This is a genomic window from Janthinobacterium sp. EB271-G4-3-2, from assembly GCF_020858035.1.
GTDB classification, from domain to species: domain Bacteria; phylum Pseudomonadota; class Gammaproteobacteria; order Burkholderiales; family Burkholderiaceae_D; genus Janthinobacterium; species Janthinobacterium aestuarii.
Window position 1 is genome coordinate 57,672 of record NZ_JACYMG010000001.1, and the last position, 44,504, is coordinate 102,175.

At 63.4% G+C, this 44,504-nt stretch carries 51 protein-coding genes (1 of these 51 only partly in view); 16 read left to right on the plus strand and 35 right to left on the minus strand.

Annotated features, from left to right (window positions below; genetic code table 11):
• A protein-coding gene (locus tag IGS55_RS00225; RefSeq protein ID WP_034757728.1) for a GNAT family N-acetyltransferase crosses the window boundary here: on the plus strand, positions 1-143 show its final stretch. 388 nt of this gene lie to the left of the window's left edge; the window shows 143 of its 531 coding nt (coding positions 389-531); its start codon lies beyond the left edge, outside the window; the stop codon is at positions 141-143.
• Between the two features lie 66 nt (positions 144-209).
• Here the strand turns inward: IGS55_RS00225 and IGS55_RS00230 are convergent, their stop codons facing one another.
• Complete coding sequence (locus IGS55_RS00230) at positions 210-1,022, minus strand: class II glutamine amidotransferase (RefSeq protein ID WP_230518698.1); 813 nt, start codon at positions 1,020-1,022, stop codon at positions 210-212.
• 232 nt (positions 1,023-1,254) lie between these two features.
• On the opposite strand from IGS55_RS00230, the gene IGS55_RS00235 reads away from it, so the two are divergent.
• Both IGS55_RS00235 and IGS55_RS00240 read left to right on the plus strand, forming a co-directional pair.
• Positions 1,255-2,091: an EAL domain-containing protein gene (locus IGS55_RS00235; protein WP_230518697.1), complete on the plus strand. Its 837-nt coding sequence runs from the start codon at positions 1,255-1,257 to the stop codon at positions 2,089-2,091.
• Positions 2,092-2,191: 100 nt separating this feature from the next.
• Positions 2,192-2,941, plus strand: a complete 750-nt coding sequence (locus IGS55_RS00240; RefSeq protein ID WP_436481138.1) for a YcbK family protein — start codon at positions 2,192-2,194, stop codon at positions 2,939-2,941.
• Between the two features lie 124 nt (positions 2,942-3,065).
• On the opposite strand, the gene IGS55_RS00245 is transcribed toward IGS55_RS00240, so the two are convergent.
• Positions 3,066-3,269 carry a DUF3460 family protein gene (locus tag IGS55_RS00245; protein WP_230518696.1) on the minus strand — a complete coding sequence of 68 codons (204 nt, stop codon included), beginning with the start codon at positions 3,267-3,269 and terminating at the stop codon, positions 3,066-3,068.
• A gap of 82 nt (positions 3,270-3,351) precedes the next feature.
• Between IGS55_RS00245 and IGS55_RS00250 the strand changes: the two genes are divergently transcribed.
• On the plus strand, positions 3,352-4,233 hold the full coding sequence (locus IGS55_RS00250) for a LysR family transcriptional regulator (RefSeq protein WP_230518695.1): 882 nt from the start codon (positions 3,352-3,354) through the stop codon (positions 4,231-4,233).
• Here IGS55_RS00250 and IGS55_RS00255 read toward each other — a convergent pair.
• Positions 4,209-4,676, minus strand: a complete 468-nt coding sequence (locus IGS55_RS00255; RefSeq protein WP_230518694.1) for a PACE efflux transporter — start codon at positions 4,674-4,676, stop codon at positions 4,209-4,211. The two genes, IGS55_RS00250 and IGS55_RS00255, sit on opposite strands and share 25 nt — an antisense overlap.
• Before the next feature lie 182 nt (positions 4,677-4,858).
• Between IGS55_RS00255 and IGS55_RS00260 the strand changes: the two genes are divergently transcribed.
• The 3 genes from IGS55_RS00260 (at position 4,859) to IGS55_RS00270 (ending at position 8,585) form a co-directional block, all read left to right on the plus strand.
• Positions 4,859-5,302, plus strand: coding sequence for a hypothetical protein (locus IGS55_RS00260; RefSeq protein WP_230518693.1), 444 nt, complete (start codon positions 4,859-4,861; stop codon positions 5,300-5,302).
• 139 nt (positions 5,303-5,441) lie between these two features.
• The gene (locus IGS55_RS00265) at positions 5,442-6,287 is read left to right on the plus strand and encodes a DUF5672 family protein (protein WP_230518692.1); all 846 of its coding nucleotides are present in this window, start codon (positions 5,442-5,444) and stop codon (positions 6,285-6,287) included.
• Positions 6,288-6,410: 123 nt separating this feature from the next.
• On the plus strand, positions 6,411-8,585 hold the full coding sequence (locus tag IGS55_RS00270) for a putative bifunctional diguanylate cyclase/phosphodiesterase (protein ID WP_329958158.1): 2,175 nt from the start codon (positions 6,411-6,413) through the stop codon (positions 8,583-8,585).
• Here the strand turns inward: IGS55_RS00270 and IGS55_RS00275 are convergent.
• Complete coding sequence (locus IGS55_RS00275) at positions 8,570-9,670, minus strand: glycosyltransferase family 9 protein (RefSeq protein ID WP_230518691.1); 1,101 nt, start codon at positions 9,668-9,670, stop codon at positions 8,570-8,572. The two genes, IGS55_RS00270 and IGS55_RS00275, sit on opposite strands and share 16 nt — an antisense overlap.
• A gap of 165 nt (positions 9,671-9,835) precedes the next feature.
• On the opposite strand from IGS55_RS00275, the gene IGS55_RS00280 reads away from it, so the two are divergent.
• The gene (locus IGS55_RS00280; protein WP_230518690.1) at positions 9,836-10,804 is read left to right on the plus strand and encodes an IS1595 family transposase; all 969 of its coding nucleotides are present in this window, start codon (positions 9,836-9,838) and stop codon (positions 10,802-10,804) included.
• Between the two features lie 82 nt (positions 10,805-10,886).
• On the opposite strand, the gene IGS55_RS00285 is transcribed toward IGS55_RS00280, so the two are convergent.
• The 12 genes from IGS55_RS00285 to flgB form a co-directional block, all read right to left on the minus strand.
• A complete protein-coding gene (locus tag IGS55_RS00285; RefSeq protein ID WP_230518689.1) occupies positions 10,887-11,930 on the minus strand; it encodes a hypothetical protein in 1,044 nt (347 codons plus the stop codon).
• Positions 11,931-11,935: 5 nt separating this feature from the next.
• The gene (gene flgL / locus IGS55_RS00290; RefSeq protein WP_128139632.1) at positions 11,936-12,847 is read right to left on the minus strand and encodes a flagellar hook-associated protein FlgL; all 912 of its coding nucleotides are present in this window, start codon (positions 12,845-12,847) and stop codon (positions 11,936-11,938) included.
• A gap of 10 nt (positions 12,848-12,857) precedes the next feature.
• Entirely contained in the window at positions 12,858-14,219 is a 1,362-nt protein-coding gene (gene flgK / locus IGS55_RS00295; RefSeq protein WP_230518688.1) for a flagellar hook-associated protein FlgK, read from the minus strand.
• An 81-nt stretch (positions 14,220-14,300) separates the two neighbouring features.
• On the minus strand, positions 14,301-14,693 hold the full coding sequence (locus tag IGS55_RS00300) for a rod-binding protein (protein WP_230518687.1): 393 nt from the start codon (positions 14,691-14,693) through the stop codon (positions 14,301-14,303).
• Positions 14,693-15,805 (minus strand): flagellar basal body P-ring protein FlgI, encoded by a 1,113-nt coding sequence (locus tag IGS55_RS00305; RefSeq protein ID WP_034757769.1) that lies wholly within the window; start codon positions 15,803-15,805, stop codon positions 14,693-14,695. The genes IGS55_RS00300 and IGS55_RS00305 overlap by 1 nt, the downstream gene beginning before the upstream one ends.
• Before the next feature lie 9 nt (positions 15,806-15,814).
• Positions 15,815-16,477, minus strand: coding sequence for a flagellar basal body L-ring protein FlgH (flgH, locus tag IGS55_RS00310; protein ID WP_230518686.1), 663 nt, complete (start codon positions 16,475-16,477; stop codon positions 15,815-15,817).
• An 11-nt stretch (positions 16,478-16,488) separates the two neighbouring features.
• The gene (gene flgG / locus IGS55_RS00315; RefSeq protein WP_170846442.1) at positions 16,489-17,277 is read right to left on the minus strand and encodes a flagellar basal-body rod protein FlgG; all 789 of its coding nucleotides are present in this window, start codon (positions 17,275-17,277) and stop codon (positions 16,489-16,491) included.
• Positions 17,278-17,309: 32 nt separating this feature from the next.
• Complete coding sequence (locus IGS55_RS00320; protein ID WP_230518685.1) at positions 17,310-18,038, minus strand: flagellar basal body rod protein FlgF; 729 nt, start codon at positions 18,036-18,038, stop codon at positions 17,310-17,312.
• 26 nt (positions 18,039-18,064) lie between these two features.
• Complete coding sequence (locus IGS55_RS00325; protein WP_230518684.1) at positions 18,065-19,243, minus strand: flagellar hook protein FlgE; 1,179 nt, start codon at positions 19,241-19,243, stop codon at positions 18,065-18,067.
• 58 nt (positions 19,244-19,301) lie between these two features.
• Positions 19,302-19,955: a flagellar hook capping FlgD N-terminal domain-containing protein gene (locus tag IGS55_RS00330; protein WP_230518683.1), complete on the minus strand. Its 654-nt coding sequence runs from the start codon at positions 19,953-19,955 to the stop codon at positions 19,302-19,304.
• Between the two features lie 3 nt (positions 19,956-19,958).
• Entirely contained in the window at positions 19,959-20,375 is a 417-nt protein-coding gene (flgC, locus tag IGS55_RS00335; protein WP_034757795.1) for a flagellar basal body rod protein FlgC, read from the minus strand.
• Between the two features lie 8 nt (positions 20,376-20,383).
• Positions 20,384-20,746: a flagellar basal body rod protein FlgB gene (gene flgB, locus IGS55_RS00340; RefSeq protein WP_034758109.1), complete on the minus strand. Its 363-nt coding sequence runs from the start codon at positions 20,744-20,746 to the stop codon at positions 20,384-20,386.
• 281 nt (positions 20,747-21,027) lie between these two features.
• On the opposite strand from flgB, the gene flgA reads away from it, so the two are divergent.
• Positions 21,028-21,648, plus strand: coding sequence for a flagellar basal body P-ring formation chaperone FlgA (gene flgA / locus IGS55_RS00345; RefSeq protein ID WP_230518682.1), 621 nt, complete (start codon positions 21,028-21,030; stop codon positions 21,646-21,648).
• Positions 21,649-21,653: 5 nt separating this feature from the next.
• Here flgA and IGS55_RS00350 read toward each other — a convergent pair whose 3' ends face one another.
• The 17 genes from IGS55_RS00350 to IGS55_RS00430 all read right to left on the minus strand — a co-directional run bounded on the left by IGS55_RS00350 (position 21,654) and on the right by IGS55_RS00430 (position 35,352).
• The gene (locus IGS55_RS00350) at positions 21,654-22,415 is read right to left on the minus strand and encodes a glycoside hydrolase family 73 protein (RefSeq protein ID WP_230518681.1); all 762 of its coding nucleotides are present in this window, start codon (positions 22,413-22,415) and stop codon (positions 21,654-21,656) included.
• On the minus strand, positions 22,402-22,842 hold the full coding sequence (flgN, locus tag IGS55_RS00355; RefSeq protein WP_230518680.1) for a flagellar export chaperone FlgN: 441 nt from the start codon (positions 22,840-22,842) through the stop codon (positions 22,402-22,404). Before flgN ends, IGS55_RS00350 begins: the two co-directional genes overlap by 14 nt.
• Complete coding sequence (gene flgM, locus IGS55_RS00360) at positions 22,839-23,129, minus strand: flagellar biosynthesis anti-sigma factor FlgM (protein WP_034757812.1); 291 nt, start codon at positions 23,127-23,129, stop codon at positions 22,839-22,841. The genes flgN and flgM overlap by 4 nt, the downstream gene beginning before the upstream one ends.
• A gap of 16 nt (positions 23,130-23,145) precedes the next feature.
• A complete protein-coding gene (locus IGS55_RS00365; protein WP_051991897.1) occupies positions 23,146-24,207 on the minus strand; it encodes a flagellar motor protein MotB in 1,062 nt (353 codons plus the stop codon).
• Entirely contained in the window at positions 24,134-25,048 is a 915-nt protein-coding gene (gene motA / locus IGS55_RS00370; protein WP_034757817.1) for a flagellar motor stator protein MotA, read from the minus strand. Before motA ends, IGS55_RS00365 begins: the two co-directional genes overlap by 74 nt.
• A 56-nt stretch (positions 25,049-25,104) precedes the next feature.
• Entirely contained in the window at positions 25,105-25,848 is a 744-nt protein-coding gene (locus IGS55_RS00375; protein WP_046684903.1) for a FliA/WhiG family RNA polymerase sigma factor, read from the minus strand.
• 33 nt (positions 25,849-25,881) lie between these two features.
• On the minus strand, positions 25,882-26,346 hold the full coding sequence (locus IGS55_RS00380) for a flagellar basal body-associated FliL family protein (RefSeq protein WP_317617251.1): 465 nt from the start codon (positions 26,344-26,346) through the stop codon (positions 25,882-25,884).
• Positions 26,347-26,357: 11 nt separating this feature from the next.
• Complete coding sequence (locus IGS55_RS00385; RefSeq protein ID WP_230518679.1) at positions 26,358-27,515, minus strand: flagellar hook-length control protein FliK; 1,158 nt, start codon at positions 27,513-27,515, stop codon at positions 26,358-26,360.
• Positions 27,512-27,829, minus strand: a complete 318-nt coding sequence (locus tag IGS55_RS00390) for a hypothetical protein (RefSeq protein ID WP_230518678.1) — start codon at positions 27,827-27,829, stop codon at positions 27,512-27,514. The genes IGS55_RS00385 and IGS55_RS00390 overlap by 4 nt, the downstream gene beginning before the upstream one ends.
• The gene (gene fliS / locus IGS55_RS00395; protein WP_230518677.1) at positions 27,822-28,211 is read right to left on the minus strand and encodes a flagellar export chaperone FliS; all 390 of its coding nucleotides are present in this window, start codon (positions 28,209-28,211) and stop codon (positions 27,822-27,824) included. Before fliS ends, IGS55_RS00390 begins: the two co-directional genes overlap by 8 nt.
• A 50-nt stretch (positions 28,212-28,261) precedes the next feature.
• Positions 28,262-29,674 carry a flagellar filament capping protein FliD gene (gene fliD / locus IGS55_RS00400; RefSeq protein ID WP_230518676.1) on the minus strand — a complete coding sequence of 471 codons (1,413 nt, stop codon included), beginning with the start codon at positions 29,672-29,674 and terminating at the stop codon, positions 28,262-28,264.
• Positions 29,675-29,762: 88 nt separating this feature from the next.
• Entirely contained in the window at positions 29,763-30,200 is a 438-nt protein-coding gene (locus IGS55_RS00405) for a flagellar export protein FliJ (RefSeq protein WP_051991901.1), read from the minus strand.
• A gap of 8 nt (positions 30,201-30,208) precedes the next feature.
• A complete protein-coding gene (gene fliI / locus IGS55_RS00410) occupies positions 30,209-31,519 on the minus strand; it encodes a flagellar protein export ATPase FliI (protein ID WP_230518675.1) in 1,311 nt (436 codons plus the stop codon).
• A complete protein-coding gene (gene fliH / locus IGS55_RS00415; RefSeq protein WP_034787861.1) occupies positions 31,516-32,205 on the minus strand; it encodes a flagellar assembly protein FliH in 690 nt (229 codons plus the stop codon). The genes fliI and fliH overlap by 4 nt, the downstream gene beginning before the upstream one ends.
• On the minus strand, positions 32,202-33,242 hold the full coding sequence (locus IGS55_RS00420) for a flagellar motor switch protein FliG (RefSeq protein WP_128139617.1): 1,041 nt from the start codon (positions 33,240-33,242) through the stop codon (positions 32,202-32,204). Before IGS55_RS00420 ends, fliH begins: the two co-directional genes overlap by 4 nt.
• Positions 33,220-34,953, minus strand: a complete 1,734-nt coding sequence (gene fliF, locus IGS55_RS00425) for a flagellar basal-body MS-ring/collar protein FliF (protein WP_230518674.1) — start codon at positions 34,951-34,953, stop codon at positions 33,220-33,222. Before fliF ends, IGS55_RS00420 begins: the two co-directional genes overlap by 23 nt.
• 60 nt (positions 34,954-35,013) lie before the next feature.
• Positions 35,014-35,352, minus strand: coding sequence for a flagellar hook-basal body complex protein FliE (locus tag IGS55_RS00430; protein ID WP_230518673.1), 339 nt, complete (start codon positions 35,350-35,352; stop codon positions 35,014-35,016).
• 551 nt (positions 35,353-35,903) lie between these two features.
• On the opposite strand from IGS55_RS00430, the gene IGS55_RS00435 reads away from it, so the two are divergent.
• The 7 genes from IGS55_RS00435 to IGS55_RS00465 are packed head-to-tail and all read left to right on the plus strand — an operon-like array spanning position 35,904 to position 42,217.
• On the plus strand, positions 35,904-36,782 hold the full coding sequence (locus IGS55_RS00435) for a FliM/FliN family flagellar motor switch protein (protein WP_230518672.1): 879 nt from the start codon (positions 35,904-35,906) through the stop codon (positions 36,780-36,782).
• Position 36,783: 1 nt separating this feature from the next.
• Positions 36,784-37,149 (plus strand): FliM/FliN family flagellar motor switch protein, encoded by a 366-nt coding sequence (locus tag IGS55_RS00440; protein ID WP_034757866.1) that lies wholly within the window; start codon positions 36,784-36,786, stop codon positions 37,147-37,149.
• Positions 37,146-37,916: a flagellar type III secretion system pore protein FliP gene (gene fliP, locus IGS55_RS00445; RefSeq protein WP_230518671.1), complete on the plus strand. Its 771-nt coding sequence runs from the start codon at positions 37,146-37,148 to the stop codon at positions 37,914-37,916. Before IGS55_RS00440 ends, fliP begins: the two co-directional genes overlap by 4 nt.
• Before the next feature lie 3 nt (positions 37,917-37,919).
• Positions 37,920-38,192 (plus strand): flagellar biosynthetic protein FliQ, encoded by a 273-nt coding sequence (locus IGS55_RS00450; RefSeq protein ID WP_034757874.1) that lies wholly within the window; start codon positions 37,920-37,922, stop codon positions 38,190-38,192.
• A gap of 11 nt (positions 38,193-38,203) precedes the next feature.
• Positions 38,204-39,004, plus strand: coding sequence for a flagellar biosynthetic protein FliR (locus IGS55_RS00455; RefSeq protein WP_128139614.1), 801 nt, complete (start codon positions 38,204-38,206; stop codon positions 39,002-39,004).
• The gene (locus IGS55_RS00460; RefSeq protein ID WP_128139613.1) at positions 38,994-40,133 is read left to right on the plus strand and encodes an EscU/YscU/HrcU family type III secretion system export apparatus switch protein; all 1,140 of its coding nucleotides are present in this window, start codon (positions 38,994-38,996) and stop codon (positions 40,131-40,133) included. Before IGS55_RS00455 ends, IGS55_RS00460 begins: the two co-directional genes overlap by 11 nt.
• Positions 40,130-42,217, plus strand: a complete 2,088-nt coding sequence (locus IGS55_RS00465; RefSeq protein WP_230518670.1) for a flagellar biosynthesis protein FlhA — start codon at positions 40,130-40,132, stop codon at positions 42,215-42,217. The genes IGS55_RS00460 and IGS55_RS00465 overlap by 4 nt, the downstream gene beginning before the upstream one ends.
• Before the next feature lie 55 nt (positions 42,218-42,272).
• Here IGS55_RS00465 and IGS55_RS00470 read toward each other — a convergent pair whose 3' ends face one another.
• Both IGS55_RS00470 and IGS55_RS00475 read right to left on the minus strand, forming a co-directional pair.
• Complete coding sequence (locus IGS55_RS00470) at positions 42,273-43,373, minus strand: hypothetical protein (RefSeq protein WP_230518669.1); 1,101 nt, start codon at positions 43,371-43,373, stop codon at positions 42,273-42,275.
• A gap of 57 nt (positions 43,374-43,430) precedes the next feature.
• Complete coding sequence (locus IGS55_RS00475; RefSeq protein WP_230518668.1) at positions 43,431-44,306, minus strand: flagellin N-terminal helical domain-containing protein; 876 nt, start codon at positions 44,304-44,306, stop codon at positions 43,431-43,433.
• Positions 44,307-44,504: the final 198 nt, after the last annotated feature.

Below are 44,504 nucleotides of genomic sequence, written 5' to 3' on the forward strand. Positions count from 1 at the left end.
TCAAGCGGGGCTATGTCGAGGCGGGCAATGTGCGTTCGCCATATGGCGTGGAAACGATTTTTTGCTGGAAACAGATTGATCCCGCAGGCATTGCCAGTGGCGATCCCAAGCGCAAGCGCTTTTGCAACTGCAATTCGGCCTGACGGCTATCCTGCACTTCAGCCCGTCCATACGGCGGCGGGCCATTTCCTCCCTTTGAATAACTCCCTTCAGTAACTGATCTGGATATACACGCCTTGTGGCGCGGCATCGTTTGCCGGCAGCAAGGTGCCGTTCGCAAACAGTTTCAGTTCGCCGGGCGCGAAGGCCAGCCAGTCCTCGTTTTGCGTCAGCGGATGCGTGGCGATGACGGCGATGCGGTCATCCAGGTGATTATGCTGGCGAAAATCGATGCTGCGCTCGCAGTCGATCAGTTGCGCCACGGAAAATGGATATTCGCGTATCACATAGTGCAAATGCGTGGAACAGTGGGCAAACAGCAGTTCGCCGTCCGAGAGGATGAAATTGAAGGTGCCGTGCGCGGCGATGTCCGTGGCGACCTCGGCTATGGCGGCCCGCAGGTCGGCGCGCGCGGGTTCGCCGAGGGGAAACTGCGCGCGCAAGCGGGCCAGCAAGTGGCAAAACGCCTGTTCGCTGTCCGTGTCGCCGCTGGCGCGGTAGTGCGCATTGGTGGGCGCGCGCCACGTTTTCAAGTCCCCATTGTGGGCAAACGACCAGGTCTTGCCCCACAGTTCTCGGGCGAACGGGTGGGTGTTTTCCGGCGCGATGCGGCCCTGCGTGGCTTTTCGGATGTGCGCGACGATGTTTTTCGCCTTCACGGGATGCTGCTGCACCCGGGCCGCCAGCGGTGAATCGATGGCCGCCAGGTGATCGGTCAGCAAGGTGCAGCCGCTACGGGAATGATAGGCGATGCCCCAGCCGTCGCGGTGCTCGTCCGTGCGTCCGCCCCGTTCCGCAAAGCCGGCAAAGGAAAATCCCAGCGCTGCCGGCTTGCTGCTGTTCATTGCGAGTAACTGGCACATGGCGGCCCTTCCTGATGGTATCGGTACACGTCCACAGTAAAGGCGGAGGCCGGGCGCGGGAACGAATGTTTCCGACTATCGTTATGCGCTGGCCATCGCATCCCTTATGTGCTGGGCGCATATCAAATGGCGAAACCATTCGTTCTCCTTTGCTTGGCGCTGCCTTAGTCTGCACACTTTGGCGCCGTCTTCCCCACGAGGGCAGCCGGCGCAGCCCGATGAAGGAGCACGTATGCCATTTCCCGTCCTGAAAAATTACCTGGCCCGCCTGTCGCACCAAACCCAGGCCGGCACCAGCGTCTGGCTCGACGGGGAGGGCAGGGCGCTGGGGCGCTTTTTCAATTGCACCATGACGAGCGCCTTCCAGCCGCTGCGCGAACTGGGCAGTGGCAAGCTGGTGGCGTTCGAGGGCCTGGCGCGCAGCGTGTCGAAGGCGGACGAGGGCTTGTCGCTGTGGCGCTTGCTCGACCATGCGGCCAGCGACGATGAATCCGTGGAGCTGGACCGGCTGTGCCGCATGCTGCACGCGATCAATTTCTTTCGCCAGAGCGAAGCGGAGCAGTCGGACCTGTACCTGAACGTGCATGACCGCCTGTTGAGCGCTGTCAGCAGCAATCACGGCCACGCCTTCCAGCGCATTCTCGACGCGCTGGGCTTGCCCATCGAGCGCATCGTGCTGCAATTGCCGACGGTCACGCCGAACCAGGGCTGGCTGCTCAACTACGTGGCCGACAATTACCGGCGCAACGGCTTCCGCCTGGCCATCAACGTGGCCAGCGTGCAGGAAGCAACAGGCATGCTGGAGCGCTTGCACCCGCATGCGTTCAAGCTCGATGCGGGCAATCTCAGCGACGAGCAGGCCGTCGCCAGCTTCGTTACTCTGTGCCATGCGGCGAAGATCCGCGTCATCTTCAAGCGCCTCGATACGCCGGCGGCGCTGGCCGCGCTGCAGCGCATTGGCGCCGCCACAGGCTTGCCCATCGTGACCCAGGGTTATCTGCTCGACAAGCCTTTGACGGCGCTGGCACAGGCGAAAGGGGGCGTCGCGTCCGTCGCGGCTGCCGCCTGACGCAAAATGTCTTGAAATGAGGGCGACACGATAGGCATTGGAGGGTTTTTCTTCACGGCACAATACGCTATAGTATTCCCATCGTTAAATTGGACTGACTATGGCATCGCGCAGAAATTTTCTACATCACGGTATGGGCCTGGCCGCGCTGGGTCTGGTAGCCACCCCTCTCATCGGCTGCGCCTCGCGCACGGCCGCCCCCGCGTCGGCTTCGGCCAGCGCCAAGCCGCGCGCGCCGCGCACGGCCGTGCCACCGCAGCCGACGCAACTGGCCAGCGTCGACCGCTCGATCACGTCGCAGTCGCGCCAGGCCATCACCGAGATGGAACCGCCTCCCGACATCTTCGACGCGCAGGCGCTGGACCTGGAATTCTGGCTCAAGCCCCGCACCCTGGAAGTGGTGCGCCCGGCCAGCAATGAAAAGGCCAAGCTGCTGTACTGGAAAGATGGCGAAGTCATCGATTCTGCCTACCAGGAACTGTGCCACTTGCTGCGCGACGTGAACGGCAAGAAGACGGCGCCGATCGACCCGAAACTGCTGGAAACCCTGTGGGGCACGCAAGCGTTCGTGGCCCGTTACGGCATCGAGCAGCCGCTGGAGATCCTGTCGGGTTACCGCACGGCCGAGTCGAACAGCCGCCTGCGCGAAGCGGGCGTGCCGGCCGCGCGCCAGTCGCTGCATATCTCGGGCCGCGCCGCCGACATCCGCGTGGCGAATCTGAACGCGGAAGTGCTCGGTTCGCTCGTGCGCAGCTTCAAGCAGGGCGGCGTGGGCTTTTATTACCGCAATGGCCCGCGTGGCGGCTGGATTCATGCGGATACGGGCCTCCAGCGCACCTGGAAAGGTTAAACACCTGACCAAACCTACTGCGCGGCGCGCTTTGCGGCTTGCGATGCTCGCTGTGCTATAGCACAGCTGCGCTTCTCGGCCACAAATCACTGCCGCTCGCTACGGTTTTGTCAGGCGTTTTTGATTAGTCGTAATGGTAGGGCGGCTCCGGCACGCTGTCGGCGTGGATCAGTTCCAGTTCGCGCAGCTTGGCCGGGCGTTCCCACCAGATGCGCCAGCCGCGGCGCTGGTTTTCCAGTACTTCCGGGTGCATTTGCAGATAGCCGTCGATAAAGCGGGTAAAGTCCGAGACATAGCCGCTGCGGCGGTAAGGTAGGCGATGGCGCATGCGCGTCCTCCCATGGTTTTTCCTTTTGACCGCCCTTGCGCGCAAAAGTGCCGCACTTTCCACCGCACTTTCTACTTTCCCCATGAAACTGTCCAGCCATAACATCGAACTGTTCCTGGCCGTCGTCGACGGCGGTTCGTTCTCGGCCGCCGCGCGCACCTTGCGGCGGGCGCCATCGGCCGTCAGCATGGCGATGGCCAATATCGAGGCGGAACTGGGCATCGCCCTGTTCGACCGGGGCGCGCGCGAAGCAGTGCCCACGCCGGCCGCCACGGCGCTGATCCCGCATGCGCGCCTGATCGCCGAGCAGTTGAAGCAGTTGCACCTGCACGTGCAGGAATTGTCGCAGGGACTGGAAAGCCGCATTTCGCTGGGCATCGCGGCCGAGCTCGACCATGCGCCCTTCCTGGCCGCCGTGCGCGCGCTGTCGCAGCGTCATCCGCTGCTCGACATCGAAGTGCTGACGGCGCCGCAGGACGATGTGCTCGACATGCTGCACCGGGGCCGCATCAGCGCCTGCATGGCTTTTGCTGGCGGGCGCATCAATCACGAAGAACAGTTTCAGCTGGTGGGCAGCGATGCCTTGCTGGCGATTATCTCCACCCAGCATCCGCCCGACGCGGCGGGGCGCCCCTTGTATATCGAGGAATTGGTGAATTTGCGCCAGATCATCGTGGCCAGCCGCGAACTCGATCTGGCCGATGCGCGCCCTGTGGTGGGGCTGTCCTATTGGCGCACGGACAGTTTGCCGATGGCGTTATCGATGGTGGAAGCGGGACTGGGCTGGGGCAACTTTGCCGCCTCGGCCATCAAGGATTCGCTGGCGGCGGGACGGGTGCGCCGCGTGGCATTCAAGAATACGGGCAATGGCCTGGTCGTGCCCATCCACCTCGTGTGGATGAAGGACCGGCCGCTGGGCATGGCGGCGCGGTCCTTTCTTCAGTTGCTCAGCGAAGCGGCCTGAATGTCGCTGGGCTCTTCCTTCGGCTGCTGCGCCGACAGGGGCACGCCGAACAGGCCGTCAAAGAAGTAGTTGAAGATGAAGCTGTAGCACGGGATGATCAGCATCAGCGCGAAGTCCAGCACGAAGGCTTGCCACAAGCTGATATCGAGCCACCAGGCGATCAGCGGGATCAGGTAGATGACCAAGGTGATCTGGAAGCCGATCGCGTGCAGGATGCGGCGCCAGACCGTGCGCGTGCGCGACACCTGGCGGATTTCCCAGTATTCGAACGCCGTGTTGTAGAGCAGGTTCCAGATCACGGCGATGGTGGTGATCATGATCGCCAGCGGGCCCGTGCTGGTGGGCGACTCGCCCGAAAGCAGGGTCAGCCAGGCCGTGGAAATGGCCATGCCGATGATTTCAAAGGCGGTGACGTAGACGATTTTGCGTTTGATGCCTTGCATGTAAAGCCTGTAAAGAAGAGATGGCGCATATTTTAAGTCAGTCATGCTGATGTTAAAAGTTAATAGCTGTCAGTTTTTCTGATGAATTCAGCAGGGGAATACCATGCGCACCGCGAACGAGCGATAATGGCGGCTGGCGGGCAACCGGTCCCGCCGCATCACCGCAGAAAAGGTCAACGAGCATGCAAGGCGCAGCAGACAGCAACATCCCCGATACCTCCGCCAGCCCGGAAGAACGTCCCCGCTTCCGCCCCCGTCCGTGGGAACACCTGGAAACGCCGTACGACGTGGAAGTGTGGATCGAGGAACATAACCGCAGCATGCAGGACAATATCCGCGCCACGGAAACGGGCGTGGGTATCTGCTTTACCCTGGCCGAAGGCGGCGATATCTATATGCAGACGAGCGCCGACGGCGCCGTCGTGCTCGACGTGACGCCGGACGCGGCCTGGGTGTCGCCGCTGATCAGCGCGGCCACGGGCTGCGAGGCGCCGGACTCGTCCTTGTGGGTCTTGCCCGACGATAAGCTGATCCAGCTGATCGTGGGGCTGTCGAGCCTGGTGGCCAGTACTTTGCTGGTGGTCGGCCATGATTTCGGCTTGCGCCGGCACCGCATGGGCCGCTGAAGCGTTCTCGCGGCGGTGGAGCTGGGCGGCCATGCCACTTGTCGCGCTTGCGTTTGCGCTGTATCATGCTGGCGTTGCAAAATATGCCATGCCCGCGCCTGGCATGCCTTCCGCCTACCGTCCGATTGAAAAGCCTGCGATGCATAGTGACAAACTGGACCTCCGCGACATCAGCCTGGTGTGCGTGGAAACGCGTTATCCCGAGCTGGCCAGCTTTGCCATCGAGCGCTGCCTGGCCGGCGCCGATTTCAAGGAATGCCTGCTGTTCACCTCCCGCCTGCATGACTTGCCCCCGCATATACGCCAGGTGCTGATCGCCCCCATCGAGAGCGTGGAGGCGTATTCGGCATTCATGGTGCATGAGCTGGGCGCCCATTTCAGCGGCACGCATGTGCTCATCATGCAGTGGGACAGTTTCATCGTGGATACGCGCCAATGGCAGAACGCTTTTCTGGACTGCGATTACATAGGCGCACCGTGGTCGCATCGCCCGGTGGCCGTCGGCAATGGCGGCTTTTCCTTGCGATCGCGGCGCCTGTATGAGGTCTTGCCGCAGCTGGCCATCACGCAAGTCCATCCCGAGGACTATGCGATCTGTGAGTTGCATGGCGACCGGTTGCGCGAGGATTTTGGCGTGCGCTTTGCCGATGCCGGCCTGGCCTCCAACTTTGCCTTCGAATGTGTTGATCCCACCGGTCCCACGTTCGGTTTCCATGGTTTTTTCAACTTTGGCCGGGTGCTGGACGACCTGGCGCTGCGCGATTACCTGCTCCTGTGCGACGATGCCATCATGCATGCGTCCGCCGTGCGCAGGTTGATCAAGCAGTTGTATGGTTCCGGCCGCTATCGCATGGCGGCCCACGTATTGCGCCGGCGTCTCAACGGTGGCGCCGCCATGTTCGCCGACGCCTGCCTGCTTGCCTTGCGTGCCGGCTGGCATGCGCTCACGCATGGCCGCTCGCGCGCCGCTGCGCTGGCGGCGTAGCTGTTCTGACCGTTTGTGGCGAAAGTGGCATACCGGCAGGCATCGCTCGACACTGTGCACGGCGCGTGCTAGTCTCGCTACTGCACCCACCTGTTTTCCAGGGCGGCCGTGCCAAGGACAGCCATGGATACACCACCGCAAGCGGTACCTGCTCTGGATTCCTCCCCGCCCGGCCACGACGGCGTGCCGCGGCATGTCGCGCCCCTGCTTGACGATGGCGTCTTCAGTCCGGAACGGATGAAGGCCGAACGCGAACAAGCGTATTTCAACGATTTATACCTGCTGGCGCCCGTCGCCTATTTCGTGCTGGGCCTCGATGGCGTGATCCTGCAGGTCAACCTGGTGGCGGCCGAACTGTTCGGCCTGGCGCGCGGGCGTCCCGGCCACGTGCTGTTCCGTTCTTTTGTGCACGAGGCGTTCCGCCGCGATTACGAACAGTTCGTGGAACGCGTGCTCAATAGCAGCGAGCCCGAGCGCATCCAGCTGCAGGTGCAACTGCCCCCGCCGCGTCCCGGCGTGCGCGAGGCGGGCTTGCCCGTCAGCCTGCTGGGCAGCGCCGACCCGAACGGCCAGGCGCTGCGCCTGGTGATCGAGCAGGCTGAGGGCAAGCTGGCCGCGCTCGAACGCAGCGAAGAGCGCTTCCGGCGCATCGTGCACAGCGCCGAGGAAGGCATCTGGGAAATCGATGCGCAGGCACTGACCAGCTTTGTCAATCCGAAGATGGCGCACATGCTCGATTGCCAGATCGAGGATATGCTGGGCCAGCCGCTGGCGGCCTTCATGGATGAGGAGGGGCGCGCCATCCTCGAGCGCAACATCGCGCGGCGCCAGGACGGCATCGTCGAGCGCCACGAATTCAAGTTCCTGCGGCGCGACGGCAGCACCTTGTGGGCCACCCTGGCCACCAATCCCATCTTCGATTCCAGCGGCACCTACCTGGGGGCGCTGGCGCTGGTCAGCGACATCACGGCGCAGCGCGCCGCGTCCGAGCGCATCTGGCGGCAAGCCAATTTCGACCAGCTGACGGGCTTGCCGAACCGCCACATGTTTCTCGACCGCTTGCAGCACGAGGCGGCCCATGCCAAACGCGAGGGCGCTTGCCTGGCCCTGCTGTTCATCGACCTCGACCATTTCAAGCAGGTGAATGACAGCCTCGGCCACGAGAAGGGCGACATGCTGCTGCGTCAGGCGGCGCGGCGCATCAGCGAGCGCGTGCGCGCCACCGACACGGTCGCGCGCCTGGGCGGCGACGAGTTCACCGTCATCCTCGCAGGCGTGGGGCAGCTGGGCGGCATCGAGCGCGTGCTGCAGGAATTGACGGCCGCGCTGGCCCTGCCGTTCGTGCTCGACGGCGACACGGCGCAAGTGTCGGCCAGCGTGGGCGTGGCCCTGTATCCGGCCGACGCCGAGTCGCCGGACACCTTGCTGCGGCATGCCGACCAGGCCATGTATGCTGCCAAGAGTGCGGGGCGCAACGGCTACAGTTATTTCACGCCGGCATTGCAGCAGGCGGCCGAATTGCGCCGCAGCACGGTGCGCGAGATGCGCCTGGCGCTGGCGCAGGAGCAGTTCGAAGTCCATTACCAGCCCATCATCCGCCTGTGCGATGGCAGCATCGAGCGGGCCGAGGCGCTGTTGCGCTGGCGCCATCCGCTGCGCGGCTTGCTGGCACCGGCCGATTTCATCGGCTTTGCCGAGGCGAACGGCCTGATCATCGATATCGGCGAGTGGGTGTTTCGCCAGGTCGTGCGCCAGGCGCGGCAGTGGCAGGACGAGCATGGCACCGCGTTCCAGATCAGCATCAACAAGTCGGCCGTGGAATTTCGCTGCGACGCCGCGCTGTACCAGGACTGGGGCGGGCATCTGGCGCGCCAGGGCCTGGCGCCGGGCGCCATCGTCATCGAAACCACGGAAGCGGTGCTGCTCGACGAAGCGCGCCAGGTGGTCGACCGGCTGCGCCAGTTCCGCGCCATGGGCCTGGCGCTGGCGCTCGACGATTTCGGCAGCGGCCAGGTGTCGCTCGCGTGCATACAGAAGGCCGATATCGATTTTCTCAAGATCGACCGTTCGCTGGTCGGCGAACTGGGAGGCGATGGCGCCGGGCAGGGCTTGTGCGAAGCGATCATTGCCCTGGCGCAGCGCCTGGGCTTGAAAGTCGTGGCCGAAGGCGTGGAGACGGCGTCGCAGCGCGATCTGCTGCGCGCCGCCGGCTGCGACTATGCGCAGGGGTACTTCTTTTCCCGCGCGTTGCCGGTGGGGCAGATGGATCGCCTGCTGGCGTCTCAGCCGGCGGCTTGAACTGTCTCTTGCGCCGGGCCGGCACCCTCCATCAGTTGTTCCACGGCGGCCAGCGTGTCGGCATCGCTGACGGTGGCCAGGGTCAGGCCCGGCGCCAGGATGACGCGGTAGTGGCGGCTGGCCGGATAAAACCAGCGGTAGTTGTCGGTGCGGATGTAGTAGCCGACGATTTTCTTGTCATACGCCGAAGCGATGTGGATCACCGACGTGTCGGGCGACAGCACCAGCTCGCAGCGGCGTATCAGCGCCGCCAGCTCCAGGATGCGGCCGGTGGGCGGCGCGCTCATCACGTTGACATGGCCGGCGCCGCGCACGATCTCGGCGGCGCGCGCCTCGGTGCCCGGCGCGGCGATCACCAGCAGCGCATGGCGCGGATAGCGCGCCGCCAGGGCGGCGCAGCAGCGCTGGGCGTCGGCCACGCTGACCGTGCGCTGCGCATTGCTGCCCTGGAAATTGAGGCAGAACAAGCCCTCATGCGTGCGCAGCAGGGTGTCGCAGGCGGCGTCGACCTGGGCCGCGTGCGCGTCCACGCCGAACAGTTCATAGCGCGTATCGATGTCGCGCAAGCCAAATTGTTCGAAGGTGGCGAAAAAGCTGTGCAGGATGTGGCGGCTGCGGTCGCACGGTACCGTATGGTCGAACATGCCCAGCTTCGCCGTCGAGGTGCCGTACTTGGCAATGGCAAAGCCCGTCAAATAGCGCGCACCGAGCCATTTGATACGCAGCAGCAAGGGAATCGAAAAGCGGTTGTAGGGGTTGAAGATGACGTCGTAGCGGCGCCGGCGCAGGTCGGCGATGGTGGTGCGCCAATCGCGCAGCAGCGGCTGCTTGTCCCAAATGAGGATCTCGTTCACATGCGGGTTGCCGGCGATGACATCGCGGTTGGCGCTGCTGGCGGCCACGTCGATCTGCCAGTGCGGATAGTTTTTTTTCAGCTCGCGCAGCAGGGCCGACGTGACGATCATGTCGCCGATCTTGTCGTTGCGCAAAATCAGCACCTTGCGCACCCTGGCGATATCGAGAGGCTGCTTGCCGGATTTGCCCAGCAGGGCATAGCTGATCAGCCGGGCGGCGGTTTTTATCAAGGGAACTCCGGAGGTGGATGACGGGATGCGCCGGCGTATTGGTGAATCAGCCAGCGACAGCAGCATCTTACGGATTGGCTCTGTCATCGGCAAGTAGGGGAATGCCGGAATTTTCCCTTGGCCGTGCTGTCTGACTCTGTATATTAATCACGCAGGGAGCAGATCATGCGGCCAGCCGAATGGAAGAGCTTTATCGCGCAACTTTCGCAGTTGAGCCAACGCCAGCGGCAGGCTGGCATTGCCCTGCTGCGTGGCAACGCGCCACACGACGCGACCGTCGCGCTGCTGGAAAGTGTGGCGCAGCCGCGATTGGCCTGTCCCGCCTGCCACTCGCCTCACCTGCACCGGCATGGCCATGCGCACGGACTGCAGCGCTACCGCTGCGTGCCGTGCGGGCGCACCTTCAATGCGCTCACCGGCACGCCGCTGGCGCGCTTGCGCCATAAATCGCTGTGGCTCGACTACGCCGATTGTCTGCTGGCATCGGATTCCGTGCGCAAGGCGGCGTTACAGCTGGGCGTGCACCGCAACACCACGTTTCGCTGGCGCCACCGGTTTTTATCGCTGGCAAAGACGGACCGGCCGCATGGCCTGCACGGCATCGCCGAGGCCGACGAGTTATATCTGCTGGAATCGGAAAAGGGAGCGCGGCAGATGACGCGCCCGGCGCGGCGCCGTGGTGGTCATGCCTTTAAACGTGGTATATCGAATGAGCAAGTCTGCATCCTGGTGGCGCGCGATCGCACGGGACAGACCCTCGATTTCGTCACGGGCAAAGGAGCGCTGACCAAGGCGCAGTTGCACCATTGTTTGTTGCCTGTCATCGACAAGGATGTGCTGCTGGTCACCGACGGCCATCGCGCCTACCGGGCTTTTGCCAGGGAAACTGGCATCAGCCACCGGGCCGTCAACTTGCGCGCCGGCATCCGCGTGCAGGGCGCCGCCCACGTGCAGAACGTCAACGCCTATCACAGCCGTTTGCGGGATTGGCTACGGCCGTTTCATGGCGTGGCGACGCGCTACCTGCCGAACTACCTGGGATGGCGCTGGATACTCGACGCCAGGCGCATCCGCTCCCCTGAAACGTTATTGAAGGCAACGCTGGGCGCATTCCCACATCTGACGGTGACATAGCCTACGGATTTCCACCGTCCTGAGCTAGGGGCATGTCCCATTATTGCCGCGTGCGCCAGTGCGGCGCACGCGTGGGAAGCGGTTATTCCAGACCCAGCAGGGCGACGACCCGCTCGCGGCTGATGCCGACCAATGCCGAGCTGATCGCCAGCAGCGATTCATAGCCGGGTTCGCTGGCCTTTTGCGTGAAGTTTTCCGCCAGCGTATCCATGCTGACGTTCACTTGCACCGGTTGCGCACGGGCAACCCGTCCCGTCGCCTGCGCCAGGGCCAGGCTGACGGAACTGCGCGCCGCCTGCAACTGCGCCAGCGCCTGCACCACTTGCTGCAAGGTGGCGCGCAGGGCTTCCACGTCGCCGGTATTCCATTCTTCCGGGGCGATGGCGGCCGGTTCCGCATCGGTGCGCACGCGGCTCATCTGGCCGGTCGGGTAGCGGATGCCGCTGCCGCGCACGGACAGGCTGTCGCGTACGTTGGCCCAGGCCGCTTCCGACGTGCTGAACACCAGTTCGCCATTCTCGCCCAGCTTGACGCCGATGCCTGATGGCATCAAGGCGCGGTCGAAGCGCGAGACGATTTCGTTCGTGCTCAGGCCAGGTTCGATATTGACCGAGCGCAAGGCCTGGTTCGCGCCGCCGACGGAAAACGCCAGCACTTCCTGCGGACCTTCCTGCAGGCTGGCCATGGTCAGGCCGCGGATGCTGAAGTTCTGCTGTGCCGCTTGCGGGCTGGTATAGCCGAGCTGAGCGTCAAGCGTGCCGCCCGAGGCGCTGGCGCGCTGGCGCCAGGTATTGCTGAACTGGCGTACTCTTGCCTCGACTTGCCCTTCGCGGCCCTGGCGCGCGGCCAGCTTGGCCGCCAGTTCGCTTTTCAGCGCTTGCAACTGGCTGCTGCTGCGTTCCAGGTAGTCGAGTGTTTGCTGCGCGTTGGAAATCTCCCCCTGCAGCTGGTGATCCCAGTTGCTCAGGCCCCGTTGCAGGCTCGCCGTCGACCTCTTCGCCGCTGGCGCCTCGCTGCGCGCACTGGCGCTGCCGTTGATGGCGGCGGATGCGTCATCGACGACGCGGGCTGTGCCGGCGCCTTTGGCATTGACGCCGGAAGAGGAGGAGGTCTGAACGATTTGCATGATGGTCAGAGAAGATCAAACAGGGAAAGGGTGCCAACCTTGGCGTATGCCTTGTATGTTGCCTGCAGGGCCGTCTGGTAGCCGGTCAGTTCGATGGCCGCCGCGCCCATATCGGTCTTTTTCAGGTCCAGCAAGGCCGAATTGTTCGACAGCGAGACATTCGACAGGTTGCCCGACAGCGTGGTGAGGATGTTTTGCGCGCCGCCGAAAATGGCGATCTTGCCGGAAAGCAAATCCATGCCATCATCGGTGCCGCCAAGGCCGTCGTTGACGATGGCGCGCACGGCCGGGTCGTTCGGGTTGACGCCCGGCGCGCCGAGGGTGGCGACGACCTGGTCGATCTTGTTGAGCCACACTTCCAGGTCCTTCACGTCGACGTTGGCCGCTTGCGTCACGCCATTGCCGACCACGACGGTCTGCGTGTCGGTATTGCCGACGTAGCTGTAGCGCGAGCCGACGGCCGCCGCCGGGTCGTATTTGATCGCGGGCTGGTCGGTGGCGGTGCCGGAAAACATGTAGCGGCCTTCCTGATCCTTCAAGTTGGCCGTGTACAGCACGCTGTCGCGCATGGCCGTCAGCGATTGCGTCATCGCGTTCAGGTCGCCGGGCGTATTGCTGCCGTCGGCGGCCCACACCAGCAGGTCGCGCGCCTGGCCCATGTCGGTAACCATGCTCGACAGGTAGTTTTCGTTCTTCAGCAGGCGCACTTTCACCGTGGCGATATTGTCCTGGTACTGGGTGACCATGGCTTGTTCGCGCGTCAGGCGCGAAATGCGCACGTTGCCGATCGGATCGTCCGATGGCAGCTGAATGCGCAGGCCCGAGGACATCTGCTGGGTCAGGAAGTTGATGCGCTCCTGATTTTGCTGAAGCGAAATATTGATCAGCGATTGGTACTGGCTACTGGCGACACGCATGATCTTCTCCTTAACCCATCATTTGCAAAGTGGCGTCGAACAAGCTATTTGCCACGGAAATGACTTTCATGTTTGCTTGATACATATTCTGGAATTCGACCAGGCTCATCGCTTCTTCGTCCTTGTTCACGCCGCTGGTGGATTTCCAGTCGTCGATCGCTTGCGAGCGCACCGTGTTGGCCGTCTTCAGCAGGGCCTGGTTCTGCTGGCTGTAGATACCGAGCTTGCCGACCAGTTGCGTGTCCGCGTCGCTCATCAGGACGGAACCCACCCAGCTGACGGTGATCGGTTGATTCTTGATTTCGATCAATTTCTGCAAGTTGCCGCTGTCGCCAGCCGCGCCCGTCAGCGACAGGGCCAGATCCTTGGCGTTGAAGCCCGGGGTAATGCTCAGCTTGCCATTCGCGTAGGCCAGCAGGGGACCGCCCGGGGCGCCGGCCATGGTTTTCCCCAGTGCCAGCTGCGCGTTGACCTTGTTGGTCAACTGGGTCGCCATGTCTTGCAGCGACTGCTGCAGCGGTTTCAGGGTGTTTTTTTCGAATTCGCCCAGGCCGCCCATCTGGCCGCCGATGGCGACCATATCGAGCGTGTACGACGACTTGGAAAAATCGAGGCTCAGGGTTTGGTCGCCCGTGTTCGTCATGCTGCTGGTCAGCGTACCGGCCAGGCTGCCGATGACTAGGGGCTGGCCCGATTTCAGCGAAACATTGCGCGAGCCGTCCGGCTGGTCGAGGACCTCGATGCCCATTTGCGCAGCCAGGCCATCGATCAGCTGGTCGCGCGCATCCATCAGCGACGACACATTCGTGCCCGCGGCGGTGGAGGTGCTGATGCGCTGGTTCAGCGCGGCGATATTGGCCAGGGTGGTATTGGCTTGCGGCACGATCGCAGCACGTTGCTGCTGCAGCGACAGCAACTGGTTGCCCATGACGGTGCTGATGCTGTTGAAACGCTGCGCCATGGCGTCGGCGGAGGTGACGATCTGCTGGCGCAGCGGCGTCGACGTCGGGTCGACGGCCGAAGCGTTGAGGGCGGCGAAAAAGCCGTCGATGCCATTGCTGATGCTCGACGCATCGTCGCCCATCACGCGCTCGAGCTGGGTCAGGTAAGGCTGGGTCTGCGAACGGGCACCCTGGTCGGACGCGGCGCGCCACATTTGCTGGCTTTTATAAGCATCGGCAAAACGCAGCAGGGCGGACACTTCCACGCCATTGCCGGCCGAACGTACGCCGGCGGTGGCGCCAAGCGATGACAACAGCACACCCTGGCGCGTGTAGCCCGCCGTTTGCAGGTTGGCGATGTTCTGGCTGGCCGCATTGAGTGCGGCCTGGGCGGCGATGCTGCCTGACAATGCATTGCTGATGATGCTCATTGGGCAAGTTTCTTTCGTGAAGAGTGTGGCGCGTGCGGGTGGGCGGGCATTGAGTCCTTGTTACCTTGTACAGGCGACACTTCAGACGGATTTATTAAGCGGCGTTGCAATATTGTCGGTCTTGGCGGCGCTTTTGGCTGCCACAGGGGCGCTGGCCGCCGGCAGCAGCTGGCGCAGGATGGCGTCGGCGATGCCGAAGGCGCGCTGGCCGGCCATTTTGTCGGCCACCAGGTTGTCGGCCATTTCCAGCATGTCGCTGTTGACCGGGTCCTTGAAGACGCTGTCTTCGCCCGCCATCTCGCGCGTGCCCGAACGCATCTGGCGCAGCATGTGCGAGATGAAGAAGGCTTCGAACTTGACGGCCGCCTCGGTGGCCTTGGCCGCATAGCGGGGATCGGCCGGCGTGGCGGCCGCAGGAGAGCGATCGTCGAGCGCCGAGGGCAGGGCGCTGCTGCTGTCGTTGATATTAAGCATCAGATTACCACCAGTTCGCCTTCGATGGCCCCGGCTTGGTCCAGGGCTTGCAGAATTGCCATGATGTCATCGGGCGAAGCGCCCAGACTGTTGACGACGTCGATGATGGCCTGCAGCTTGGCGCCGGCCGGCCATTTGAACATATTGCCGTTGCCCTGGTCGACGGACACCTTCGATTGCGGCGTGACGGTGGTCTGGCCGCGGCCGAACGGCGCCGGCTGGCTTACTGCCGAGCTTTCGGAAATGACCACTTTCAGCGAGCCGTGCGTGACGGCGGCCGCCTTCACGCGCAAGCCTTCGGCAATGACCACGGTGCCGGTGCGCGAATTGAACACCACTTTCGGCGTGTCGACGCCGACGTCGACGGAGAGCGCTTCCAGCTTGGCCATGAAGGCCACGCGCTGGGTCGGGTTTTCCGGCGCCAGCACTTCCACGCTGGTGGCGTCGCGCGTGGTGGCGACGGCGCCAAAGCGGCGGTTGACGGCTTCGACGATATTGATGGCCGTCTCGAAATGCGGGTGGCGCAAGTTCAGGGTGACGGTCGGCTTGGTCGAGAAATCGCTGAGGATTTCGCGCTCGATATTGGCGCCGTTGGGGATGCGGCCCGAGGTGGGCGTGTTGACGGTGACGGACGAGCCGCTCTTGCCCGTGGCGTTCAAGCCGCCGACGACGACGTTGCCTTGCGCCAGCGCATACGTTTCATTGTCGGCCGCGCGCAATTGCGTCAGCAGCAAGGTGCCGCCGCGCAAGCTTTTCGCATCGCCCAGCGACGAGACGGTGACGTCGATGGCCTGGCCACGGCGGTATCCCGGGGGGAATACGGCGCTGACCATGACGGTGGCGACGTTCTTGCTTTTCGATTCGGCGCCATCCGGCATCTTCACGCCGAACTGCTTGAGCATGTTGACCACGGACTGGCTGGAAAATTTTACCTGGGTGGTGTCGCCGCTGCCGTTCAGGCCCACGACGAGGCCGTAGCCGACCAGCGGGTTGTCGCGCACGCCCTCGATGCTGACCAGGTTGCGCAGCACTTGCGCGGCGCTGGCGGGCAGGGCAAAGCCGGACAACGCAGCGAGCATGGCTGCCAGGGGCAGGGCGGAACGAAATTTCATGAGCTCACCTTAAAACGGCATCCATGGGCCGACGAAGAAGCGCGTCAGCCAACCTGGTTTGTTGGCTTCGGCCAGGGTGCCCTGGCCGGAATAGGCGATCTGCGCATTGGCAATGCGCAACGATGACACCTGGTTGTTCGAATCGATGTCGGCCGCGCGCAGGTAGCCGCGCAGGCGCACGAATTCCTCGCCCTGGTTCAGGGTCAGGGTTTTCTCGCCCTGCACGCGCAGCAAGCCGTTCGGCAACACTTCCTGCACGATCACCGTGATGGCGCCGGACAGCGCGTTTTGCTGCGTGCTGGTCGAGTCGCCGGCGAAGTTGCGGTCGGCCGACAGGTCGATGCCCGTCTTGGGGAAGGTCTTGCCGAGGAGATTGGCCGCCTGCACGCCGACGGACGAGCCTTTGTTGAACGAGGTGCCCGCCTTCTTGCTGGCCTGCGTGGTTTCCTGCAGTGCCACCGTGACGACGTCGCCGACGCGGAAGGCGCGGCTGTCGGAAGTCAGGGCCAGGCCCGCGTCGGGATTGAAGACGCCGCCGCCCACGCCGCCTTGCGCAGCGCTGCGCGGCGCCACGGGCAGCGGCGTATCGGAAAAGCTGGGCGCCAGGGGCGCCATCGGCTGGCTGGCGCAACCGGCCATCAACACCAGCAGCATGGCTGCCGTGGCTTTCATGGCGGCTGTCATCAGCGTGCCGCTTGCGCCAGGTATTGCAGCATATTGTCGGCGGCCGACAGCACCTTGGTGTTCATTTCATAGGTGCGTTGGGCAGCGATCATGTCGACCATCTCTTCGACCACCTGCACGTTCGAGCCTTCCAGCGCGAACTGCTTCAATTTGCCCAGGGCGCCTTCGCCGGGACGGCCTTCCGTCGGCGTGCCGCTCGATGCCGTTTCCTGGAACAGGTTTTCGCCGAGTGCCAGCAGGCCCGTCGGGTTGACGAAGCTGGAAAGGTTCAACTGGCCCAGTTCGGTGCCGGCGACATTGCCCGGCACGGTGGCCGTGACCATGCCGTTTTCGCCGATGGTGATCGCCGTGGCGTTGTTCGGCACGGTGATCTGCGGCACCAGCGGCAGGCCCTGGGCGTTGACCATCACGCCGTTTTCATTCAGGCTCAACTGGCCGGCGCGCGTGTAAGCCGCTTCGCCGTTCGGGCGCAGCACTTGCAAAAAGCCGTTGCCGGTGATGGCGACGTCGAATTCGCGGCTCGTCGTTTGCAGGCTGCCGGTGGTAAACACCTTTTGCGTGCCCACCATGTGGGTACCGTTACCCAGCTGTACGCCCGATGGCGAGAGGGTATTGTCGGCGCGCTGCGTGCCCGGCTGCTGCTCGACCTGGTAAAACAGGTCTTCGAAGACGACGCGGTCGCGCTTGAAACCAACGGTATTGACGTTGGCCAGGTTATTCGCGATGGCTTGCAGTTTGGCATCTTGTGCCTGCACGCCGGTCTTGCTGATCCACATTGCTGGATTCATGATTTACTCCTGGTAATTGGTTGGCGTTGGGCTCAGGCGCCCAGCAGGCGGTTGCCGGACTCAGTCATCGCGTCGCTGGCCTTGAAAATTTTCATCTGCATCTCGAAACTGCGGTTCAGGCTCATGGTGGCGACCATTTCCTCGACGGCCGAGACGTTGCTGCCTTCCAGATGGCGGTCGCGCAGGCGTACCGCCGGGTCGGCCTGCAGGTCTTCGCCGCTGCGCGCCACGATCAGGCCCGCCTCGTTCTTCGTCAGCTCGCCCGATTCCGCATTGACCAGCTTGAGCTTGTCGACGGTCTGCATTTGCGCGGTGCCCGGCACCTGGATGGAAATCGTGCCATCGCCGCCGATCGACAGGCTGGTGTGCTCGGGAATCGTGATGGGGCCGCCTTCGCCCAGCACAGGCCGGCCGTTGATGGTCAGCGCGCCCGTTTCATCGAGGTCCATGGCGCCGGCGCGCGTGTAGGCTTCGCCGTTTTGCCATTGCACCGCGAGAAAACCGGGGCCCGTGACGGCCACGTCGAGTTCGCGTCCCGTTTCCTTGATGGCGCCCGTGCGCGTGCCGATGGCGCTCGACTGCGTCTGCGTCATGTGGCGGTCGTCGTAGCCATAGCCGTTTTGCAGCGGCTGGGCGGTGGACACTTCCAGGTTGGCGCGAAAGCCGCCCGTCTCGATATTGGCCAGGTTGTTGGCGTGTACCTGCTGTGCCCGCAGGGCACGGTCGGCCCCGCTCATGGCGGTATAAATCAGCGCATCCATTGCTCTTTACCTTTGCGTATCGTGGATTACAGCGCTTGCATCAGCGATTGCAGCATGGCGTTCTCGGTCGAGATGACCTTCGAGTTGGCCTGGTAGTTACGCTGCGACGTCATCAGACCCACCAGTTCGGAAGTGATGTCGACGTTCGACTGTTCCAGCGAGCTCGTCACCAGTTTGCCGGCCATGCCGACGCCCGGACGGTCATAGATGGCGGTGCCGGACGTGGTCGAAGCGACCCAGCTGGTATCGTTGACGGCCGTCAGCGCGCCTTCGTCGGGGAAGGTGGCCAGGGCGATCACGCCGATGCTTTGCTTTTGGCCGTTCGTGTATTTCGCCACGACGGAGCCGTCATCGGCCAGTTCCACACCCGTGTAGGTGCCCGAGGCATAGCCGTCGGCGCGGTCGGTCGAGGTCGTCGCTTCGCCTGCGTACTGGGTGGTGCCCGTGTAGTCGATGGCGATCGCCAGCGCTGCGGCGCCAGCCGGCGTCGGCAGCACTGGCGTGGCGGCCGTGCCGGTTACCAGCTTGCCGTTCGTGTCGAAGGTCATGCTTGTCACCGGTGTCACATCGGCGTTGTCGAAGGTGTAGTGCACGTCCACGCCCGTTGCCGTCTTGACGAAGTACTGGCCCAGCGAGTGCTTGGCGCCCAGCGAATCGTAGACGATCGAGGTCTTGGCGCTGTTGTAGCTCAGTTCGTTGGTCTTGTTGAAGGGCACGGCCTTGATGGTCCATTCGGATGACATGTTGGCCGCATACGCGAGCTTGGTCGACGCCACGGCGGGAATCTGGCCCGTCGGAATGTTCATGTCGCCCATGGTGCCCAGGGTGGTGCTGCCCTTGACGGCGGCATAGCCCTGTACCAGGCGGCCGTTCGAATCGATCAGCTTGCCTTCATTGCTGGCCGAGAAGATACCGACACGGCTGTAGCTCATGGTGTTTTGCGCATCGCGCGCGACGAAATAGCCGCGGCCATCGATGGCTGCGTCGAGCGCGCGGCCCGTGTTCAGCACGCCGCCATTGAGCGACATGCTTTGCGTGATCGAGCCGATTTCCGTGCCCGTGGCGCGCGAACCGGCGTACATGGCCGAAAAGTTGGCGCGGCTGCTCTTGAAACCGTAGGTGCCGGCATTGGCGATATTGTTACTGGTGCTGTTCAACTGTTGGTTGATGGACTGGATACCGGACAGGGCGATGTCGAAACTCATGTTGATTTCCTTTAGTGAAGGACGAGATTAGTGTGCAGGAAACGAAGGGGCGAGCGGATCAGGCCGTCTTGCCGTTAAAGCCGGTGATCGCGCCAGGGTTGACTTCGCCCAGGTTCGACACGCTCAGTATCATGCTGCCGCCGGACGACAGGCGCACGCTGTTGAGTTTGCCTGCGATATCGACCGATGGTTTTTCGGCGCCGCTGGTGGTGACCTTCATGCTGTAGGTGCCGGCAGGCAAGCCCAAGGCCACGGGATCGATGGTGAACGGCACTGTGCCGGCCGACTTGGCGCCCAGTTCGATCTTGTATTCCTTGTCGTCCAGCCCTTTCAGGGTCACCGTGGTCTTGGTGGTGCTGGCGGCCAGCGCGATGCTGCCGCTGACCTTGCTCTTGTCGAGCTGTACCGTTTCACTGTTGACCATCACTTCGGAACCCACTTGCGCACCCAGCGCCAGTACTTGCATCGATTGCAGCACGCTGGCATTGGCGCTGGTCAGCGCCGACAGGTTTTGCATCGCTTCCGTCTGCGCCTGCTGCGTCAATTGATTGACGAACTGGCTCGGATCGGTCGGTGCCAGGGGATCCTGGTTCTTGATCTGGGCGACCAGCAATTTGGTGAACATATCCTGGGTGGCATTGCTTTGCGACTTGACCGCATTGCTGTTGCTGCCGCTGCCGCTGGTATTGTTTGTAAAGAGATTGGTTTCCATGGATTATGCTTCACCTAATTTGAGGAGCGATTGCTGCATCGACTTGATGCGGCCCAGAACTTCGACATTGGTTTCAAAGGCGCGCGACGCCGACATCATGTCGGTCATCTCGGCCACCTGGTTGACGTTGGGGTAGAACACCATGCCATCGGCATTGGCCATCGGGTGGCCCGGCTCGTACACCTTGCGCAGGGGCTCGTCGCTTTGCACCACGTCGAGCACCTGCACGCGCCCGCCGGCACCGCTGGCGCCAGGGCCGTCCATCACGGCGGCAAAAACGGGTTTGCGCGCGCGATAGGTTTCGCCTTCGGAACCGGCAACGGAATCGGCATTGGCCAGGTTGCTGGCGATGGTATTGAGGCGCACGGTTTGCGCCGCCATCGCCGAACCGGCGATCTTGGAAATATCCTGGAAGCTCATGCTGATCCTTATTGTCCGGAAATGGCCTTGGACAGACCCTTCAGTTTCATGTTGACGAAAGTGAGGCTGGTCTGGAAGTCGGTGGCATTCTGCGAGAATGCCGCCTGCTCGACACCGATTTCGACGGTATTGCCGTCGCGGCTAGGGTGGTAGGGGACGCGGTACAGGGCGCTCGCATCGTCATCGGTCGACAGCAGGCCGGCCTCGTTGTCCTGCAACTGTTGCAGGGCGCTGCCGAAATCCATGTCCATGGCCTGGAAGCCGGGCGTGTTTTCATTGGCGATGTTGGCCGCCAGCACGCGTGTACGGTCGGCACGCAGCGCGAGTGCATCGGCGTGCACGCCCAGCGCATCCTTGAAATTAATCCCCATGGTCATCCTTTGTGTTGAATTCGATCGTGCTTTTTGCGGTTCGGGCCAGAAAACAGGTGGTGCAGAGGTAAAATCTCAGCCAGGTCATGTTGACGCATGGTAAGGTCATGCCGCTTCAGTATCTTTGATTAAGGTTAGCAATGATTTACTTTGAGAACTATTTCGTGATGTGGAACAAGGCGCAATGTCGTCAAATACTGCTTCCAGGCCTCTTTTTACTGGCCAGCCTATATAGTAGTGCAGGTCGCGCAGAATTGCCAGCCGACAATATATTTTCACGTGTGGAACAGTTGGCGCGTGAGCAATTGGCGCAGCAGGCAGACAAGGCGGGGCTGCTGGAACCCCAGTTTCAGGTGGCCGTCGTGAAAAGCACGCGCCCAGTGCCGGCGTGCGCGGCGCCCGTGGCGCTGGAGACAGCGGACAGCCGCTCGGCGCAGCGCATGCGCTTTGTCGCGGTGTGTCCTGGAAGCAACGGTTGGCGTTACGAAATGCTGGCACGCGGCAGCATCACGGCCCAGGTGGCCGTTACCAGCGTGCCCGTCACGGCCAATACGCGGTTGCAATCGGGCGACGTGACGTTGGCGCGGCGCGACGTGACGATGGTGCCGGACAGTATTGCCTCCTTGCCCGGCGCGATTGGCCTGTCGAGCCGGCGCAGCTTGCGTGCCGGCGAAGTGCTGCGCCAGGGGCAGCTCGCGTCGCCCGTGCTGATCAAGCGGGGCAGTGCGGTCAGCATCGTGGCGCGCAAGGAACAGGTGGAAGTGAGCATGGCCGGCGAAGCGATGGATCCGGGCGCGCTGGGCGAGGTGATCCGCGTGCGCAACGCCACCAGCGGCACGGTGATACGCGCCAGGGTGGTCGATGCGGGCGTGGTGGAACCGGCCGATATTCCCGGCCGTTAAGGAGATCAGTCCGCGGCGGCCGTGCGCTGCAGACGTGTCGCCAGCTGCGTCAGCTTGGCGGCGTAGTTGGGATCGGTGGCATAGCCGCCGCGCGCCAGGCCTTGCGCGAAGGCGCCCGCGTCGGCGCCCGTGTTCAGGGCGGCGCGGTAGCGTGGGTTGTCGAGCAACACTTGCGCATAGTCGCGGAAGGCGCTGGCCTGGTCCGGGTAGCTGCGGAAACGCTCGGTCTTCTTCAGCGCCGTGCCGCTGCCCGCTTCGTACTCGGTCGTCATGTTGCTGGCCACGTCGCCCTGCCATTTGCCGCCGGCCTTGATGCCGAACAGATTATTCGTGTCCGCGCCCGTGCCCTGGCGCAGCGGACGCTGGCCCCAGCCCGATTCCAGCGCCGCGTGGGCGGCGACGATTTCCGGCGCCACGCCCAGGCGTGCGCCCGTTTCTTCCGTCCACGGCTTGATCGAGGCGAGGAATTGCTGCTGCGTCTCGCCGATCTCGCCGCCCTGGTTGATGCTGCCCAGCACATTGACGGGCTGGCTTTGCTCCAGGTAGGCGCGTCCTTGCGGGCTCAGGCTGGTGGCGTTGCCGCCGCCCTGTTCGATGAAACGGGCCACTTCGCCCTGCACTTGCCGGAACACGCTGCTGAAGCCGCCGCCGGAACTGGTGGAGCCGGTGGCGTCGGTGGCGCGCATATTGCTCTGCACGGCGGAGGTGGCCGCCGTCGATGGCGTGGCCGCCGTGGCGCGGGTGGTCAGGAAATCAGCCTGGCGCATACGTATCTTCCTCGCCATGCAGCACGCGCTGCATGATGCTGTACTGCTCTGTTAATAAATCGCTGTTGCGGGCATTCAGGCGCTTGCATTCGAGCACCATCTGCTCGAGCGCGGCCCAGTCGCGCTGGGCGGTCGTACGCGCGTCTTCTTGCAACAGCGCAAACAATTGCGCCATATCGCCTTGCGGGCCCAGCAGCGCAGTGACGAGGCTGACCCGCTGGCGGCGGCGCGCATCGAGCGGTTCGACGGCGGCGACGACCTGGTCGGCCAGCGCCGTCAGCCGGGCGCTCTGGTGGTGCAAGGTGGCCTGGAATTGCTCTTCCAGCAAGGTTTGCAGGGCGGCATAGCCGGCGCGGTCCTCCGTCATGCCTTGCAGCACGCGGCGCACGGCTTCCTGGCGCGTGATGCCCTTGCGCGGCGCGGTCACGACTCACCGCCGTGGAAACGCTGGATCAAGCCTGCCAGTTTCGATGGATCGAACGGCAATTCGCCCTTGGCCAGCGCATCGCGCAGCATGGCCACTCTTTCATGGTCGATCTCGGGCATGGCGCGCAGGGCGGCCATGGCCGGTTGCAGCACGGCCGATTGCAGTTCCGCCCCGGCCGACGAGCCGCCCATGGCGCCCGCGGCGCCCGCGTTCTCGGCGATCGCCTCGGCAGGCGCGACGGCGCTGCTGCGCACGGCAGCACCGGTATTGCCGGAGGAGATTTTCATACGTTGTCCCTTGCCCTTAATTTGCATGCTCGTCCCGATCTTTCTTTGCGGGCAGGCCCAGTTTTTCGCGCAGCCGTTGCAGGGTGCCGGAGTCCGGTTCACCCACCTGCAATTCGTCGCCTTGCGGCTTTTGTCCGGCCATGCCGAACATGGCGGCGATGCTGTCGGCCTGGCCACGCGTCAATATTAACAGTTCGATGCGGCGGTTGATGCCGGCGCTGGCATTTTTCACGTCCAGCGGCGCGCGGTCGGCCATGCCCACCACTTGCAGCACGCTGTCCGGACTCATGCTGCCGATCAACAATTGCGCGCGCGCCGACATGGCGCGGTTGGCCGACAGGGTCCAGTTCGAAAAGCCTTCATAGCCGGTATTGGCGTATTGCATCGAGTCCGTGTGGCCGACGATCAGCATCTGGTTTTCCATTTGCGCAAACACGGGGCCCATCTGGCGCAGCAGCTTGCGGAAACGGTCGGTCGGCACGGCGCTGCCGCGCACGAACATGCCTTGCTTGTCCGTATCGTGCAACATGACGCGCAAGCCGTACGGCGTGATCACCGATTGCAGGTTGCTCTTCAGTCCAGCTTCGTCGCTGAGCTTGTCGAGCGCGCGCGACAGCGACAGCAAGTCTTCCGGCGACTGGTAGCTGACCTTGGTCTGGTTTTGCGGCGCTGCGCCGGCCTTGCCGTCTTGCATCTGCTTGCCTTCCGTGCGCGTGTCGCCCGAGCCCTTGCGGGGCATGGGGAAGCGCTCGATCAGGCTGCCGCGCGGACCGCCGCTCTGTTCCGGCATGACGCCCTGGCCTTCGCCCTGGCGGCTGCTGGCGGACGCATCCATCATGATTTCCTTCATCGCCTGCTGCTCGCGCGCGGCCATCAGCCACAGCACGAGGAACAGCGACAGCAGGGCCAGGCAAAAGTCGGCGAACGCTACTTTCCAGGCGCCGCCGTGGCCATCGTCGTCGTGCTTGCGTCCCGCACGCTTGATGATGGCCTGTTCATGTTTCTCATGCGGCTTTAGCACGGCGGCCTCCCCGGCCTTGGCCTTGCTCTTGTTCGGCGCCGCCATCTTCCAGCGCATTGATCCAGCTTTCCAGCTGGGCGAAGCTCGGCTTGATGTTCAGCTGCACCAGGCGGCGGCCCGCATCGATGGCCAGCAGCGGCGGTTTGCCCGCCACGTGCGTGACCAGCACGACCTTCACGCACTCCATGGTCGAGCCTTCCTCGCCCACCAGCTGCTTCATCATGTTGCACATCGGATCGAGCACGCCGTAGCAGAAGAAAATACCGATGAAGGTGCCGACCATGGCGGCGCCCACTTTTTCCGAAATTTCCGCCGCATCGGCGCCGTCGGCCACGGAATTCATGGCCATCACGATACCGAGAACGGCGGCCAGAATACCGAAACCGGGCATCGCTTCGGCGATCTTGTGCAAGGACTTCGACGGTTGCAGCAATTCATCGTGGATGGCTTCCAGTTCCTGCTCCAGCACGCCTTCGAGTTCATGCGCGTTGATCTTGCCCATCGCCATCAAGCGGAAGTTGTCGACGATGAAGGCCAGCAGCTTCGGCTCTTCCAGCACCAGCGGATAGCGCTGGAACAGGGCGCTTTCGCGGGGCGCCTCGACGTGGGCGTCGAGCGCCTTCAGGCCGCCGGCGGCCGTTTGCAGCAGTTCATACATCAGCAGCAGCAACTGGCGCTGGAATTCCGAGCCTTGCTTCTTGTGCGTGACGATCTTGCGCATCTGGTGCAGCATTTCACCGAGTACATGCTTCGGGTTGCCCAGCACCAGGGCGCCGACGGCGGCGCCGATGATGATGATCAACTCGACCGGTTGCCAGATCGCGTGGACGGTGCCGCCCATCAGGGCGAAGCCTCCGAATACACACCCCATCACGATTAAGATACCGATAATTACCATGTCAACTGCCTTTCTGCGTCATTGTGCTGCGTCAATTTGATGGATAGTGCTGAAACTTATGCGTCTTGCAGCATGGCTTTCATCTTGCCCAGCGCCGTCTTGTTGAGCTGGCAGACGCGGGCGTCGCTCAGGTCCAGCACGGCGGCTATTTCTTTGTAGCTCAGTTCGAATTCGTAATACATCTGGATCACGCGCTGCTCGCGTTCGTCGAGCGCGCGCAGCGCCTGCTCCAGGCTGCGCCGCACCATCAATTGCTCTTCCGGGCTAGGCGCGCTGTCAGCCTGTCCCAGGCTTTCCTGCAGCACTTCGTCGAAACTGGCGATCAGCTCGGCGTTTTCCGCCAATTGATATTCCTGGAAGGCTTCCGGCGTCAGCTTCAGGGCGGCCATGATTTCCGCGTCCAGCGGCTCGCGTCCCAGGCGGCGGGTCAGGGCGCGCACGCTGTCGCGCAGGCGGTGGCTTTCCTGGCGCACGGCGCGCGGACGCCAGTCCTGGCGCCGCAGTTCGTCGAGGATGGCGCCGCGGATGCGCAGGCTGGCATAGCTGCCGAAAGACTGGTCCGGCACGCCGTAGCGGCGCAAGGCTTCGAGCAAGCCCATCAGGCCAATCTGTTCCATGTCGTCGCGGTCGATGGCGCCCGACACCTGCGAATTGAGCTGGCGCACGATGCGTTTCACCAAAGGGGAGTACGCCACCAGATGTTGTTGCTCTTCAGCAACGCTGAGCACGGCCGCGCAAGCGCTGGCGGCGGCATATTCGCCGGCGCCGTACGCTTCCTGGTATTGCTCTACATAGGCCAAGGGATCTCCCACTAGGTCGGCTGGCGTGTTGGCTTATTCAATGATCAGCTTGCCGACCATGACTTCGGTGAACGGTTTTTCCATCTGTTCGCGCTCGTAGCTGACGTTGAAGGCCTTGTTGATCTGCTCGGCATATTGCTCTACGGTCATGGTCTGCGCCTTGTCCAGCGGAAAGCTCGACAGGGTGCTGACGGCGATCGAGCGCATCAGCGGCAAGTGGTCCTTCGTCAGTTTTTCCTTTTCCTCGGTGGTGGCGATCACCAGGTCGGCCGACAGATAATGCGTTTCGCCTTCGCCGGGGCCGCGGCGCAGCATCACGATGACTTTGTCGAGCGTGAGGAACTTGCGCGCCTTCTTGCCCGTGGCCGGCGGCGGCGGGGCTTTCGCTTCGGCCGCATCGGCATGGCCGGCGACCGGCTTGGCCAAATACCACATGGCGCCGCCAGCCGCACCGGCGGCCAGCACGGCCACGCCGACAAAGCCGGCTATCAGTTTCATTTTCATATTCATCAGGCGGTCTCTCGCTCGTGCATGGCGTAAGTGGTGGCGGCAGTGCTGCCGTCGGACAGGGCGCGGCCCGGTTCGGCATCATCGTGCTGGCGGCCCGGTTGACGCTGGCCGCGCGCATCGCCTTCGGCAAACGCCTGGGCGGCGGGGCTGCGCGGGGTGGCGCTGATATTGACGGCCACGTCGGTGTACTGGCGCTGCGCCAGGTCGCTGCGCATGTTTTCGCCGATGCCTTGCAACTGGCGCAACACTTCCGAGTTCGACGCCGTGACGTTCACCTGCAGCGCACCGGCCGTGTGGCGGATGGAAATTTCAATGCGTCCCAGCATGGGCGGGTCGAGGCGGATCGTCGCGTGTTCGCTGTTGCGGCCGATCTGCGTCTGCAGGCGTTCACCCAGCGCTTCGCGCAGCGGTTCCTGCCATTGCTGGGCTGGGCCGTTGAGTTTGATGGTGTCGCCGGCCGGGGCCGCCGTGGCTGTATTGCCGATGGCGCCCGTCAGGCCCAGGTTGGGCGTGGCCGGCGCTACGGCGCCACGTTCGCCCTCGCGCGCCGCAACTGCGGCGACGGCAGGGGCTGCGACGGCTGTGGCAGGAGCGCTTTGCTGCAGCAGCGATTCGAACGGCTGTGCCGGCGCGCCGCCTTTGGCGGGCGTCGCCGGATTGGCGGCGGCCAGCGGCTCGCGCGTGTCGCGGCTTGGCGCCGGCGCCGTTGCCGGCGCATTCAAGGTGATCGCCGCAGGATGCAGGCTGATGTTGAGTGCCGGGTTGGCTTGCGCCACATTCGCCTGCACTTGTGTCTGTGCTTGTGTCTGTACTTGCGCCTGCGCGTAGGCGCGTGCTTCGGCCGCGGCGGCGTCCGCCGGCGGCATGGTTACCGGCAAGCCGATGACGGGGGCGGCCATGGCTGGCAGGCCGCTGTCGGCCGGGCTGTCGGTATCGCCGTCCTTGGCGGGCGCGGGCGTGTCGGCGTCGGCCGTTGCCACGCCGGTCACATCGAGCACCTGCGCAAACAGGGGCAGGGCGGAGGGGGCGGCGCCAGTGCCGCCATAGGCGGGCGCGCCGGGCAAGGCGGCGGCTTGTGACGGCGCTGTCGCCGGTGCTGGTGCGGCTGGGGCCGCCGGTGCCGGAGCGGCCGGTGCCGTGTTGAAGTTCATGATCATGCTTGATTCCCGTCCGAGTCGTATTCGCCGAGCGCGGCGTAGGCGACCCAACCTTCCTTATTTGCCTGTAATGCACCCAGGTGTAAGCCCAGGCGTTCTTTTTCCTCAGAGCAAATTTTAACCGCTTGCGCGTGAATTTTGCGCAAATGCAACAATTCTGTTTGTTCCAGCGCATTCCATGCGCCCCGTTCGGCCAGCAGCGGGATGTTTTTCGCCAGGCTGGCCGAAAGTTTTTCCATCGCATCCCAGTCCGGCTGAGCGACCGCCGCGCTCAATTGCCGGCTCAGCTGCTGCAGCGCCGCGCGCCTAGGCATTGTTGGCCTGGACGCCCACCCAGCCGCGCTTGATGGTCGTCATCAAGGTCGTCACTTCGTCGATCAGGGCCGGGTCCAGCTTGATGCCGGCCGTGTACAGGCGCGCCACGCAATAGTCGTACAGGCGCGCCAGGTTGACCACCACTTCGCCGCCATTGTCGAAATCGAGCGAGCTCGACAAACCGTTGATGATCTGCGTGCACTTGTCCAGGCTGATGGCCTTTTGCTCGTAGCGCTTGCCCACGATGTGCCCGCGCGCGCGCGCCAGTTCTTCCAGCAGGCCGTCCGTCAGCACCAGTACCAGCTCGACCGGTGTGGCACGGGCGGTCTGGGAATCCAGGTTGACGGCGTGGTAGCTGCCGTAAGCTTCATTGTTCAACATGATTATCTTCTCGCTATGTTAACTGTGGCGGCGCGGCAGGCACGTCCGCCTTAGGATTTACTGTCATTAAACATGGCATCGAACATGTCGGAATTCCGGGTCATTTGCTCCTGCAATACCTGCAGGCGGGAATACTGATCCAGGAAACGGCTGTACGCAGTGTTGTACTGGTTGGTCAGACGCTCGGCGCTCTTGGCCAGGCTTTTCTGCAACTTGTCCGTCGCTGCCATGCGTTGGGTGATCTGGCCCTTGGTGACATTGCTCCACTGTCCCAGCACCTTGTCCAGGCCGCCGAGCACGCCGGCAGGGGCCGACAGGCTGTTATTGCCGAACAGTTTGTCCAGGCCGCCAGGATTGTCCGCCAGCTTGGCCGTCAGCTTGGCGGTATTGAGGCTGATCGTGCCGTCGCGCTGGGCGGTAATGCCATACGCCACCAGCGATACGCCATCGACGCTCAGGCGCAGGGCATCGCCCATGCTGGTGCGCAGGGCGTTCAGGCCGGAGTCGTGGGCAAAGAGGCCGGCGGCGATATTCTTTTCCGGATTGCCGGGGCTGGCCAAGCCATCCATCACGCTTTTCAGCTTGTTGTAGGCGTCGACGAAGGCTTGCACATTGGCGATGGTGCCCGTGTTGTCGGTGCCGACGGTCACGGTGATCGGGCTCTCGCCTGCCGTCATGGCCTTGGTGAAGGTCATTTTCACGTCGGGCACGTTGGTGAAGGTATTCGATGCCTGGGTAATTTTGGTGCCGGTGCCCTGGGCGCCCAGCCAGACGATGGCATCCTTCGGCGCCGCGATGGCTTTGATGTCGCTCTGCAGCGCTGTCTGCAGCGCCGGATCCGTCACGCTGCTGGTGTCGATCGAGACGGCATTGGCCACGCCGGTGAGATTCGACGTCAGCACCAGTTGCGCCTGGTTGCCGATATTGATGACGGAAGCGGTGACGCGCGCATTGTTCTTGCTGTTGCCATTGATGGCGGCGGCGAGTTCCTGCGGCGTCAAATAGGCGTCGCCATCCTTGTTGGCGGCTGCCAGGTCGATGTCGAAGGCGTTGTCGGCGGTCACGGCGGCCAGCGGGTCGCCGATGCGGATGGTCATGTTGCCGCCGTTGGCGGGCGTGGTGCTGCTCAAGCCGCCATACGACGTCTGGCTGGCCGTGGCCAGCTGTTCGACAAAGAACGCGTAGCTGCCTGGCGCCGCCTTGATGCCGGCCGTGCCCGTGCCATAGGCGGTATTGCTGAAGGTGGCGGACTGGCTCAGCACGGATTTGCTGGACGTCATGGTCGTCATTGCCAGCTGGAATGCCGAGATGGCCGACTTCAGGCTGCTCAGCGCGCTAGTGGTATTGTTGGCCAGCGTGGTCTGAGCCGCCAGTGCTGCCTTTTGCGCGGCCACCGATTTGGTCGCCAGCTGTTCTGCTGTGACGAGCGGATCGTATCGTGGTGCGGTAATTACGTTTGCCATGCCAGACTCCTGAATAAAGGGATATACCGGTACAAGGCGACCCCCATTCCCGTTTCGTGAAGTTTTCCTGAAAGAAACTTACACAAACTCATTTTACCTGTCCGCGGAACCAGAATTGCGTCGCCAGTTCGTCTTGTCGCTTGGCATCGACACGTTGTTGCTCGTTCGCAACATGCTTTTGTTTTTGTGTCAGCACCTGGTCCAGCACCTCGCGCTTGGCCCAGGCCGTATTCAGGGCGCGTTGCGAAACGGCCATGTTGGCTTCGTGCAAATGCAAGTCGGTACGGTGCTGGTCGGCCATCTGCATGACGGCCTGCTTGAAGTTGCCGCAGTTGACGGACAGGGCCAGGGGCAGGGCGCCGCTGGGACCGCTATCCGTATACAGGCCCGTCAGGCGTTCCAGGTTTTTCTGGTAGCGCTCGCGCACGGCCGTCTGCGCCGCCATTTCGCTTTGCAGGCGTTCCACTTCGGTGCTGCGCAGGCCGACCAGGGTGGTCAGGTTGCGGATGGTATGCGCGTTGCTCACGTATGCTCCTAGCCCATGATCTGTTCAAGTTGTTCGATGCACGGCGCCATCGGCGCTTCTTCCTTCGTGCCCTGGCACAGGAACGCTTCGATGGGCGCGTGCAACTGCACGGCGCGGTCGGTGATCGGGTCGGCACCGGGCACGTAGGCGCCCAGCGGGATCAGGTCGCGCACGCGCGCATGGCGCGCCATCGACGCTTTCAGCGCGCGCGACGCCTGCATGTGGGTGGGCGTGATCACCTGCGCCATGCAGCGGCTGATCGAGGCGGCGATGTCGATGGCGGGGTAGTGCCCCCGCTCGGCCAGTTCGCGCGTGAGCACGATGTGGCCGTCGAGAATCGCGCGCGCCGTGTCGACCACCGGGTCCTGCTGGTCGTCGCCTTCGGCCAGCACCGTGTAGATGGCGCTCATGCTGCCTTCCGGGTGGGCGCCATTGCCGGCGCTTTCCACCAGTTGCGGCAAGTTCGAGAAGACGGACGGCGGATAGCCGCGCGTGGCCGGCGGCTCGCCCAGGGCCAGCGCCACTTCGCGCAAGGCCATCGCATAGCGCGTCAGCGAATCGACCAGCAGCAGCACGTGCTTGCCTTGGTCGCGGTAATGGGCGGCGATGGAATGGCACAGTTCGGTCGCCATGATGCGCATCAGCGGCGATTCATCGGCCGGCGCGATCACCAGCACGGCCTTCTTGAGACCTTCGGCGCCCAGCGACTTTTCGACGAATTCGCGCACTTCGCGGCCCCGTTCGCCGATCAGGCCGACGACGACGACATCGGCCACCGTCTGGCGCGTGATCAAGCCCAGCAGCACGCTCTTGCCCACGCCGGAACCGGCCATCAGGCCCACGCGCTGGCCCTTGCCCAGGGTCAGCATGCTGTTGATGGCCCGCACGCCCACGTCGAGCGGCTCGACCACTGGTTGTTTCTTCAGGGGATTGACCTTCGGCGGCGTCACTTCCAGGATGTGTTCGCCACCGAGGCGGCCCAGGTCGTCGATCGGCTCGCCGAGGCCATTGACCATGCGGCCCAGCCACGACGGGCCGATCTGCAGGCTGGCCTTGTCGGGCAAGGGCAGTACGCGCGCGCCCGTGGTCAGTCCCGTCGCCTTCTTGAACGGCATCAGGTAAGACAGTTTTTCGCGGAAACCGACGACTTGCGCGTCGAGCCACTCGCCGTTCACAGTTTCAATTTGACAACGCTGGCCCGTGTGCAGGCGGCAGCCGGCGCTTTCCAGTAGCAGGCCGGAAGCGCCGACCAGGCGGCCGGTCGGTGTCGCGACCGGGATATCGCCGATCTCGAAGCTGCGCAGCGTGTCGGCGATCATGCGGGCGCGCCTTGATCCGCGTGTTCGGCGGCCAGCGCCAGGTGGCTGCTGACCTGCTCCATGCAGGCCGACAGGCGCTGATGGCAGCCCGCGTCGACTTCATTGTCGCCCGCCTTGATGCGGCATTCGCCCGCGTCGAGGCGCGCGTCGGCGATCAGGTTCCAGCGCTTGGCGCGCTTCGGATCGAGTTCGCTGATGCGTTTCAATTCTTCCGGATTGAGGAAGACGTCGATTTCCTCGCGCGTGGGCGGCATCGAGGCCAGGGTCTCGTCGACCAGGGCCAGCAATTGCACCGGCTGCAGCGCCAGTTCCGCGCGGATCACCTGGCGCGCCACCTTGGCCACCAGGTCGACCACTTCCTTGCGCTGCGCTTCGCGGTAATCGGCGCGCACTTTTTTCAGGTCGCGCAAGATGGCGTCGACGGGGCGCGCCAGGCGGTCCAGCGCCACCAGGGTTTCATTGCGGCCTTCTTCGCGGCCCTGCGCCATGCCGTCGTTGCGTCCGGTGTCGTAGCCGTCCTGCTGGCCTTGCACCAGGCCCACTTCGTAGCCGTCGCGCTGGCCCTGCTCGAAGCCTTCCGAGACGGACGCCTGCCACTGGCCATCCGTGTCCTCGTTGGAGGCACGCTGGCCGGCGGCGATGAATTGCGACAGCGGCGGGAAACGATACGAGCGGAAATGTTTCATTCGATCACCGCTTCAGCAAACAGTTGCACTTCGATCTCGCCCGCATCGGCGAGGCCCTTGACGGTGGCCATGATTTCCTGGCGCGTCTGTTCGATACGCGACAGCGGCACGGGGCCCGAGCGGCGCATCATGTCTTCGAAGCTCTGCGCCTGGCGGCGCGGCATGGTTTTCAGCACGGCGTCGCGGATCGACGGTTCCGCGCCCTTGAGTGCGATCGCCCACTGTTCCATCGGCACGTCTTCCAGGATGCGCGTGAGCGTGACATCGCTCTGCGTGGCCAGGATCAGGAAGTCGTACATGCTCAGTTCGATTTCCGAGACGACGTCCGGGTCGTGCGCGCGCAGCAGTTCAACCAGCGCGGCGCGGTTGCCCGGCATGCGGTTGAGAATCTCGGCCGCCTGGCGGATGCCTTCCACGCTGGTGCTTTGCGTGTCGAGCGTGCCCAGGCAGCGGCCCACCAGCTCGTCGAGCTCGACCAGCAGGTCGCGGTCGATCTCGTCCAGGCGTGCCAGGTTCAGCAAGACCAGGTCGCGGCCTTCGACGGGCAGGGCGTCGAGGATCTGGCCGGCCAGCGCGGGCGGCAAAAAGGCCAGGAACACAGCTTGCATCTGCACGTGCTCGTTGACGATGTATTCGGCCAGCCACTTTGGCGAAGCCCACTGCAGGCGCGCCATTTTGGGACGGATCGCATCGCCATAAATATTGTTCAGCACGCTATTCGCGATATCGCTGCCCAGCGCCATGTCCAGCGAGCGCTTCAGGTAGCTGCGCGAGGCGCCATGCACGCCGCTTTGCTGGCGGTAGTCGTCGAAGAAGGTCTGCATGGCCGTTTTCACGGATTCGACCTTGATGCCGCTCATGCGCGACATCACTTGCGTGACTTCCAGCAATTCTTCACGCGACAGGCAGCGCAGCACGTTGGCGGCCTGCTCTTCGCCGATGCTCAGCAGCACGATGGCGGCCTGTTCCACGGGATTCAGACTGGCGCTTTCGTATTCGGCGCCGTCGGAGGGATTACTGTTGTTGAGTTCGGCCATTTTTCTGCATCCATTGTTTGACGACTTCGGCGACACGCTCGGGTTCTTTTTCCGCCAGCACTTTCAGGTGGTCGACCATCACGTCGACCGCCGAGCCTGGTGGCGGCAAGTCATAGTTTTCCAGCAGCGGCACGACCGGCATGCTGCCGGCGCCGGCCTCGCCTTCGAGCGCCAGCGGGTTGCCGTTCACGCCCAGGGCCGGCGCGCCGGCAGCGGCCGCGCCATTGGCGGCCGCAGCGGCGTTGCTGCCGCCCAGCGCCAGGGCCGGATCGAGCTGTTTCAGCGGCGGCGGCGCCAGGCGCGAGGTCAGCAGGCGCAGCAGCGGACGCAGGATCAGGAAGTAGCCGAGCACGGCGCCCAGCGCGTACAGCAGCCAGCCGCTGAAATCGACGACGGTGTCGCGTTCTTCCCACCATTGCGCCACAGGCGGCTTGGCAGGGAAGGCCAGCGCCGTCAGGCTCAGGCTGTCGCCGCGCTGGGCGCTGATGCCCAGGCCGCTGGTCAGCATTTTTTCGATATTGCCCAGTTCGGCAGGGGTCCAGCCCGTTTTCGGATTCGGTGCGGCGGCGCTGTTGAGGACGACGGCGACGCTGAGTTTTTCCAGGCGGCCGCGGCTGCGCTTGATCTGCGTGATGCTGCGGTCATACGCGTACTGGCGCGTGGTGGCGTTCTTGCGGGCCGTGCCATCGTCGGACGGCTTCGGCGCGCCATCGGCGGGTGCGGCACCGGCCGCGTCGGCCGGTGCCGGCACGGCGGCCGCTGGCGGACGGTTCGACAGGCTGCCGGGAATGCCGGCCACGGTGCGGTTGCGTTCCTGCTCTTCGCGCATCGCCTCGCTCGTCACTTTCGGGGCTTCGCCGTATTTTTCCAGCGTTTCGTCCACGCGGTCGTTGTTCACGGCGGCCGTCACGCTGAGCTTGAAGTTGTCTTCGCCGATGACGGGACCCAGCAAGCCGGTGACGTTGCGGCGGATGTCATCCTGGAAGCGTTTCGCGCCTTCATTGCCGGCGGCCGAAGCATCGAAGCCGTCCGTCAGGTCGACGTGCGAGGACAGCAGGTTGCCGCCCTGGTCGACCAGGCTCACGCGCGTGGGCGCCAGGCTGGCGACGCTGCCGGCCACCATGTTGATGACGGCGGCGATCTGTTCCGGCGCCAGGGTGCGGCCCGGTTTCAGTGCCACGACGATGGAAGCCGACGATTTGTCGCCATCGCTGGCGACGAACGACGTCGACTTGGCAATCGACAGATGGACGCGCGCCGAAGCGATCGCGTCCATCGTCATGATGCTTTGCGCCAGTTCGCCTTCCAGGCCGCGGCGGAAGCGCACGTCCTGCACGAATTGCGACACGCCCAGCGGGTCATTCTTGTCCATCAGCTCCAGGCCGGCCGGCAGCTGCGCCGTCACGCCTTTCGACGCGAGCAGCATGCGCACCTTGCCCAGCATGGCGTCGGGCACCAGCACCTGGCCGCTGTCCGGATGCAAACGGTAGGGGATGTGCTCGGCGTCCAGGGTGGCCATCATGTCCGTCACGGCCACTTTTTCGCGCGCGCCAAACACCGGCTTGTAGTTGGCCTGGTCGCGCCACGCGTACATGGTCACCATGGCGGTGATGCCGATGGCCAGCACGACGATGGGAACCAGGTTTTTCAGCAGGGCGGGCGGGATGGCGGGCTGGGCGCCTGGGCGCCAGCGCGCAAATGCGGACTTCATGGTGGTAATCACTTGGGGTAACTTTCGCTGGGAGGCTGGGCGTGGATCAGGACGTGAAGATTACAGAGGCAGTTTGATGAGTTCGTCGACGGCGCCCATGACCTTGTTGCGCACTTGCATCAACATGGAGAAGGACAGGCTCGCTTCCTGGCTGGCCAGCATGGCGCCGACCATGTCGTCGCTCTTGCCGCTGTCGACGTCGCTCATTTTTTGCGCGGCCAGGCGGTCGTCGCCGTTGACCTTGCCGATGGCGTCTTTCATGCTTTGCGCAAACGAGAAGCCGGATTGTTCCCCTGCGCCGAACTGGGCGGCGGGCGCGATACTGGCGCCCAGGGCGCGCGCGTCATTACTCAGTGCTGCCAGATCGGCCTTGATCAGACCTGCGAGTTCGTTGCTCATCTTGCCCTCTACTTTCAATATGCGGTGACGTATCAATCAGAAATTACTGGTTTGCCATTCCGGCAGGCATTACATCCAATGCCATCTTGCCCGGCCCGATTTCAATTGGGCTCATCAGTTTTATCAGTTGCCACACCAGCCGCTCAGCAGATTCAACAAACCCGGCAGACTTGCGCCGACATGATTTACATGGCCATGACAACTAATAATTATCTGATAAAAGTTTCTTCTGGTGGCAATAAGAGGGGCTGGGAACTGCCATAAAAACCGGAATCAGGTAAGCGGAATGGCGCACTGCAAATCACTATTTTGTCGCTATAAGCTTACCTCGGGGCAACTATAAAGTAAAGAGAGAATTGCCTCAAGGAATATTGATACATGGCAATATTTGGCTTTTTCATGTATTGTTCAGCACCGTAGTCATCGAGCATGCGATACGATGCGCAATCGTTTGCTTGCAGACCTGTTGGCAAGGCCAAGATGATGCTGTATTTAATTTCGGGCGATCCGTATAATTTGTTCTGCCACCGCAATACCGACATGACCACTACATGACAATCATTACCAAGACAGATCAAACTGTGCGCCATCAAGTCCTCGATTCCTGTCTGCTTGGACGTCCTGTCCATTTGCTGCATGTATTCGGCGCCCAGCTGCGCGACGACCTGGCCGTGGCCCTGCGCCAGCCGATGAGCCGTCGCTACTGGGGCAATTTCCAGATCGACGCCGTGACCTTGTCGCGCGTGGACAACGAAGACAGCGTGAACCGCTGGCTGAGTTTTTCCACGCCGGCCGGCCAGCCGGGCTTTGCGCTCGAACGGCAGATACTGTTGAGCGTGCTGAACTATCGCTATGGTAGTGCCGGCGCCAAGGGCGCGCTGCCCGATCCGGCGCAGGTGCGCGTGACGGCAACGGAAGAGCGCCTCGCTGTGGTGCTGGGACAACAGTTGGTAAACAGTTTGTTCACCCGCATCCACAAGAACCTGCAAACCCTGGGCAAGAGCAGCGACATCGACACCAGTGCCGAGGTCGCCGTGCAGTCCGGCGTGCATCCGGCGCGCGGCAGCTGGATCGTCACCGTGTCGCTCAGCGACGTCGAGGCGGGGCAGAGCGGCCAGTTCTGGTTCTCGCTGGACAAGCGCCTGATGGCCGACGTGCTGCGCGGCCTGCTGCCCGAGCGCGCGCAAGCGAAGAAAGCCTTGCGTGGCAGCGTGCGTCCGCTCGCTTCGCGCCTGCAAGTGACCCTGGAAGGCCGGCTCGTCAGCAAGCAGGTACAGCTGGGCGCCTTGTTCGACCTGCGCGTGGGCGACGTGATTCCCGTCAGCCTGAGCCGTACCGACGTCATGCTTGACGACTCCCGTTTATTTACAGCGGCTGTTTCCGAACACAAGGGCAAGCTCTGTTTAACCTCATTTGAAGATGTCGAATAATATGAATATCACCGATACCAACCAGAGCGAAACCCTGCTGGAAGACCTGGGCGATGACATGATCATCGACCAGGGCGACGTCTCCGACGTGGCCAGCACCCGCGCGCGCCGCGACATTCCGCAGATGATGCGCAAGATTCCCGTCACCCTGACTCTGGAAGTGGGTTCGGCCCGCATTTCCCTGGAAGAGTTGATGGCCATCGGCCCGGAAAGCGTGATCGAACTCGACATGCTGGCCGGCGAACCGCTGGTGATCAAGGTCAACGGCACACCGATCGGCCGTGCCGAAGTGGTGGTGGCCGGCGAGAACTATGGCCTGAAAGTCATCGACCTCGACGGCCTCAATCTCGACCTGATGACAGCATGAAGCTGGCGGTACCCGGCTTGAGCCGGCGCCGCGGCGCGCTGGCTGCCGCGCTGGCTGTCCCTGTTCTGATGCTGTGCTGCAGCGCCGCCGGCGCGCAGGACCTGCTCGCCGGCGTGGTGCCGGGCGCGAAGACCGACCTGTCGGTGAAGATGCAGATCCTCGTCGTCATGACCCTGCTCGGGCTGCTGCCCGTGATGGTCATGATGATGACCAGCTTTACCCGCTTCGTCATCGTGCTGTCCCTGCTGCGCCAGGCCCTGGGCCTGCAGCAGGGCTTGCCCAACCGTATCGTCACCGGCATCGCCCTGATTCTCACCTTGCTGGTCATGCGTCCCATCGGCGACCAGGTGTGGAAGGAAGCGTTCGTGCCTTACGACCGCGACCAGATCGGCATGCAGGAAGCCTTGAAAATTGCCGAAGTGCCGATTTCGCGCTTCATGCTGGCGCAGACGAGCAAGGCGGCGCTGGCGCAGATCGCGCACCTGGCCGGCGAACCGTCGACCATGCGCCCGCAAGACCACAGTTTCACGGTCAAGCTGGCCGCGTTTGTATTGTCCGAACTCAAGACGGCGTTCCAGATCGGCTGCATGCTGTTCATCCCCTTTCTCATCATCGACCTGGTGGTGGCATCCGTGCTGATGGCCATGGGCATGATGATGCTGTCGCCACTCGTCATCTCGCTGCCGTTCAAGCTGCTGCTGTTCGTGCTCGTCGATGGCTGGACCCTGACCGTCAACACCTTAGTTACCAGCATACAGGGCTATTGACCGATGTTTACCCCTGAAGTCGCCGTCGACCTGATCATCGAAGCATTGCATGTCGTCATGCTGCTGGTGGTGATCCTGGTCGTGCCGGGTTTGCTCATGGGCTTGCTGGTCGCGCTGGTGCAGGCGGCCACCTCGATCAATGAACAGACCATGAGTTTCCTGCCGCGCCTGCTGGTCACCCTGCTGGCCCTGATCCTGGCCGGACGCTGGATGGCCGGTTACCTGATGGATTATTGCGTGTCCATTTTTCAGCGCGCCGCCACCCTGGTCGGATAGCACCGCGCGCCATGGATCAGATTTTCAATCAGGTGCTGCCGTTTCTGCTGGCCGTGTGGTGGCCGTTCTGCCGCATCCTGGCCATGCTCAGCGCCTCGCCCGTGATCGGCGACGCCATGGTGCCCGTCCCCGTGCGGGTGCTGCTGTCGCTGGTGCTGGCGATCCTGATGCTGCCCGTGATGCAGGCGTCGGGCGTGTCGCAGGAATTGCTGAAGATCGATCCATTTTCCCTGCACGCCCTCGTCGCCACCCTGGAGCAAGCCATCATCGGCTTTGTCCTGGGTCTGGCTTTCCACTTCGCCATGTCCGTCATGTCGGTGCTCGGTTACCTCGTGTCGAGCCAGGTGGGCTTTTCCATGGCTGTCATGAACGACCCGCTCAACGGCACGTCGTCTGATGTGATCACGGGTTTGCTCACCATCATGTGCATGATCGTGTTTTTCGCCATCGACGGCCACCTCGTGCTGACGGGCGTGATCGGCGCCAGTTTCACGGCCTGGCCCGTGGGGCAGGGCTACGGGCCGATGCTGTTGCAGACGGTGGCGTATAACGTGGCGTGGATCTTCGCCGCCGCCATGCTGCTGGCCTTGCCCATCGTTTTTTCCACCATGGTGGTGCAGCTGGGCTTTGGTTTCCTGAACCGGGTGGCGCCGTCGCTGAACCTGTTTTCGCTGGGTTTTTCCATGATCACCATGTTCGGCCTGCTGATGCTGATACAGATCGTGCGCTTTATCCCGGAGCACTATGTCGCCATGACGAACCGCGTGCTCGACATGATCGCCGAACAAATGCGGGTGGCCCATGGCGGATAGCAGCACTGGCGACAAAACAGAAAAGGCTTCAGCGCAGAAGCTGAAGAAATCGCGCCAGGAAGGGCAGGTGGTGCGTTCGCGCGACCTGTCAACGGCGCTGGGCATCCTGATCAGCATGAAGGTCTTCATTTACCTGCTGCCCGGTTATCTGCTCAGTTTTCGCGAGTTGTTCGCCATGGCCTTCATGCCGCTCGACAGCAAGGGCGCGCTGGAAAATGCCATGTCGATGGCGTTTACCACGTCGGTAGGCTTGCTGATCAAGATGATCGTGCCGCTGTTCTGCGTACCGTTGTTCGTCGTGCTCGGCTCCTTGATCCCCGGCGGCTGGGTCATCAGCACGAAGAACTGGGCGCCGAAGATGGAGCGCCTGAGTCCGGCCAAGAACCTGGGCCGCCTGGTGTCGCCCAAGCACGGTTTTGAATTCGGCTTGTCGATTGCCAAGGCCGCCGTGCTGGGCATGGTGCTCGTGCACGTGAGCCGCTCCAGCCTGACGCAGTACGTGGACTTGCAACACCGGCCCCTGCAGCAGGCCATGCTCGATGGCTCGGCGCTGATGCTCGACGGCCTGATGGCGCTCATTTCCGTCTTCGTGCTGTTTGCCATCATCGACGTGCCGGCGCAGGCGTTTTTCTTTGCCCGCAACCAGCGCATGAGCAAGCAGGACGTCAAGGAAGAACATAAGAGCAGCGAGGGGCGGCCCGAAGTACGCCAGCGCATCCGGCAGCTGCAGCAGCAGATTGGCCGGCGCAGCGTGCGCAAGACCGTGCCCGACGCCGACGTGGTGATCGTCAACCCCGAGCATTACGCCGTCGCATTGAAGTATGACCAGGACCGCGCCGAGGCGCCGTTCGTCGTTGCCAAGGGCGTCGACGAGATGGCGCTGTATATCCGGCAAGTGGCGAAGGAGCACAATATCGAAACGCTGGAGTTGCCGCCGCTGGCGCGCGCCATCTACAACACCAGCCAGGTGCAGCAGCAGATTCCCGTGCAGCTGTACCAGGCCGTGTCGCAGGTGCTCAACTACATACTGCAGCTGAAAGCATTCCGTACTGGGCAGCGCGCTGCCCAGCCCCCATTTCCCACCGAGGTGGTCGTGCCATCTCATTTGAGCGAGGTAGTACCTTCATGAATTTCCTGAACCGGTTGGTTGCCGAAATGCGCCGCCACAAGTTCGCCACGCCGCTGTTCCTGCTGGTGATCCTGGCGATGATCATCCTGCCGCTGCCGCCCGTGCTGCTCGATATCTTGTTCACTTTCAATATCGTGCTGGCACTGATCGTCATCCTCGTCAGCGTGTCGGCCAAGCGGCCGCTCGATTTCTCCGTCTTCCCGACGGTGATCCTGGCCACCACCATGCTCAGGCTGACCCTGAACGTGGCGTCCACGCGCGTGGTGCTGCTGCACGGCCATACGGGCGCGGACGCGGCCGGTAAGGTGATCGAGGCCTTCGGTAACGTGGTCATTGGCGGTAACTTCGTCGTCGGTATCGTGGTCTTCGTGATCTTGATGATCATCAACTTCGCCGTCGTCACCAAGGGCGCCGAGCGTATCTCGGAAGTGTCGGCGCGCTTTACCCTCGATGCCTTGCCGGGCAAGCAGATGGCGATCGACGCCGACCTGAACGCCGGCCTGATCAACCAGGAAAAAGCCCAGATCCGCCGCAAGGACGTAGCCGCCGAAGCAGATTTCTATGGCGCCATGGACGGCGCGTCGAAGTTCGTGCGCGGCGACGCCGTCGCCAGTATTTTGATTTTGATCATCAACATGGTCGGCGGCGTGGCCATCGGCTCGCTGATGCACGACCTGTCGTTCGGCGACGCCTTCCGCCAGTACGCACTGCTGACCATCGGCGATGGCCTGGTGGCGCAGATCCCGGCGCTGCTGCTGTCGGCCGCGGCCGCTATCCTCGTGACCCGCATCAGCGATTCGGGCGATTTCGAACAGCAAGTGGCAGGCCAGGTGCTGACCTCGCCAACGGTGATCTACAGCGCGGCCGGCATGATGGTGGCGCTGGCTTTGATTCCTGGTATGCCGTGGTTCATGTTCATGACCTTTGCCGGCGTGCTGGCCTTTGTCGCCTGGCGCCTGACCAAGCGCGTGAAGGGGCCCGACGCGGCCGGCTTGGCCGCCATCGAGGCGGCCCTGCGCGACGACAAGCCGGCCGAACTGGAATGGCAGCAATTGCCCGCCGTACAGCCGCTGATGGTGATGCTCGGCTACAAGCTGGTTGGCATGGTGGATAAAACCCAAGGCGAACCGCTGAACAAGCGGGTCAAGGGCGTGCGCCAGAGCCTGTCCGAATCGATGGGCTTGCTGCTGCCGAATATCGGCGTGCGCGACGACCTGGCCCTGAAGCCATCGCAGTACGCGATCGTGCTGTCGGGTACCGTGGTGGCACAGGCGGAAGTGCAGGCCGACCGCCTGATGGCGATCCCGTCGCCAAACGTGTATGGCCAGCTGGACGGCATTCCCGGCATCGAGCCGGCCTACGGCATGCCCGTCACGTGGATCGAGCCGAGCGAAAAGGCCCATGCGCTGGGTCTCGGCTACCAGGTCATCGAAGCGCCCAGCGTGATCGCCACGCACTTGTCGAAGATGGTGCGCGAATACCTGCCGGAACTGTTCCGCCACGAAGACGTGTCGAACATGATGGAGCGCCTGACGGCCCTGTCGCCGAAACTGGCCGGTGCGCTGGACAAGGCGCTGACGCACACGCAGTTGCTGCGCGTGTTCCGCGTCTTGCTGGCGGAAAATGTGTCACTGAAGGATATCGTGCCCATCGCCACCACCTTGCTCGACAGTTCGGAAACGACCAAGGACCCGATCCTGCTGGCCGCTGAAGTGCGCTGCGCGCTGCGGCGCCAGATCGTCAGCGGGCTGTTCGGCCAGAAGATGGAAATGCAGGCGTTTAACCTCGGTGGCGAGCTGGAAAACATGCTGCTCGGTTCCTTGAACCAGGCGCGCCAGTCGGGCAAGGTGACTTTGGACAATTATCCGATCGACCCGCATCTGCTGTCGCAGCTGCAGGTGAACATGCCGGTGGCGCGCGAACAGATGAAGCAGCAGGCCACGCCGCCGCTGCTGCTGGTGCTGCCGCAGATCCGTCCGCTGCTGGCCCGCTACGCGCGCCTGTTCGCGCCGGGCCTGCACGTGCTGTCGTACAACGAAATCCCGGAAAACCGCGAAGTGAGCATCATCGGCACGGTGGGATAAATTGCAGGAACGATAAAAAAAACGGCGCTGCGGGCGCCGTTTTTTTTATGCCGCGTCAATCCTGCTCGTCGATGGGCGGCAGCAGCGCGTGCTCCTGGCCGTCGGCCAGCAGCAGCACGGTGGCGCCTTGCGCCGATTCTTCCTCGTCGCCATAGTCGTAACCGAACGGCGCCGCCACTTTCTTCGAGACGATGATGGGCTCCTCCTCGGCTTCGGCGGCGGGTGCCGCGGGCGCATCGGGGTCGGCGGCCGCTTCCGCTTCCGGCTGCGTCAGCAGCAGGGCCACTTCGGCCATGGCGCGGAACAGGGGCAGCGACAGCGAAGCGGCGCCCGCCTGCATCGGGTAGTTGCCGTGCATGCGCTGCGCATGCAGCTGGCGGTTCAGGCGGCAGCGCACCAGGCGCAGTCCCGCGCGCCGCACGGCGTCGGCGATCTCGGGCAGGGCCAGGCGCAAATGGCGCAGCGCGGCTTCCTCGTCGGCGGCCAGTTCCAGCAGCACGCCGTCGCCGGACGGCTCCATCTGGATCACCACCCGGCCGACGCCGATGATGATCAGTTCGACGCGCAGCGCCACCTTGCCGCGCCGCCTTGGCGTTGTCTCTTCGTCTTCGTCGCTGGCCAGCACGCGCAGCAGCAGGCGCTGGCCGCCCCAGCCATACACGGCAAAGCGCCACGCTTCGCTGTCGACCGTCAACGGTGGACGGGCGCCTTCGCGCAGCAGGGCCGGTTGCTGTTCGGCCATGAACAGGCTGCCGGGCACGTGCTGGCCGCGCGCCTGTTCCTGCAGGGCCGCATATTGTTCGCCATAGGTCCTGACCATCACGCGCCACGAGGCGGCCAGCTGCGCCGCGTTGGGCGGCTGCCAGATCAGCTGGCGCGTGAAGAACAGCTGGTTGACCTGCATGGCGCTGCTGTCGCGCGGCAGGGCGCCGCCCGTACCTTCGGCATTGGGCTTGATGAGGGATGCCAGGCTGTCCTGTCCCTTCTGCTGCAGCTGGGCGGGCAGGGTGCCGGCGTCGGGCGCGGGCGCCATGTAGGGGCCGATCGGCACCAGTGGCTGGACCACGCCCGGCACCATCGGCGTAGCGGGGCTGACGTCGAAGCGCTGGGTAATCAGGGGCACCGGATTGCCCGATGCAATGCGGTCTATCGCCATGCCATTGCTTCCTGCTGATACATATTCATCCGATCTGCCATCGCGCCCTGCCGGTAATTATTGTAGTAAAGAAAGAATCAGCTTGCTCATGCTCTGGCTTTGCTTGAGCATTGCCGTGCTCGCCTGCAGCAGCATTTGCGCCGAGGTCATGTTGGCGCTTTCCGCCGCGTAGTCGACATCCATGATGCGGCCGATGGCGGTCCTGGTGTTGGTGACCATGTTGGACAGGTTATTGTAGATGTGTCCGAGCCGGTTCGAGGTGGCGCCCAGCGCCGAGCGCACGCTGCCGACCTTGTCGACGGCCGCCGCCAGCATGTCGATCATGCCGTTGGCGCTGCTGTTGCTGGCAAATTCGCTGCCGGCGGTGGCGCCTGGCGCGAAATTGACGGAGATCGCCTGCAGCGCCGCGTTGAGCGCGCCCATGTCGCCCGCCACGCTGAACTGCATGGTTTCGCTGCCGGTGGCGCCGATCTGGAACGTCAGGGCTTGCGACAGGGTGCCCATGCCGGCGCTGCCGTTGCCCAGCAATAAAGTGCCGCCGTAGCGGGTGTTCGTCATCACGTTGTACAGTTCGGCCCCCAGCGCATCGTATTCGCCCTGCATGGCCTCGCGGTCCTTCTGGTTCGACGAGGCATCCGCTGCCTGGGTGGCCAGGTCCTTCATGCGCACGAGCATGCTGGTGACTTCGCCAAACGCGCCTTCGGCCGTTTGCAGCAGGGAAGTACTGTTTTGCGTGTTGCGCATGGCGACCGCCATGCCGCTGGTCTGGGCGCTCAGCCTGGTGGCGATCTGCAAGCCGGCCGCATCGTCCATGGCCGAGTTGATGCGAAAGCCCGTGGAGAGGCGCGTCATCGACGTCGACAGCAGTTGCTGTGCCCAGCCCATGGCCCGCTGGGCAGACAGTGCGGCAGTATTGGTATGAATGCTCAGCACGCGGCGGCTCCAGTGGACGATTGTTCGGTGTTCTACCTTGTATAGGCGACTATGCCGGCAACATCGTTAAACGTGATGGTAATTTAGTTCAATATGCCGGAAATGCCAGAAACTGCAGACGAAAAAAAAGCCAGACCGGAGTCTGGCTTCGAGAGACTGGCCGCAAGCGGCCAAGCCGATATTATTGCAGCAGGGACA

Bases quoted from the DNA above. Each gene is read 5' to 3' on its own strand.
- IGS55_RS00230 (WP_230518698.1), bottom strand. From the start codon at position 1,022: ATGTGCCAGTTACTCGCAATGAACAGCAGCAAGCCGGCAGCGCTGGGA.
- IGS55_RS00235 (WP_230518697.1), top strand. From the start codon at position 1,255: ATGCCATTTCCCGTCCTGAAAAATTACCTGGCCCGCCTGTCGCACCAA.
- IGS55_RS00240 (WP_436481138.1), top strand. From the start codon at position 2,192: ATGGCATCGCGCAGAAATTTTCTACATCACGGTATGGGCCTGGCCGCG.
- IGS55_RS00245 (WP_230518696.1), bottom strand. From the start codon at position 3,269: ATGCGCCATCGCCTACCTTACCGCCGCAGCGGCTATGTCTCGGACTTT.
- IGS55_RS00250 (WP_230518695.1), top strand. From the start codon at position 3,352: ATGAAACTGTCCAGCCATAACATCGAACTGTTCCTGGCCGTCGTCGAC.
- IGS55_RS00255 (WP_230518694.1), bottom strand. From the start codon at position 4,676: ATGCAAGGCATCAAACGCAAAATCGTCTACGTCACCGCCTTTGAAATC.
- IGS55_RS00260 (WP_230518693.1), top strand. From the start codon at position 4,859: ATGCAAGGCGCAGCAGACAGCAACATCCCCGATACCTCCGCCAGCCCG.
- IGS55_RS00265 (WP_230518692.1), top strand. From the start codon at position 5,442: ATGCATAGTGACAAACTGGACCTCCGCGACATCAGCCTGGTGTGCGTG.
- IGS55_RS00270 (WP_329958158.1), top strand. From the start codon at position 6,411: ATGGATACACCACCGCAAGCGGTACCTGCTCTGGATTCCTCCCCGCCC.
- IGS55_RS00280 (WP_230518690.1), top strand. From the start codon at position 9,836: ATGCGGCCAGCCGAATGGAAGAGCTTTATCGCGCAACTTTCGCAGTTG.
- IGS55_RS00285 (WP_230518689.1), bottom strand. From the start codon at position 11,930: ATGCAAATCGTTCAGACCTCCTCCTCTTCCGGCGTCAATGCCAAAGGC.
- flgL (WP_128139632.1), bottom strand. From the start codon at position 12,847: ATGCGTGTCGCCAGTAGCCAGTACCAATCGCTGATCAATATTTCGCTT.
- flgK (WP_230518688.1), bottom strand. From the start codon at position 14,219: ATGAGCATCATCAGCAATGCATTGTCAGGCAGCATCGCCGCCCAGGCC.
- IGS55_RS00300 (WP_230518687.1), bottom strand. From the start codon at position 14,693: ATGCTTAATATCAACGACAGCAGCAGCGCCCTGCCCTCGGCGCTCGAC.
- IGS55_RS00305 (WP_034757769.1), bottom strand. From the start codon at position 15,805: ATGAAATTTCGTTCCGCCCTGCCCCTGGCAGCCATGCTCGCTGCGTTG.
- flgH (WP_230518686.1), bottom strand. From the start codon at position 16,477: ATGAAAGCCACGGCAGCCATGCTGCTGGTGTTGATGGCCGGTTGCGCC.
- flgG (WP_170846442.1), bottom strand. From the start codon at position 17,277: ATGAATCCAGCAATGTGGATCAGCAAGACCGGCGTGCAGGCACAAGAT.
- IGS55_RS00320 (WP_230518685.1), bottom strand. From the start codon at position 18,038: ATGGATGCGCTGATTTATACCGCCATGAGCGGGGCCGACCGTGCCCTG.
- IGS55_RS00325 (WP_230518684.1), bottom strand. From the start codon at position 19,243: ATGAGTTTCGACATCGCCCTGTCCGGTATCCAGTCCATCAACCAACAG.
- IGS55_RS00330 (WP_230518683.1), bottom strand. From the start codon at position 19,955: ATGGAAACCAATCTCTTTACAAACAATACCAGCGGCAGCGGCAGCAAC.
- flgC (WP_034757795.1), bottom strand. From the start codon at position 20,375: ATGAGCTTCCAGGATATTTCCAAGATCGCCGGTTCGGCGATGGCGGCG.
- flgB (WP_034758109.1), bottom strand. From the start codon at position 20,746: ATGGGGATTAATTTCAAGGATGCGCTGGGCGTGCACGCCGATGCACTC.
- IGS55_RS00350 (WP_230518681.1), bottom strand. From the start codon at position 22,415: ATGCGCCAGGCTGATTTCCTGACCACCCGCGCCACGGCGGCCACGCCA.
- flgM (WP_034757812.1), bottom strand. From the start codon at position 23,129: ATGAAAATCTCCTCCGGCAATACCGGTGCTGCCGTGCGCAGCAGCGCC.
- IGS55_RS00365 (WP_051991897.1), bottom strand. From the start codon at position 24,207: ATGCGCTGGAAGATGGCGGCGCCGAACAAGAGCAAGGCCAAGGCCGGG.
- motA (WP_034757817.1), bottom strand. From the start codon at position 25,048: ATGGTAATTATCGGTATCTTAATCGTGATGGGGTGTGTATTCGGAGGC.
- IGS55_RS00380 (WP_317617251.1), bottom strand. From the start codon at position 26,346: ATGAAACTGATAGCCGGCTTTGTCGGCGTGGCCGTGCTGGCCGCCGGT.
- IGS55_RS00385 (WP_230518679.1), bottom strand. From the start codon at position 27,515: ATGATCATGAACTTCAACACGGCACCGGCCGCTCCGGCACCGGCGGCC.
- IGS55_RS00390 (WP_230518678.1), bottom strand. From the start codon at position 27,829: ATGCCTAGGCGCGCGGCGCTGCAGCAGCTGAGCCGGCAATTGAGCGCG.
- fliS (WP_230518677.1), bottom strand. From the start codon at position 28,211: ATGTTGAACAATGAAGCTTACGGCAGCTACCACGCCGTCAACCTGGAT.
- fliD (WP_230518676.1), bottom strand. From the start codon at position 29,674: ATGGCAAACGTAATTACCGCACCACGATACGATCCGCTCGTCACAGCA.
- fliI (WP_230518675.1), bottom strand. From the start codon at position 31,519: ATGATCGCCGACACGCTGCGCAGCTTCGAGATCGGCGATATCCCGGTC.
- fliH (WP_034787861.1), bottom strand. From the start codon at position 32,205: ATGAAACATTTCCGCTCGTATCGTTTCCCGCCGCTGTCGCAATTCATC.
- IGS55_RS00420 (WP_128139617.1), bottom strand. From the start codon at position 33,242: ATGGCCGAACTCAACAACAGTAATCCCTCCGACGGCGCCGAATACGAA.
- fliF (WP_230518674.1), bottom strand. From the start codon at position 34,953: ATGAAGTCCGCATTTGCGCGCTGGCGCCCAGGCGCCCAGCCCGCCATC.
- IGS55_RS00430 (WP_230518673.1), bottom strand. From the start codon at position 35,352: ATGAGCAACGAACTCGCAGGTCTGATCAAGGCCGATCTGGCAGCACTG.
- IGS55_RS00435 (WP_230518672.1), top strand. From the start codon at position 35,904: ATGACAATCATTACCAAGACAGATCAAACTGTGCGCCATCAAGTCCTC.
- IGS55_RS00440 (WP_034757866.1), top strand. From the start codon at position 36,784: ATGAATATCACCGATACCAACCAGAGCGAAACCCTGCTGGAAGACCTG.
- fliP (WP_230518671.1), top strand. From the start codon at position 37,146: ATGAAGCTGGCGGTACCCGGCTTGAGCCGGCGCCGCGGCGCGCTGGCT.
- IGS55_RS00450 (WP_034757874.1), top strand. From the start codon at position 37,920: ATGTTTACCCCTGAAGTCGCCGTCGACCTGATCATCGAAGCATTGCAT.
- IGS55_RS00455 (WP_128139614.1), top strand. From the start codon at position 38,204: ATGGATCAGATTTTCAATCAGGTGCTGCCGTTTCTGCTGGCCGTGTGG.
- IGS55_RS00460 (WP_128139613.1), top strand. From the start codon at position 38,994: ATGGCGGATAGCAGCACTGGCGACAAAACAGAAAAGGCTTCAGCGCAG.
- IGS55_RS00465 (WP_230518670.1), top strand. From the start codon at position 40,130: ATGAATTTCCTGAACCGGTTGGTTGCCGAAATGCGCCGCCACAAGTTC.
- IGS55_RS00470 (WP_230518669.1), bottom strand. From the start codon at position 43,373: ATGGCGATAGACCGCATTGCATCGGGCAATCCGGTGCCCCTGATTACC.